Below are 51,510 nucleotides of genomic sequence, written 5' to 3'. Positions count from 1 at the left end.
GGCCGGGGGGCCGGTCGGCGGGGGGAGCCCCGGCCGACCGGCCCCTCGTCGGTGGTCTGCCGGTCAGCCCTGCCGGGCTGCGGCCTCCAGCCCGGACCGGGTGAAGGCCAGTGCGTCGCGGGCGAGTGCCTTGCTGTCGGTCCACAGGTTGCGCCAGATGGCCAGGTCGTTGGACAGCGTGCGGTGCACGACCTCGGAGGAGAAGGACTCGAAGGTCATGATGCCGTCGTAGCCGACCTCGGTCAGCGCGGAGAAGAACTCCGGCCAGGGGATCGAGCCGGTGCCCAGCGCCCCGCGGTGTGACTCGCCGACGTGTACGTAGCCCAGCCGACCGGCCGCGGCGGCCGCGCGCACCGCCTCGGTGAAGGAGTGTTCCTCGATGTTCATGTGGTAGGTGTCCAGGTGGGCCATGACGTTGGGCCGGTCGACGACCGAGATGAAGTCCAGCGTCTCCTGCGTCGTGTTCATGATGTTGGTCTCGTACCGGTTGCAGAACTCCAGGGCCAGGGTGATGCCCGAGGCGGCCGCCTTGTCGGCGAGCCAGGCGATCGTCTCCTGCGAGTTGGCCCGCCCGCGCTCGCTCGCCGGACCGGCGTACTTCCCGAGCTTGGAGTAGAGGACGCCGCACAGCACCGTCCCGCCGCTGTCCCGCAGGACGTCCAGCGCCTGGCTCAGCCGCTGACGCCCCCGGGCGACCACCTCGGGGTCCTCGCTGGAGACGTCGGTGTCCTCGCTGAGCCCCAGCGACGCGCTGACCGCCAGGCCGTGCTCCTGCAGCAGCCGCGCGGTCATGTCGGCGTCGAAGCCGGTCGGGTCGATCGGCGCGATCTCGATGAGGTCGTACCCCGCCTCGGCGGACGAGGCGATGGCGCGGCGGGCCTCCTCGGGGGACCAGCCCCCGGTCCAGACCAGTGCGTGGACGCCGTGGGTGACGGGCATGGCTCTCTCCTCCGTGTGGACTGCAGGTCGTCGTACAGATGCGGGGACGCGTACGGGCGCGGGGGACGGTCAGCCGGAGCGGTCGTCGAGCCATCCGCGGCGGTGCAGCTCGGCGAGCAGCCGGCGGTAGCCCTCCTCGAGGGCCCCGGTCTGGCGGGGGTCGGGTTCCACGACCTCGGCGGGCCGCACCAGGCGGACGGCGGTCGCGGTCAGCGCGGTGCCGCTGCACGCCGAGGCGGCGAGCAGCGCGGCGCCGAAGGCGCTGGAGGGCTCGGCAGGACGGGTCACCGGCCGGCCGAGCACGCTGGCCCGGACGGTCGTCCACACCCGGGACCGGGTCCCGCCGCCGACCACCCGGTGGTCGGCGGACCCGACGCCCAGCTCGGCCAGCCGCTCCAGGCCCAGCCGCTCGACGAACGCGACGCCGTCCAGCCAGGTCCGGTGCCGCTCGTGCGGCGTCGGGTGGGCCGTGCGCGCCCCCGGCGGGGGGAGCAGGAACGCAGTGGCGTCCGGCCGGGCGAACGGGAACCGCTCGCCGGTGCCGGACAGCGGGTACCCCGTCCACCGGGACGGCCCGGCGGCGTCGGCCGCGGCGTCGGCGGCGGCCAGGTCGGGCACGCCACCGTCGACGGCCAGGACGCCGGCGCCGGTATTGGACGCCCCGCCCGGCCACCACGAGCCGTCGGGTGCCCGGTGCGAGTAGACCGCCCCGGCGAACCCGGTCACCTCGGTGGGGGAGACGCCCTTGAGCACGAGCGTCGTGCCGAGCACGCCGACGCTCGACCCGGGGGCGACCGCACCGGCGGCCAGCTGCGCGGTGCAGCCGTCGGTCATCCCGGCGACGACGCGCACGCCCGGCGGCAGCCCGACGTCCCGGGCGACGTCGGTCCGCACCACGCCGACGACGGTCCCGGGGCCGACCAGCTCCGGGAGCGCGGTGAGGGGCACCGCGGCTGCGGCCAGCAGCTCACCGGGCCACTGCAGCCCGGCGGCGTCCACCCCGGCCTTGAGGGCGTGCGAGGTGTCGGTGACCAGCCGGCCGGTGAGGTCGGCGACCACGACGTCGGGCACGTGCAGGTACACCCGGCCGGGCACCGGCGCGGCGGCGTCCGGACCGGCCAGCCAGGCCAGCCGGGCCAGCGTGGAGGCGGCGCCGACGCGGTGCCCGGTCGTGGCCGACAGCCGTGTGGCCAGCGCCGCTCCCCGCTGGTCGGCGTAGAGCAGCGCGACGCCGGTCGGCACCCCGTGGGCGTCGGCGGCCACCACGCTCCCGGACGTCGCCGTCACCGACAGCGCGCGGACGCCGGCCGCGCGGGCACCCAGCGACGCGGTGGCCGCCCGCAGCAGTGCGCGCACGACCTCGGCGTACACCGGCCGCTGCTCCAGGTGCCCCGGCGCCGGGACGACCGGGGGCGGTAGCGGTGCCTCGACGGACGCCTGGACCCGGCCGCTCGCCACGTCGACGGCGAGCAGCCGGGCGCCGGCGGTGGCCAGGTCGATGCCCAGGACCAGCTCGCCGTCCCCGGTCACGTCGCGCCGGCGGGGACCAGCGGCAGCAGCACGTCGGCCAGCCCGGTCAGGTCGCGCACCGCTACGTCCGGCTCGGCCAGCTGTTCGGCGGTCGGCTCGTCGGGGGCCTCACCGCGCAGCACCCACACCGTGCCGAGGCCCATCCCGGCGGCCGGGCGCACGTCGGTGTCCAGCCGGTTGCCGACGTGCACCGCCTGGCCCGGCTCGCAGCCGGCCCGGTCCAGGCACCAGCGGAACAGCTCCGGGCTCGGCTTCTCGTGGCCCACGATCGCCGAGACGCCCCAGACGTCGACGAAAGGGGCGACCCCGTCGCGGGTCAGCGCGTCGACCACCCCGGCCTCCTGGTTGGCCAGTACGCCGACCACCACCCGGCCGGACAGCGCGCGCAGCAGCGGCAGGACGTCGGGGTACAGCGTGCCGGGCGGGTGGACCCAGTGCCGGCGGGTCCGCTCGTGCAGCGGGGCGCGCAGCCCGGCGTCGCCGAGCAGCTCGGTGGCCAGCGCCGTCCGCAGCGAGCCGCCCTGCCGGACCCGGACGTCGTCGTACACCCGGCGCACCACGGCGCGGTCGGCCGGGCCGCTGCCCTGCTCGGCGCGCAGCTCGTCGAGTGCCCGCCCCACCGCGGCGAGGAAGTTCTCGTCGTCGTAGACCGGCCCGCCGACGTCGAGGAACACCGCGCGCAGCCGGCGGGGGAGCGTCACGTCCCGCCGCCGAGCCGGGCCCGCCGCTCGATGACGTCCTCGCGGGCGAAGAAGGCGTCCACGGACGAGGTGGGCAGCGGCACGACGCCGCCGACGGAGTACGCCGCCTGCCGTACCCGGGCCCCCTTGACGGCCATCTCCGAGGCGGCCTCGATGCCCGCCGCGGCGGGGGCGTTGACCACGATGCCGTGGTTGCCCAGCAGCACCAGGGTCGGCAGCTCGCCGTGGGTGTCGACGTGCTGCTGCAGCCCCCGGAGGTAGGCCCGGCCCAGGGCCAGGCCCGGGGACGCGTAGGGCACGAACAGCGGGCGGCCGATGACCACCGCCTCGTCGGAGTAGACGTGCTGGTCCCAGGCGGTGGCGGCGTGCACGCTGGCCAGCAGCCCGACGACCGCCGTGGGGTGGGTGTGGCCGACGAAGGGCGTGGGTGCGAACGCCTGGGCGGCCACGTGCACGAGGGTCTCGATCGACGCGCGGCGCCGCCGTCCCTCGTGCTCGCCGGCGTCCAGGGCGGCGGTGAGGTCGGCCTGGGTGGCCGACTCGGTGGCCAGGAGCTTCACCAGCGGGTCGACCTCGACGACGACGAAGTCCTCGGCGGTCGACGTGCGCATGTTCGACCCCGAGGTCTTCACCACCACCCGCCCGTCGGGCAGCAGCTGGGAGGTGTTGCCCTCGGCGAGGACGGCCAGGTCCCGGGACCGTTCACCCAGGGACCTGGTCAGCGCCACCAGCTCCTCGCCGACCAGACCGGGGTCCCAGACGGCGGTCATCCCGTCGTCCCGTACCGGCGGCTGGTGAGCCCGTTGAGCAGGGCGGCGAAGACCAGCACGATGCCCAGCGCGAACAGCTGGAACTGCGAGCCGGCGTTGCCCGGGACGGCGAGCAGGATGCCCGCGTTCAGCCAGACGATCAACAGGGTCGCCAGGACGACGCCGGCCACCCGGCCGATGCCGCCGGTGATGGCCACGCCACCGAGGACGGCGATGGTGATGGCCGGCAGGGCCATGCCGCTGCCGGTGACGCCGGCGTCGGGCCGGGCCGAGGCGAACTGGGCGACGGTCACCACGGCCACCAGCCCGGAGATCACCCCCGCCAGCAGGTAGGCGGTGAACCGGGTACGACGGACGTCGATGCCCGCCCACTCGGCGGCCACGTCGTTGGTCCCGATGCCGTAGAGCCGGCGGCCGTAGGTGGTCCGGTTGAGCAGGACCCACACGACGAGCACCGTGGGGAGCAGGAAGGTGAGCGTCCCCAGCGGCACCGGCAACGGGTCCCCTCCACCGACCGGTACCTGGATCGACCGGGCGGAGGAGAAGAACTCCTGGATCGGCGCGGTGCTGATCGGCTGCTGGTCGTTGATGACGATCGCCAGGGAGGAGAAGGCGTAGTACGTCGCCAGCGTCGTGATCAGCGCCGGGTAGCCGACGTAGGCGATCAGCAGGCCGTTGACCGCGCCGCACAGCCCACCGAAGCCGGCAGCCAGCAGCACCGCGATCCACAGCGGCCAGCCCCACTCGCCGTAGGCGAACCCGAAGACCATGCTGGTCAGCGAGACGATCGCGCCGACCGACAGGTCGATGCCGCCGCGGCCGGAGGCGATGACCAGCAGCTGGGCCAGCCCCAGCATGACCAGGGGGACGGCGCTGATCAGCGCCGAGGACATGTAGGGCAGGTCGAACGGCGCGGTCAGGTAGTTGCGCGAGCTCAGCGTCGTCATGGTGATGACGACGGCGGCCAGCAGCACCAGCAGCAGCACGATCCGCTGGGTGAGCAGCGCCCGGAGCAGGACGGCGGGCAGCTGCCGGGCCCGGGACTGCGGGTGAGTGGACCCGCCGTCGGGCCGAGGGGCCTGGGTGGGGGGTGAGACCACGGTGCTCATGCCGTCCTCCTCGCGCGCTGCCGGAGCAGGTCGGCCCCGACGGCGATCAGGATGAAGATGCCGATGAAGAGGCTGGCCAGCTGGGAGCGCCAGCCCAGCTGGGTCACCCCCGAGGTGACCGTCTGGACCAGGAGCGCGCCCAGCACGGTGCCCAGCACCGAGCCCCGGCCGCCCATGATCGAGGTGCCGCCGATGACGACCGCGGCGATCGCGGACAGCTCCATGCCGGTGCCCACGTTCGGCGCCAGCGTGGAGGTGCCCTGGGCGATGACGAAGCAGGCGGCCAGCCCGGTGAGCAGGCCGGTCAGCACGTAGGCCGACAGCACCCGGCGCTGCACCTTGACCCCGGCCAGCCGGGCGGCGTCGGCGTCCCCGCCGATCGCGTACAGGTGCCGGCCGCCGGCGGTGTGCCGGAGGTAGTACCAGGCCGCCGCGGCCACCAGCAGCATGATCAGGAAGCTGTGCGGGACGCCGAGCGTGCGGCCGGCGTCCCCGCGGCCGAAGAAGCCCAGCGTGCCGGGGATGCCGTTGACGGTGGAGCCGCCGAAGATCCGCAGGCCGAGGAACTCGAAGAGGTTCGCGGTGCCGAACGTGATGATGATGGCGTGCACGCGCCCGTAGGCGATGAGCAGCCCGTTCACCAGGCCCAGCACGCCGCCGACCAGCACCGACAGCAGCACCGCGACCGGGAGGGAGACCCCGGAGCCCACCATCGTCTTCGCCACGACGACCGCGCACACCATCACCATGCCGGCGACGGAGACGTCGATGCCGCCGGTGATGATGATGATCGTCATCCCGATGCCGATCAGCGCCACCGGTGCCATCGCCACCAGGAGCGGGACGATGGAGCCGCCGGTGAGGAATGCCGGGGTGGCCACCGCGAGCACCGCCCACAGCACGGCGATCACGACGATCAGGACGATCTCCTGACCGGTGATCGGGAAGGGGAGCACCCGACCGCGGGCGGTGGCGGTGTGCGCCCGCGGGCCGGGCGGTGTCCCGTCGGTCGGGGCGAGGGTCGAGGAGCTCATGCGGCTTCTTCCTGGTCGACCGCGCCGGCGGCAGCGGAGAGGACGTCGGACTGGGTGGCGCCGGGACCGAACTCGACCGTGGTCGTCCCGGCCCGCACGACCTGCAGCCGGTCGGAGACGCGGATGGCCTCCGACAGGTCCGAGGTCACGATGAGGACGGCCGTGCCCTCGTCGGCGAGCTGCCGGACGATCTTGTGGATCTCCTCCTTGGCGCCGACGTCCACGCCCTGGGTGGGCTCGGCGAGCACCAGCACGCGGGGCCGCTCGACCAGCTGGCGGGCCAGCACGACCTTCTGGGCGTTGCCGCCGGACATGGCCGAGACCGGCTGCCGCTCGTGCGGGGTCTTGACCGCCAGCCGCTGGATGAAGTCCCGCGCGACGGTGCGCTCCCGGCCGCGGTCCATCCAGGTGCCGAAGCGGGACAGCAGCGGCAGGTGGCCGGCGGAGATGTTGAAGGCGATGGACTGGAAGCCGAAGAGGCCCTGCTGCTTGCGGTTGGCCGGCAGCAGGGCGATGCCGAGCTTCTTCGCCGCGCGCGGGGAGCTGGGTGCGACGGGCCGGCCGTCGAGCAGGAGCCGGCCACCGGTGGCACGGCGCATGCCGTAGATCGTCTCGGCGATCTCCGCGGCCCCGGAGCCGATCAGGCCGTAGAGGGTGACGATCTCCCCGGGCCGGACGGTGACGTCGACGTCGTGGTACTCACCGGTGCAGGACAGGTCCTCGAGCACCAGCAGGGCGGGCGCGTCCGGGACGGTGCGGTGCACCGGGTCGTCGTCCAGGATGCCGCCGACCATGAGCTCGACGACCCGGCGCACGGTGAGCTCCTGGATCGGCCAGGTGCCCATCGTCTGGCCGTCCCGCATGACGGTGACCTCGTCGGCGATGACGAAGAGCTCGTCGAGCCGGTGCGAGATGTAGATGATCGAGACGCCTGTGGCGGCCAGTCGGCGGACGACGCCGAAGAGCACCTCGATCTCGGTGTCGGTGAGGATCGCCGAAGGCTCGTCGAGGACCAGCACCTTCGCGTTGGTCACCAGCGCCTTGGCGATGGACACCTGCTGCTGCTCGGCGATGGACAGCTCGCTGACCGGGACCGTGGCGTACCGGGCGGGCAGCCCGATGAGCTCGAGCAGCTCCACGACCCGGGAGTTCTGGGCCGACCAGTCCACCCGCCCACGCCGGGTGATCTCGCGCCCGGTGAAGACGTTCTCGGCGACGGTGAGGTCGGGGAAGAGCTGGGGCTCCTGGTAGACGGTCGCGATGCCGAGCGCGATCGCGTCGGCGGTCGTGCCGATGGTCACGGCCTCCCCGTCGAAGGTGATCCGGCCGGTGTCGGCGGTGGCGGCGCCGGAGAGGATCTTGATCAGCGTGGACTTGCCGGCACCGTTCTCCCCGACGAGGGCGTGGACGGTCCCGGGCTGCACGGTCATGTCCGCGTTGCGGATGGCCCGGACCGCGCCGTAGCGCTTGGAGATGCCGGTGACCGACAGCCGGGGGGTGCCGGCCGGTGCGGTGGGGGGCCCGGCGGACCCGGGGTCCGTCGCCTGGGTGGTGCGGGTGTCGCTCATGGGCTCCTCGCTCCGATCCGGGGTGGGGAGGGCCGGGTGCGCCGGCCCTCCCCAGGAGGCGATCAGTAGTCGTAGTCCCCGGCGTTGTCCTTGGTGATGGTCAGCGGCGGGCCGAGCAGGAGGACCTTGGTCGCGGGGTCGAAGGTCACCCCGGTGATGTCGCTGCTGACGTCGTTGGAGGCCTGGAACTCCTCACCGGCGGCGAGCTGGACCCCGGCCCAGGCGGTGAGGTGGCCCAGGTTCTCGACGTCCCACAGGATGCTGGCGCTGGAGGAGCCCTCGGTGAGGTACGGCGCCATGGACTGCGGCGTGCCCAGCCCCACCGTGAAGACCTGCCCGGTCTTGCCGGCGTCCTGGACCGCCTGCGCGACGCCCGGCGCCGAGGAGGTGCACTCACCGACCAGACCGGTGAGGTCCGGGTGGGCGTTCATCAGGTCGGTCGCCATCTGCGTGGCCTGGGCCTGGTCCTCACCGGCGTACACGATGTCGACGATCTCCGCGTCCGGGTACTTCTCCGCGGTGTAGGCCTTCTGCACCTCGATCCAGGAGTTGAGGTTCTGGGCCGTCTGCCCGCAGGAGACGATGGCGTACTTGCCCTTGCCGCCCATCGCGCCGAGCACCGCGTCGGTCAGCGCCTCGCCGATGCCCTCGGTCGAGGCCTGGCTGACGAAGACCTCGCGCACCGAGTTGGGCGCGTCGGTGTCGGCGGTGGCCACCTTGATCCCCGCGTCGGCGGCCTGCTTGAGCAGGGGCGCCATCGAGTCCGGGTCGTTGGGCGCGACGATCAGCGCGTCCACCCCTTGCTGGATGAAGGACCGCACGATGTCGGCCTGCGCGGCGGGGTCGGCCTCGACCGGGCCCTGGTAGAGCCAGGTGCAGCCGATCTCCTCGCAGGCGGCCGCGCCACCGGTGTTCATCGCCTCGAAGTACGGGATGCCCTGGAGCTTGGGGACGAAGGCGACGGTGGCGCCCTCGCCGCCCCCGCCCCCGCCTGCGCTGCCGCTGGCCGCGCCTCCCGTTGAGCCCCCGGAGGAGGCGGAGCCCCCGCTGCCCTGGCCACAGGCCGTGGTGGCCAGGGCGAGTGCCAGGCTGAGAACGGCGGCGGACCTCGTCGTACGTGTCATCCTCATGCGGTCACCTCATGGACGTGGGGAGTGCTCCCCGGTGGTGTCACCGGCTCGGCGAGCCGGTGGGGGTTCAGGAGGTCGGGCGGCACCTCATGAGGGGATGAGCCCTCGTCGGCGGTCGTCCTCCTCGGTCATCTCGCGCAACCGGGCGGCGGACTGCTCCCAGCGCGGGTCCGGCCGCGGGGACAGCGTGCGGATCTCGGTCGTGCGGGCGACCACGGCGCGGACGTCGGCGATCCCGCCCAGCTCACCGAGGGCCACCAACTGGGCGGCGGCGTTGCCGAGTGCGGTCGCCTCGACCGGCCCGCAGTGGACCGGGAGCCCGGTGGCGTCGGCGGTGACCTGGGCGAGCAGCAGGTTCCGGGCGCCGCCGCCGGTGATGTGCACGGCCGGCGCCGGGGTCCCGGTGACCGCGGCGATGTCCTCCGCGGTGTTCCGGTAGGACAGCGCCAGCGAGTCGATCACGCAGCGGGCGATCGCGGCCGGGGTCTCGGGCACCGGCGAGCCGGTGCGCCGGCAGTGGTCCCGCACCCGGGCGGGCATGTCGCCCGGGCGGAGGAACTCGTGCGCGTCCGGGTTGATGACGCTGCGCAGGGACGGTTCCCGGGCGGCCCGCTCGGCCAGGTCGGCGTAGGAGATCTCGATGCCCTCGCCGGCCCAGTGGCGCCGGCACTCCTGCAGGATCCAGAGCCCCATCACGTTGCCCAGCAGCCTGGTCGTGCCCGCGTAACCGCCCTCGTTGGTGAGGTTGGCGGCCAGGGAGCCGGCGGTGACGACGGGGGCGGGGACCTCCACGCCGACGAGCGACCAGGTGCCGGAGGAGATGAAGAGCGCCCCCGGGGCGGTGAACGGCGTGGCCACGACGGCGCTGGCCGTGTCGTGTCCGGGCGGGGCGATGACCCGCGCGCCGGCCAGCGGCCCCTCGCCCAGCGACCCGATCACCGGACCGAGGTCGGTGCCCGTGGGCACCACCTCCGGCAGGACCCGGGTGGGGATCCCGAGGTCCTCGGCCAGCTCGACGGCCCACCGGCCGCCGGCGATGTCGTAGAGGCCGGTGGTGGAGGCGGCGGTGAACTCCGTGACCCGGGAACCGGACAGCAGGTGGTGGAAGACGTCGGGCATCATCAGCAGCGTCGCGGCGTCCTCCAGTCGGCCGGCGCGCACGTCGGCCATCAGTGAGAAGACCGTGTTGATCTCGTTGATCTGGGTCCCGGTGGACCGGTAGAGCCGCTCCCGGCCGACCCGGGCCAGGGCCTCGCTCAGGGGCGCCTGCTGCCGAGGGTCGCGGTAGCAGGTCGGCTGGTCGAGCAGGGTGCCGTCGCTGCGCAGGAGCCCGTAGTCGACCCCCCAGGTGTCCACGCCCACCGACGCGATCGGTCCGTGGTCGGAGCCCAGTCGGCCCAGCCCGGCGGTGATGGCGTTGCTGAGGCCGTCGAGGTCCCAGCGCAGGACGCCGTCGACGGGCCGCGGCGTGTGCGCGAACCGGCTGACCTCCTCGACGTCCAGCCGCGCCCCGTCGAACGTGGCGCGGACGACCCGGCCGCTCTCGGCACCCAGGTCCACGGCGGCGACCGTGCGACCGTGCCGCCCGGCCGTCATCGGTGCTGGTCCTGGACGTCGACGCGGTGGACGCGCACCCCGGCCGCCTCCAGGGCGCCCATGACGGCCGGGTCGGCCCCGGCGTCGGTGTAGACGGACGTGAGGGCAGCGGTGGGCACCCCGGCGTGCAGCGAGAAGGCGCCGAACTTGCTGGAGTCGACGAGACCGACCACCTGGCGGCAGTGCGCGGTGAAGTACTGCTTGGCCTGCGCTTCCTCGAGGGCCATGTCCAACAGCCCGCGCTCGGCAGAGATGGCGTGGGCGCCGAGGAACCCCTTGTCGATCCGGCCGCGGCCGGCCAGCACGTCGCCGATCATCCCGACGACCGAGCGCGCGGACCGGCGGACCGTCCCGCCGGGCACCAGCACGGTGGCGTCGGACCGTTCGGAGAACAGCGTTGCCGTGGGCATGCTGTTCGTGATGACCACCAGCGATCGGCGGTCGAGCAGTTCGCAGGCCAGGTAGTGGCAGCTGGTCGAAGAGTCCAACGCGATGACGTCGCCGTCGTAGACCAGGGGGGCCACGGCCTGGGCGATGGCGGTCTTCTCCGTGCGGCGTGTGCGCAGCCTGCTCTCGAAGGAGCCCTCGTCCATCGCGGCGGCCGCCACTGCGCCACCGCGCACCCGGCGCAGGGCGGCTCGCTGCTCGAGGGCGTCGAGGTCCTTGCGGATGGTGACGGTCGAGACCTCGAGCCGCTGGGCGAGGTCGTTGACCTCGACGCGGCCGGTCGCACCGAGGGCCGTGAGGATGGCCTGGGAGCGGGCGTGCTCGTCCAGTGACGGCATCGAGCCCCCTTCCGCAGTCCTCGTCAACATCGACGAGGGGAGACCGACGCTGGGCTCCCGTGCCGGAAAGCTAAGTGGGACGAAAGCCAAGGTCAAGGCTCCGTAGAGAAACGAAAGCGGACGGCTTTCATTCGATCCGAGCGCGGGTTTCAATGTGTCGCCTGGGTCACAATCGGTCTTGTCGAGAGGTTGCCCGCACCACGACCAGTCCCTCCTGTGGCACGCCGCCGTGCCCCCCCCCCCCCCCCCAGTCGCCGAGACCGACGCCAGTCGCACTCCTCGGGCCACCGGGGACTGCATCGGTCCGACCCCGAGCGGGTAGCGCAGCCGCCATGACCCAGAGCAGCCAGCCGCAGCGCGTCGCCGTCGTCACCGGATCGGAGTCCGGCATCGGCCGGGCCTCCGCCGTCGCCCTCGCCGAGGCCGGGTTCGACGTCGGCCTCACCTGGTACCGCGACCAGGCCGCCGGGGAGGCGACCGCCGAGGAGGTGCGCGCCACCGGCCGGCGCGCCGAGCTCCGCCACCTCGACCTGACCCAGCTGCCCGGCGCCGCCGACGTGGTCGACGACCTGGCCGAGGCCCTCAGCGGCATCGACGTGCTGGTCAACTGCGCCGGCACCGGCGACGCCACGCTGCTGCTGGACACCGAGTACGCCGACTGGCTGGAGGTGCTCGACACCGACCTCAACGGCGCCTTCCTCTGCCTGCAGCGCGCCGGCCGGCGGATGGTCGCCGCCGGCCGGGGCGGTCGGATCATCAACATCACCAGCGTCCACGAGACCCAGCCGCGGGTGGGCGCGGGCGCCTACTGCGCCGCCAAGGGCGGGCTCGGGCTGCTGACCAAGGTCGCCGCCATCGAGCTCGCCGACCACGGCATCACCGTCAACTCCGTCGCACCCGGGGAGATCGCCACCCCGATGACCGGGCAGGAGGACGAGGACCCGACCGCGCCGGACAAGCGCCGTCCCGGCATCCCGGTCGCCCGCCCCGGCGACGCCCGGGAGATCGCCGCGGTGGTCGCCTTCCTCGCCTCCCCGGCGGCCGCCTACGTCAACGGCGCCTCCTGGGCGGTGGACGGCGGGATGCTGCAGATGGGCCCGATGGCCGGGTCGAACATGACCACCGACGACTGGCGCACCCCCTGACCGACGACGACCCGGCCGACGGGCTGGACGCCGTCGCCGAGGAGCTCTACGGCGTCCCGCCCGAGGAGTTCACGACCGCCCGCACCGCCGCCCGGGACCGTGCCCGGGCGGCGGGGGACAAGGCCCTGGCCACCGCGGTCGCCGCGCTGCCCAAGCCGACGACGGCGGCCTGGGTGTGCAACCTGCTCGTGCGCCGGCAGCCCGAGGAGGTCGCCCAGCTGGCCGAGCTGGCCGAGCTGCTGCGCGCGGCCCAGGTGAACCTCTCCGGTGACCAGCTGCGCGAGCTGGGCCGGCAGCGCAACCTGCTGGTCGCCGCCCTCGCCCGGCAGGCGCGCGGGCTGGCCCACGCCGAGGGGCACGACGTGAGCACCGCGGTGGCCGAGCAGGTGGAGGCCACGCTGCGGGCCGCCGTCGCCGACCCCGGTGCGGGGGAGGCGCTGCGGGCCGGCCGGCTCACCTCCGCGCTGTCCTACAGCGGGCTGGGACCGGTCGACCTCGACGGCGCGGTGGCGACCCCGGTGCGCTCACCGGCACCGGCGCGCCCGCCCCGGGGTCCGGCACGCCGGGAGTCCGCGGAGGAGCGTCGTCGGGAGGCCGCCGAGCGGGCTAGGCGGGAGCTGGAGCAGGCCCGCCGGGACGCCGAGGAGGCGACCACCGTGGCCCGGGACGCCGAGGCGGCCGCGGAGACCGCCGGGGCCGAGGTCACCGCGGCCGGTGAGCGGCGGGACGAGCTCCAGCAGCGGGTCGACCGGCTGGAACGGGAGCTGCGCCGCGCCCGGCGGGAGGCCGAGGAGTCCGCCGCCGCGGTCCCGGCGGCCGAGCGCCGGCGGGACGCCGCCGTCCGACGGGCCGAGACCGCCGTGGCGATCCGGGACCGGGCCGAGGCGCGGGTGCAGCAGCTGGCCGCGGCGGCCGGGGACGCGACGGGGACCTGACACGCCGACGGCCCGGCCCCCGCGGGTGCGGGGACCGGGCCGTCGAGGTGGTGCGGGACGTCAGGCGGACTCGCGCCCGGTGACGTCGACCTTCTCGCCGTAGTGGTGCCGGCCGCCGGTCTTGGAGACCTCGAAGTCCGAGCCGAGCTCCTCCAGGGCCAGCCGGCCGTAGACCTGCTGCTGGGTGGCGGTGCGCTGACCGCGCCCGCGACCCAGGAAGCTCACGGCCCAGCCGAGGACGGTGGTGAACCGGCTCTTGAAGCCGACCACGTACACGACGTGCACGAGCAGCCACAGCACCCAGGCGATGAAGCCGCTGAACTTGATCTTGCCCAGGTCGGCGACCGCGTCGAAGCGGGAGATCGTCGCCATGCTGCCCTTGTCGTGGTAGACGAACTCGGGCTTGGTGGGCCGGCCGGTGACGCGGGCCTGCACCGCCTCGGCGGCGAACCGGGCGCCCTGGATGGCGACCTGCGCGACGCCGGGGAGCCGGTTGAGCGACATCATGTCGCCGACCACGTGCACCTCGGGGTGCCCGGGGAGGGTCAGGTCCGGCTGCACCGAGATGCGCCCGGCCCGGTCGACCTCGGCGCCGGACTGCTCGCCGAGGATCTTGCCCAGCGGGCTGGCCTGCACGCCGGCCGCCCAGATCTTCGTGGCGGCGTGGATGCGGCGCTCGTGGCCCTCCTTGTCCTTGACCACCAGACCGTCGGCGTCGACGTTGGTGACCATGGCGCCCAGCTGGATCTCCACGCCGATCGACTTCAGCCGCGCGGCCGCGGCCTCGCCCAGCTTGTCGACGAACGGGGGGAGCACCTTGGGGGCCGCGTCGAGCAGGATCACCCGGGCGCTGGAGGGGTCGATGTGCCGGAAGTCCTTGCGCAGGGTGCGGCGGGCCAGCTCGGCGATCTGCCCGGCCATCTCCACACCGGTCGGGCCGGCGCCGACGACCACGAAGGTCAGCAGCCGGTCGATCTCCTCCGGGGCGGTGGCCAGCTCGGCCAGCTCGAAGGCACCGAAGATGCGGCCACGCAGCTCCAGGGCGTCGTCGATGCTCTTCATGCCCGGGGCGAACTCGGCGAACTGGTCGTTGCCGAAGTAGGACTGCCCGGCACCGGCGGCGACGATGAGCTCGTCGTACTCGAGCACCGTCGTGCGGCCGAGCACGCTGGAGGTGACCGTGCGGGCGGTCAGGTCGATGTCGGTGACCTCACCGAGCACCACGCGGGCGTTGTCCTGGTCGCGCAGGATCTCCCGGGTGGCGGGGGCGATCTCGCCCTCGGAGAGGATGCCGGTCGCCACTTGGTAGAGCAGCGGCTGGAAGAGGTGGTGGGTGGTCTTGGCCACGAGGGTGATGTCGACCGGGGCCTTCCGCAGCTTCTTGGCTGCGAAGAGGCCACCGAAGCCGGAGCCGACGATGACCACCCGGGGCCGCCGTCCGGTGGACTGGGTTGCGGTGGTCACGCTGCCTCCTGATGTCGTCATGATGACTCATCCTCCCACTACTACGTTCGATCGCGCGGCCACCCTCCGCTGCGGGATGGCGTCGTCCCTCACAGAGTCGGCATATGTATGAGCAGCATGGAGGCGAACGGTGTTCCCACACCCGTGTGGGTCCCTGGTCTCGGTCTCGACGCGCGGTCCTCGGCGCGCGTCCGTGACCTGGTCGGCGGCCGGGTCGTGCTGCTGCCGGGGAATGGACGGCGGGGCCCGGTCGGCCCGCTGGCGGAGCTGACCGCACAGCTGCAGGCGGGGCTGGGCGCGGGCCCGGTGGTGCTCGTCGGGCACTCGCAGAGCTGCCAGGTGGTCGCGGCGGTCGCCGAGCGCGACCGGCGGGTCACCGCCGTCCTGCTCCTCGGCCCGACGACCGACCCGCGGATGCTGCGCCTGCGGGTGCTGGCCGGCCGGTGGCTGCGCACGGCGCTGGGCGAGCCGTGGTGGCAGGTCCCGCTGCTGCTGTCGCAGTGGCTGCAGACCGGCCCGCCGGCGATGGCCGCGCTGTGGCGCCGGATCGCCGCGGACCGCCTCGACGAGCGGCTGCGCCGGGTGGGGGTGCCGGTCGTCGTCGTCCGCGGGTCCCGGGACGCGCTGTGCCCGCAGGACTGGGCGGTCCTGCTGGCCGGCTGCGCGCCGCGCGGGCGCCTGGTCGAGCTGCCGGGTGCGGGGCACATGCTGCCCCACACCCGGCCGGCAGAGCTCGCCGCACTGGTGCGCGAGCTGCAGTCCGTCTCGGTGTGAGCGTGCGGCTTACTTCTTGTTCTTGCGGCCGCCGACGGTGACCTTGGCCTCGCGGCCGGTCAGGCCCTGGGTGACCAGGCCCAGGCCGATGCCGAGCATCCAGACGTCCTTGGCGATGGTCAGCCCCTCCTGGGTGGGGGCGACGCTCCGGCCCGGCTTGGTCATGCCCGGGGTGCGCAGGTAGAGGCCCAGCAGGCCGGCGGACAGGCCGGTCAGGGCGGCACCGGCGACGGCGGCGGGCACGAACGGGGTCAGCAGGGCGGCGCCGATGACGATCTCGGCGGTCGACAGCGACCGGGCGAACGTCTTCGCCGGGACCTTGGCCAGGAACGGGTAGGTGCCGGCGGCGAAGCCCTGCAGGCCGGCGGCCGTGCCCTCGTCGGCGGCGCGCTTGCCGAGGCCGGAGTTCAGGATGAACGCGCCGGTGGCGAGCCGGGGCGCGATCTCGCTGGGGGTGATGGACAGACGCATGGGGACCTCACTGGCGACGGGGATGCTGGCCCAACATCATCGCCGCCGCGCCGCCGCGCCCGCGACCGGGCCCACCCCGGGGGAGGAGGCCCCGCCAGCCGGCGTCGCCTCCCTGGGCGACGTCCGCTCCGACACCTGGGGGACCGGCCGGGCCGCGCCTGCCGACGGTCGTCGGGAGCGAGGTCGTACCGGGTGCCGCGGGTCCGGTGACGGTCAGTCGTCGACGGCCTCGACCGTCGCGGTGAGCGGGCCGTCGAGGGCCGCGATGCGCTCGGCGGCGTCCCCGTCGAGCCGGCCCAGCACGACGATGCCGGGGAAGTAGGACTGGTCGCCGTGGTACAGGACGAGGTCGTTGCCGGGTGCGTACCAGCCCACGTCGCCGACGTCGGGGTCCGCGCCGGCCGGCTGACCCTCGAGGCTGAGCGGGGCGGGCAGGCGGCCGGTCTTCTCCACGCCACCGTGGTCTTCCATCTCCACGGTCACGGGCAGCTGGCCGACCAGGGCGCGGCTGGCGGCGCTGACGTCGAGGGTGGCCCGGAAGCGCTGGTCGCCGATCGTGACGTCGATCCGCATCGGGTCCTCCTGTGCCGGGTCCGGTGTGGGGAGGGGAGCCTGCTGCCGACCCGGCGAGGGGGTCGCGCTGGGTGCAACGGCTGCCGGCTTGCCCGCGGCGGGTCCGGGGCTGCCGCACGCGGTCAGCGTCGGTGCGACCGCCAGGACGGCGGCGGCCGCCAGCGCGGCCGTCGCTGGTCGCCGGATGAGGGACCGTGGGCGCCGGGGCGTGGTCGAGGCGTTCACGAACCGGTCAGCCGGCCGTCTGGCCGCCGTCGACGACCAGGGCGGTCCCGACGGTGAAGGCGCCGAGGTCGGAGGACAGCCACAGGACGGCGGAGGCGATCTCCTCGGGCCGGCCCATCCGGCCGACGGGCTCCAGGCTGACGACCTGCTGGTACCCCTCGTCCGTGCCGCCGGAGAGGCGTCCCATCATCGGGGTGTCGATCATCCCGGTGCAGACCGCGTTGACCCGGATGCCCTCGGCGGCCACCTCGAGGGCGACGGACTTGGTCATGCCGATGACGCCCCACTTGGCGGCGGCGTAGGCGGCCTGCCCGGCGATCCCGATGACGCCGGCGCCGGAGGAGGTGTTGACGATCGAGCCGCCGCCCGCGGCCCGCAGCAGCGGCACCTGGTGCTTCATGCAGTGGTAGACACCGGTGAGGTCGACGGCGACGATCCGGTGCCAGTCCTCGGTGGCCAGCTCGTCGAGGGGCAGTTGCTCCTGCTCGACGCCGGCGTTGTCGAACGCGACGTCCAGCCGACCGAAGGCCTCGACGGTGGCCGCCGGCGCCTGCTCGACGTCGCTCTCGACGGAGACGTCGCAGGCGAGGGCCAGCGCCGTGCCGCCCGCGGCCTGGACGAGCCGCGCGGTCTCGGTGAGGTCGGGTCCCTCGAGGCCGCTGACGGCGACGCGGGCCCCCTCGGCGACGAGGGCCAGTGCGGTGGCGCGGCCGATGCCGGTGCCGGCGCCGGTCACGAAGGCGACCTCGCCGCTGAAGCGCTGGGTGCTGGAGGTCATGGGGTCACGGGCTCCCTGTGGGTCCGGTCGGAGCCGTCGGCTCCGGCGTCGACCTGAGGGAAGGCGCTCCCGGAGCGTGGTGGCAGGGCGAGCTCATGGGGGGAGTGATGCCGCCTCCCTCGGAGCCGCCCCGCTGCCCGGCGCGCGTTTAGCGTGGTCGGCATGGACAACAGGGCCGAGATCCGGGACTTCCTGGCCAGCCGCCGCGCCAAGCTCGACCCGGCCCAGGTGGGGCTGCCGTCCTCGGGCCGCCGGCGGGTGCCGGGTCTGCGGCGCGAGGAGGTCGCCGTCCTGGCCGGGGTGAGCACCGACTGGTACATCCGGCTGGAGCGGGGGCACATCGCCGAGGTCTCCGACGACGTCCTGGACGCCGTGGCCCGCGCGCTGCGGCTCGACGAGGCCGAGCGCGCGCACCTGCTGGACCTGGCCCGGGCGGCCCGTCCCTCCCGCATCGCCCCGCGGCGGCGGGCGGCGCGGACCGTGCGGTCCAGCGTGCAGTGGATGCTCGACGCGATGACCGGCGCCCCGGCGATCGTCCGCAACGGACGGATGGACATCGTGGCGGCCAACGACCTGGGCCGGGCCCTCTACTCGCCGGTGTACGAGTCGCCCGTGGCCGGCGCCGCCCAGAAGCAGCACGCGAACATCGCCCGGTTCCAGTTCCTCGACCCCGCCGCGCGGGACTTCCACCTCGAGTGGGCGGCGGCGGCGGACACCACGGTGGCGATCATGCGCACCGAGGCCGGGCGCGACCCGCACAACCGGGCGCTGACCGACCTGGTGGGGGAGCTGGTCACCCGCAGCGAGGAGTTCCGCCGGCGGTGGGCCGGACACGACGTGCGGCTGCACCACACCGGGGTCAAGACCTTCACCCACCCGGTGACCGGCTCGATGGACCTCACCTTCGAGGCGATGGACCTGCCCTCCAGCGACACCTGGGGGCTCAACCTCACCGTCTACGCCGCCGAGCCCGGCTCGCCCGTGGCCGACCAGCTCGCCCTGCTGGCCAGCTGGTGGGCCACGACGCACACGGAGACGGTCGGCGACGAGGGCCGGGCCCCCGCCGACCGCTGACCCGGCGTCCCGCGGCGCGGGACGACGACGGGCCGGTGCCGGCCGTCCGCAGAGGACGGCCGACCCCGGCCCGGGGTGTCGGAGGAGAGGTCAGCGGCCGGTGCGGCCGCGTCCCCGGCCGGCGCCCGAGGGCGCCTGGCCGGCCCGCGCGGCGAGCTCGGCCCGGGTGCGGGCCGGGCCGCCGGAGCGGGCCTGGCCGCCCCGGCCGCCGCCGGCGGACGAGGAGCCGGCCGACGAGGTGCCGGACCCGCTGCCGGCGCCACCGCTGCGACGACGACGGCCGCCGTTGCCGCCGCCACCGGTGCCCTGCGGCTGCGGCTCGGCCACCGGGGCCGGCTCGACGTAGGGTGCGGCCGGGCCGGTCAGCGCGGTGATCTCCCGGGCGCCGGGCTTGATCGCCGAGACGTCGGGAGTGATCCCGGCCTGGCGGGCCAGGGTGCGGACCTCGCCGGCCTGGTCGGGCGTGGCGATGGTGACCACGATGCCGCCGGCACCGGCCCGGGCGGTGCGGCCCGAGCGGTGCAGGTAGGCCTTGTGCTCGGCCGGCGGGTCGACGTGGACGACGATCGCGACGTCGTCGACGTGGATGCCGCGGGCGGCGATGTCGGTGGCGCACAGCACCCGGGTCTCGCCGTTGCTGAACGCCTCGAGGTTGCGCTCGCGGGCGTTCTGGCTGAGGTTGCCGTGCAGGTCGACCGCAGGCACGCCGGCGGCGGTGAGCTGCTTGGCCAGCTTCTTGGCCTGGTGCTTGGTGCGGGTGAACATCACCGTGCGGCCGAGCCCCGAGGCCAGCTCCTGGACGATCTGGGGCTTGTCGGCGGCGTCGACCCGGAACACGTGGTGGGTCATCGTGGAGACCGGGGCGACGGCCGGGTCGACCGAGTGCGTCGTCGGACGGTCCAGGTAGCGCTTGATCAGCACGTCGACGCCGTTGTCCAGGGTGGCGGAGAACAGCAGCCGCTGGCCGACCTTGGGGGTGCGGTCGAGCAGGCGCTTGACGCCGGGCAGGAAGCCCAGGTCGGCCATGTGGTCGGCCTCGTCGAGGATGGTGACCTCGACGGCGCCCAGGTCGCAGTGGCCCTGCTGGATGAGGTCCTCGAGCCGGCCGGGGCAGGCGATGAGCACGTCCACGCCGGAGGCCAGCGCCTGGACCTGCGGGTTCTGCCCGACACCACCGAAGACGACGGTGGTCTTCATGCCCAGCGCGCGGGCCATCGGGTCGACGACCGCAGCGACCTGGTTGGCCAGCTCACGGGTCGGCACCAGGATCAGCGAACGGGGCCGCTTGGGCAGGCGCTTGCTGGTCGAGGCGGCGAGCCGGGCGACCAGCGGGATGGAGAAGGCCAGCGTCTTGCCCGAGCCGGTGCGGCCGCGGCCGAGCACGTCGCGGCCGGCCAGCGTGTCGGGCAGCGTCGCGACCTGGATCGGGAACGGCGCGGTGATCCCGCTGGCGGTCAGGACCTCGACCAGCGGGGCCGGGACGCCGAGCTCGGCGAAGGTGGTGTCGGTCGGCAGCACGGTGGCGTCGGCGCCCACGGGCACGACCGGCGCGGTGGGCACGTGCTCCTCGGCGCGGGGCGCGGAGGTCTGGCCCTCGGGACGGGGACCGGTGCCGCGGCCACGGCCACCACGACGACGACGCGCGGCATCGCCCTCCGCGCCGGGACGGCCCTCGGCGGGACGGCCCTCGGCTGCGGGGCCGGCCGGTGCGGCGGGACGGGGGGTGCGCGAGCCGGCGTCGGCGGCGGGCGCCGCGGCGGGGGCGGTGGCGCGGCGGCGCGGGCGGTCCGCGCCGTGGGCAGGGGTGGTCGGTGTGCTGGTCATCAGGTGTTCCTCAACGAATCCGGTGGCCACCGTTCGTCCACCAGGCGGGGCCACCACACAGGGGCCGCGTCGCTCCGGGTCGGACGTCGGGTCGCCGGCGCGCCTCGGTGGCGCTGCCTCGCGCCGACGTCGAGTCCACCTGCTCTCGGATGAGCGGGGGGCGGCGCCGGTGCTCCCCACTCTGCCAGACGTGATCATCCAGCGGGCCGAGGCCGGAGAGGAACTGGTCACACAGGGGTGGGTGGCTTCTCACCCGGCGTCGCGTCCCCGGGCGGCGCACCGGGACCTGCGCGGGCGCCCCGGGCACCACGGCTGCCGTCGTCCCGGCGGCCCACGGCCGACGGCACCGGGACGGGGACGGCTCGGCCGCCCACTACCATCGCGGCCGGACCGCTCCCGAGGGCGGAGACGGGCAGGGACGTGGAGCAGGCAGGGGCGGGACGCGGGTCGATCGACTTTGCCGCGGTCTTCGGGGCGATGCCGACGCCGTACCTGCTGATGACCCCTGACCTCGTCATCGTCGAGGCCAACGACGCCTACCTGACCACGACGGGGCGCACCCGCACCGAGCTCGTCGGCCGGCCGGTGTTCGAGGCGTTCCCCGGCAACCCCTCGGAGACGCAGGCCGACGGCGGGGTCAGCAAGGTCGAGGCGTCCTTCGCCCGCGCCCGGGACACCCTGCAGCCGGACACCATGCCGCTGCAGGAGTACGACATCCCCGACGGCGCCGGTGGGTTCAGCAAGCGCTTCTGGAGTCTGATCAGCACGCCGGTCCTGGACGACGCCGGGCGCTGCGCCTACGTCCTGCAGCGGGCCGAGGACATCACCGACTTCGTGCGGGAGCAGGAGCGCGCCGGCATCGACTCCTCGCTCCTGCAGCGCCGGGTGCTGGAGGTCGAGTCCGACCTCTTCGCCCGCAGCACCGAGCTGGCCGACGCCCGCGCCGCGGAGGCCCTCAGCGCCGGGCGCCTCGCCGCGCTGGCGGGTGTGGCACTGCAGCTGGCCGGTGCGCAGACGGTGGAGGAGCTGGTCTCCGTCGTCACCGAGGGCGGCCTGTCGCTGGTCGGCTCACCCGGGGGCGCGGTGGCGGTCCGGGACGGCGACGTCCTGCGCTCGGTGGTGTCCGCAGGCCTCGGCGGCGAGCGCACGCAGGCGACCTACGCGACCGTGCCGGTGTCCGGGCCGCTGCCGGTGAGCGTGGCCAGCCGCACCGGACGCCCGGTCCTGCTGCCCGACCGGGCCGCGTCCGTGGCCTTCGCCCCGGAGATGGCCGAGGTGGTCGAGGCGACCGGGGCGGTGGCCTTCGCCAGCCTGCCGCTGCGCACCCCGGACCGGGACGTCGGCGTCCTCACCGTCGCCTTCCACGAACCGCACCCGTTCGACCCGGCCGACGTCGAGCTGCTGACCGCCTTCGCCGCCCAGGTCAGCCAGGCGCTGGACCGGATCCAGACGCGGGAGGCCGAGCTGCGCAGTGCCCGGCAGCTGGCCGCGCTGGCCGAGCTGGCGCTGACGCTGGGCCGGGCCGAGTCCGTGCACGAGCTCGCCCGCGACCTCGTCGACCGCGGGCTCGCCGTGCTGGGGGCCCGGGGCGGTGGCGTCGCGGTCGCCGACCCCGACGACGCGACGAGGCTCCGGCTGGTCGTCACCGACGGGCTGGGGGCGCAGGCGCAGGCGACCTACGCGTCCCTGCCGTTGGCCGGCCCGCTCCCGGCCAGCATCGCCGCCCGCACCCGCCGGCCCGTCGTCCTGCACGACGCGGCCGAGTCCCGCGCGCTGACCCCGGAGATGGCGCAGGTGATCGCCGACACCGGCTGCCAGGCCTGGATCGCGCTGCCGCTGGAGACCGGCGGCCGGCTGCTGGGGTCCCTGACCATCGGCTGGGCCGGGCCACAGGCGTTCAGCCCGGCCGAGACCGAGGTCGTCGTCGCCTTCGCCGCCCAGGCGGCCCAGGCGCTGGACCGGCTGCGGACCCGGACGGCGGAGCGCACCGCGCTCGCCGCCCTGGCCGGCACCGTCGAGGCGCTGCAGCGCAGCCTGCTGTCCGAGCCGCCGGCACCGGACCACCTGCAGGTCGCCGTCCGCTACCTGCCGGCCGCACGCCTGGCCCAGGTCGGGGGCGACTGGTACGACAGCTTCGTGCTCGCCGACGGGCGCACCGTGCTGGTCATCGGGGACGTCGCCGGGCACGACAGCCACGCCGCGGCCGCGATGGCCCAGGTCCGCAACGTGCTGCGCGGTGTCGCGCACAGCGGCGGCGGGACGCCGGCCGAGGTGCTCACCGGCCTGGACCGGGCGATGCGCGACCTGGCGATCGGGACGCTGGCCACGGCCGTGCTGGCCAGCGTCGAGCAGACCGACGCGGACGCCGCCCGGGGCGTCCGGGTGCTGCGCTGGTCCAACGCCGGGCACCCGGCGCCGCTGCTGGCGCTGCCCGACGGCACGGTCGAGGTGCTCGAGCGGCCGGCCGACGTCCTGCTCGGCGTCGACCCCGAACGGCCCCGGTACGACCACGCGCACGAGCTGGCGCCCGGCTCGACCGTGCTGCTCTACACCGACGGGCTGATCGAGCGGCGCGGCGTCCCGCTGGACGACGGCGTCGCCTGGCTGGCCGGGCTCCTGCAGGAGCTGCGGCACCTGCCGCTGGAGGAGCTGTGCGACCGGGTGCTCGCCGAGCTGGACGGCCAGGTCGACGACGACGTCGCGCTGCTCGCCATCCGCGCGCACCCCGAGGACCAACCCCGGCCGCCCGACGCCCCCGCCGTGCCGTTGCCCGAGGGCCACAGCGCGCTGCGCTGACGCGCCGGGTCCGCGGCCGGCTGCTCGCGCCCCGGCCGACGGGTGCGGCGGACCTGCGGCATGCTGCGCGGGTGCCCGAGCCGACCGAACTGCGCCGCCGGGTGCTCGCCGCCTGGACCGACTCCCCGGCGCGCTTCCGGGAGGACGCCAACGCCGAGGAGGACCTGGTCCGCGGCGGCTACCGCGACCGGCTGCTGGTCGAGCTCGCCCAGAACGCCGCCGACGCCGCCGCCCGCACCGGGGAGCCGGGCCACCTCCGCCTCGAGCTGGCCGGCGACGAGCTGCGGGCGGCCAACACCGGTGCCCCGCTCGACGACGACGGCGTGCAGGCGCTGGCCACGCTGCGGGCGTCGGCCAAGCGGGACGCCCCCGAGAGCGTGGGCCGCTTCGGCGTCGGGTTCGCCGCCGTGCTGGGCGTCACCGACGCACCCGCCGTCCGCTCCACCGGCCGGTCGGTGCGCTTCAGCGCGGCCGCCACCCGCGACGCCGTCGCCGCCGTCCCCGCGCTGGCCGGCGAGCTGGCCCGCCGGGACGGCGCGGTCCCGGTGCTGCGGCTGCCGTTCGAGGACCAGGGCGCCCCGTCGGCCGGGTTCGCCACCGAGGTCGTGCTGCCGCTGCTGCCGGGCAGCGCCACCGCCGTCCGGGCGGCTCTGCAGGCGCTGGACGCCGAGCTGCTGCTCGCCCTGCCCGCGCTGGCCCGGGTCGACGTCGTCCTCGACGGGGTGACCCGCACGCTCACCCGCGACCAGGACGGCGGCCGGGTCCGGCTCGGCGACGGGAACCGGACCAGGACCTGGCAGCTGGTCCGGCGCACCGTCGAGCTGCCCGCGGAGCTGCTCGCCGACCGCCCGGTCGAGGAGCGCGGGCGCCGCACGGCCACCCTCACCTGGGCGGTCCCGCTGGACGACGACGGCGTCCCCGCCCCGCTGCCCGGACGGCAGGTGCTGCACGCCCCGACGCCCAGCGACGAACCGCTGTCGGTGCCCGCCCGGCTGGTCGCACCCTTCCCGCTCGGCCCCGACCGGCGGCACGTGGTCCCCGGTCCGGTCACCGACGCGCTGGTCCGGGCCGCCGCCGACGGCTACGCCGAGCTCCTCGCCGCCCTGCCCGCCGACCCGGTGCTGCTGCAGCTGGTGCCCGGCGTGGGCCTGGCCGCCGACGAGCTGGACGCCGCGCTGTGCCGCGCCGTGCTCGACCGGCTCACCGCCACCGCCTGGCTGCCGGCGGCGGACCCGGAGGAGCCGCCACTGCGACCCGACCGCGCCATCGCCCTCGACGAGGCCTCCGACGAGCGGGTGGCCGCGCTGGTCGGCGTCCTGCCGGGGCTGCTGCCGGCCGGGTGGTCGCGGCGCGGTGATGCCCTGGTGCGGGCGGCGCTCGGCGTGCGCCGGGCGGGGCTGGCCGACGTGGTCGAGGCCGTGCGCGGCGTGCAGCGGCCGGGGGAGTGGTGGGCCGACCTGTACGCCGCCCTCGACGGCGCCGACCGGGAGGAGCTGGCCGCACTGCCGGTGCCGCTCGCCGACGGCCGCACCGCGCAGTCCCCGGCCGGCGTCCTGCTCGCCGACGCCGCGCTGCCGGTCGACCGGCTCGCCCCGCTGGGGCTGCGGATCGCCGACCCGGCGGTGGCCACCGGCGCTGCCCGGCGGGTGCTGGAACGGCTCGGGGCCCAGCCGGCCACCGCGGCCGCGGTGCTCACCGCCCCCGAGGTGCGGGCCGCGGTGGAGAGCTCGCTGGACCGGGCCGACGACGGCGAGGACGTCGAGCCGCTGGCGGTCGCCGTCCTCGCGCTGGTCGCCGCGGCGGCACCGGCGCCGGGTGAGCTGCCCTGGCTGGGCGAGCTGGCGCTGCCCGACGACGACGGCGGCTGGGCGCCGGCCGGGGAGCTGGTGCGCCCGGGCTCGCCGCTGGCCGACGTGCTCGCCCCCGGCGCGCTGGGCACCCTGGACCCCGACCTCGCCGCCGGGCAGGACGCCGGGGTGCTGCGGGCGGTCGGCGTGCTGGACACCTTCGCGCTGCTCGTCGCCACCGACCCCGAGGAGCTCGACGTCGACCGGGCCGAGGAGTGGCTCGACGCCGTCCTGGACCGGCTGCCCGCGGACGCGCCGCCGCCGGACTGGCCCGCGCTCACCGTCGTCCGCGACCTGGAGCTGGTCCGCGACTGGGACCGCGCGCTGCCGCTGCTGGCCGCCCTGCCCGAGGCCGCCCGCGCCGACGTGGACCTGGGCGGCACCGTGGTCCCGGGGTACCTGCGCTGGTGGCTGCGCACCTCACCGGTGCTGCAGGGCACCCGCCCCGACCAGCTGCGAGCCGCCGGCGACGGGGAGCTGCAGGGACTGTACGAACCCGTCCCCGAGCTGCCCCCGGCCGTGCTGGAGCTGCTGCGGCCGGCCTCGACCGTGGCCGAGCTGCTGGAGGACGTCGACGACGCCCTCGAGCTGCTGGACCGGCTGGGCGACCCGGCTCGCACGGTCGGCCCGGCCGTGCTGCGGACCGTCTACGCCCGGCTCGCCGCCGCCCTGGACGGCGTGGACGGCGAGCCGCCGGCCCGGGTGCGGGTGGCCCCCGACCGGGTCAGCGACGAGGCCGTCGTGCTGGACGCACCGTGGGTGCAGCCACTGGTCGAGGCGCCGCTCGTGCCCGCCGGTGGTGCCCCCGAGGCGGTCGCGGACCTGCTCCACCTGCCGCTGGCCAGCGATCTGGAGCAGGCGCGGGTGACCAGCCGGGCCGCGCGCACGGTCGCCTGGTCGGAGGTGCCCGGTGCGCGGCTTGCGGCCACCCGGCTCGGGTTGGCCGAGCTGACCGGGCAGGTGGCGGTGCACCCCACGCTCACCGTCAGCGGCGGCCGCAACGTCGCCTGGTGGCCCGGCGCCGACACCGACGCGGTCGACGGCACCCCGGCCGCGCTGGGCCGCGCCCTGGCCTGGCGGGCCGGGGCGTGGCCGCTGCGCCAGGCGCTGACCGAGGCCTTCGCCCACCCCCAGCGCGCTGCCGAGCTCGCCGCCGAGGACGGCGTCGGCTGACGGAGGGCCCCCCTGCCCCCCACCACTCCCAGGCTCGCGGTGGGCCCCTGCAGGAGGGCCGTCAACCCCCGTCCGCAGGCTCGCCCCGAGCGTGCGAGTGGTGGAGGGCTGGGGGCCCTCTCAGAACCAGCGGGGGGCGGCCTGGGCGCCGGGGGCGTGGCCGTGCCGGCTGTCGGCCCGCGGGCCGTGGCCCTCGCTGCGGCCACCGGCCCGCGGTGCCCGCTGGGTGGCGTGCCACGTCTCGTACAGCGACAGCCACTGGGCGGCGGTCAGCACCGACGGGCGGGCGGTGGGGGAGACGCCCTCGGCGTGCAGCCAGCGCACGCCGCCGGTGCCGGGCAGCTGGCTGCGCAGTGCCGCGCCGAGGGCGGGCTGCCGGCCGGCGAGCACGCCGTGGACGAGGCGGTCGAAGTCGCCGTGGGCGTCCTCGGGCAGCTGGGCGCGCGCCTCGGCGACGGCGCCGTCGAGGGCAGGGGTGGGTCGTGACACGGGAGCCTCCAGGAGGGGTGGCCGGCGGCCGGGGGGCGCGCCGGGACGAGCGGGGAGGGGGGTCGGCCGGGGGGACCGGCGGACGGCGGGGCTGCGAGGCAGCCGGCGCGGGTCAGCTCATCGGTGGTGCGGCCGTGTCAGGAGCCCATGGCGAGGACGGTAGGGACGGCGTCGTCCGCCGTCCAGGGGTTTTCCCAGGAGGCGGTCAGGAGGACGTGTCGGCCCCGGCCCGGCGCTTGGCAGCCTGCCGCGCCTGGTGGGCGGCGTACTTCGCGGCGTCCTTCTCCCGGGCCGGGGCGGTGCGCTCCCACTTGGCCTTGCGCCGCCGCGACCGGGCCAGCTCACGGGCCTCGAAGTCGGGGTGGGAGTCCCAGCTGCTGGCCAGCTGGACGACGACCACGCCGGCGGCGCCGAAGATCAGCACGAGGGCACCGAGGATCGGGTCGACCGTGAAGGCGAGCACGCACAGGACCACCCACACGACCCCGGCGAGGACCGTCCACTTCGACATGGGCACCAGTATCCGCCCCGTCGCTGTGCGCCCCCGCCGGTGAGCGGCGGCCGAGGCCCGGGACCGCCGACACGCCCGACGTCCGGGCCGGACCGGACGGCGTGGCGGCGGCCGCCACGCCGGGGGCCCCTTGTGCGCGACGGATCGGTTGCCTAGCGTCGTCCTCGCGGTTCAACCACCAGCCGCGACCGAGTGCCCGTCTGCTCGGCGCACATGGTCGGCCGACGTCGCCGGCCCCTGGCCCGCCGGAGGTACCCATGACCGCACTCCCTCTCGACCTCGACCCGACCCGCATCGACGTCCGCTCCGCCACCTCGGCCGACGGGTGCACGATCTCGGTCAACGGCGAGATCGACTCCACCACCGCCCCCGGGCTGCGCAGCTGCCTGCTCGAGGTCCTCGACCGTCCCGGCACCGTGACCGTCGAGGTCGACCTGACCGGCGTCACGTTCCTGGACTCGGCCGGGCTGTCGGCCCTGGCCACCGCCCACCGCGCCGCCGAGGCCGGCGGCCGCACGCTGCAGATGCGGGTCGGCGGCACCCGCGCCGTCGTCCGCCCGCTCCAGATCACCGGCCTCTGGGACGTCTTCTCCGTCATCGGCTGAACCGCGCCACCGCGGACCCGGGGGCGCGGCCTACGGTGCGCGGATGGTCCAGTACAGCTGGCGCGGCCGGTTCGCCGACGCCGACGTCAACGCCCTGCACGCCGAGGGCTTCGGCCACCGCCTCCTCGACGACGGCTGGAACGCCCAGGTCGAGCGGTTCAGTCTCGGCTGGGTGACCGCCGTCGACGCCGGGGAGCTGGTCGGCTTCGTCAACGTCGCCTGGGACGGCGGGGTGCACGCCTTCCTGCTCGACACCCTGGTCCGCGCCGACCGGCGTCGGGAGGGGATCGGCACCGCCCTCGTGCAGACCGCGGTCGCCGGCGCCCGCGGCACGGGCTGCGAGTGGCTGCACGTCGACTTCGAGGACCACCTGCGCGGCTTCTACGAGACCGGCTGCGGCTTCACCCCCACCGGCGCCGGCCTCATCGCCCTCACCTGACCGCTCCCCGAGGGGCGGGATTCAGGTGGAGGGGTCCCGGTCGGGGTAGCGGGCCCGGGCCAGGGCGTAGACGCCGAAGGCGGCGAACCCGACGGCGACCGCGGTGAGCAGCCACTGCCCGGTCGGCACGGCGCCGATGGCGTTCATCGCGCCGTCCAGCCCGGTCGCCGTGGACACGTCGGAGGTGGCCGCGGCGTAGACCAGCAGCCCGCCGGAGACGGCGAAGGCGATGCCCTTGGCGACGTACCCCACCGCGCCGACGTGCTGGATGACCGGCTCGACCCGGTCGGGTGCGGCGTGCAGGTCGATGTCCTTCATGAACCCGCCGGTGAACCCGCGCACCAGCGTGTAGAGCCCGACCGCGACCACGCCGACGCCCACCGCGACGACGAGCGCGGCGCCGCCGGGGATGTGCAGCGCGTCATCGGTCAGCTCCCGGAACCGCACGGCGGCGTCGTACTCCGCCCCGACGGCGAAGAACAGCGCGGTGACGCCGAGGACCGCGTAGACCACCGCCTTGGCCCCGCACTTGGCGCAGACGACCGCCACCCGCCGCCGGTGCCCGGGGCGCAGCAGCCCGGTCCACCAGCGCAGCACCTCCCCGGCCTGCCACACCGACAGCGCGAGCATCCCCAGCCCGATGACCCACAGCAGCACCCGGCCACCGGGGGAGCCGGCGACGGTCTGCAGGGCGCCGGTCTGGTCGGCGTCCGCGGTGCTGGGCTGGACGAACCAGGCGATCCGGAACGCCAGCCAGCCGATCAGCAGGTGCAGCACGCCGTAGGCGGTCAGCCCGACCCGGGCCAGATGGGTGAGCACCGGGTGGTCGGTGACCTCACGGGCACGGGTGACCGCGTCGTGCACCCGCCGGAGGACGACGCCCACGGGGTCAGGTGCGCTGGGGGAAGCGGGCCCGGGCGAAGCAGAAGGCGCCGAAGGCGGCGATGCCGAGGGCGACCACGGTCAGCAGGACCTTGCCGAAGGGCGCATCGAGCAGGGTGCGCATGGCACCGTCGAGCCCGCTGGCCTTCGCCGGGTCGAACGTGATCGCCGCCCAGCCGAGCAGGCCGCCCACCAGGGCCAGCGCCACGCCCTTGGCCGGGTAGCCGACCTGGCCGAGCCGCTCGATCGCGCGGCGCTGCCCGGAGGTGGCCTGCGCGGTGTCGATCTCCTTCATGAAGTGCCCGGTGAGGCCCTTCCGCACGTGGTGGACCCCGACGCCGATGACCACGAGGGCGGCGAGCCCGACCAGGAAGCGGCCACCCGGCCAGCCGAACACCCCGGCGACCGTCGACTGCTGCTGACCCGAGCTGGACGAGCCGCCGCCGGTGGCGAACCGCAGCGCGGTGACCGCGAGGAAGAGGTAGACGACCGTCTTCGCGACCGCCTTGACGATCTTCTCCACCGCGTCCTTCCGGGCGTCGCCGGAGGCCTGCAGGCCGGCCCGGTGGCGCAGCACCTCGGCCAACTGCCAGACGGCGAGTGCGACCAGCCCGACGACGAGCACCCACAGCAGCGCCTTGCCCAGCGGCTCCTCGGCCAGGGTGGCCATGGCCCCGGACTGGTCGGCGGAGCCGCCGCCCCCGCCCCAGGCCAGCTGCAGGGACAGCCAGGCGATGAGCAGGTGCACGATGCCGTAGGCGATCAGGCCGACCCGGGCCAGACGCTCGAGGGCCGGGCTGTCGCCGGCGCGTGCCGCGGTGTTCCCCGAGGTGCCCATGACCGTCTCCTCCCGCCGCCGCGTTCCCGACGACAGCCGTCCTCGCCACGGACGCCCGTGCTCGGCGAACACCGGCGGTGGCGCCGGACAGCCTCGCACGGCGACGCGCCGACCGCCGCACGACGATCGACCGGAGTGCCCGCCGCCGTCGGCGCCGGATGAGGGAGACTGGCCCCGTGACGAACGCCGTGACCGCCGGCCGGCTGGCCGGGACCTCCCCGTCGACCTCCGACCGGGCCCGCCCCGCCTGGCTGCGCCCGGCCGCGCTGGGCGTCGCGCTGCTGGCCCTGGCCGCCCTGGCGGCCACCTGGTCCGGTGGCGGTCCGCGTCTGCTGCTGGGCCTGCTCGGCGTCGCCGCCGTCGCCCACGGGGTCACCGTGCTCCGGGCGGCCCGCACCGGCGCGGCCGACCGCACCGCCGCCGTCGCCGGGGCCGGCGCCGCCTGGCTGGGCGCGGTGGCGATCGCACTCGCGCTGCTGTCGGCCACCGCCACCGGCTGGGTCTTCGTCGTCGCCGCGGTGCTCGCGCTCCCGGCCCTCGCCGCGCTGTCCGCCGTCCGCCGGTCGCTCGCCGCACCCGGTGCCGCAGCGCTGGCCGTCCTCGCCGTGGTCGTCGCGGTCGTGTTCGGCGTCGACGGGCTGCTGACCGCCGGCCGCGTGCTGGCCGTCGTCGTCGTCGCCTTGGCCGGGGTGGCCTACCTCGTCTCCGCGGTGCTCACCGCGCGCGAGGCCGCCGCTCCTGCGCCCGCGGCCGGCTGCGGTGGCTGCGCGTGCAGCGCCGGTGGCGGCGGGTGCGGCGCAGCCGCCCTGCGCTGACCCGGCGGCGACCACGCGTCGCCGTCCAGTCGTTCCCCGCACGTCACGCTCCCGTCACGGGGGCTGCCTAGCCTCGTGGTCGCGGCGGGCCGACAGGTGTCCCTGGCCCGTCGGCACGTCGACGCCGGCACACCGCGGGCGGGCTGGGAGGCACGACCATGAGCGACACCATCGAGCGGACCACCTGGACCTGCGAGAACTGCAGGCACCCCAACGAGGCCGCCCGCAAGCGCTGCACCGAATGCGGCACCACCCGCGACTGAGGGTCGCGACACCCCGGACGCGGGGTTGAGCCGGGCTCCTGCGGGTGACCGGCAGGGGCATGGCAGACCTCCTCGACGTCGCCGGCCGGGTGGCCGCCGTTCCGCTGGCGTTGCTGGCCCGGGCCCGCGGCGGCCGGCCGATGCACCCGCGCGGCGTGGTGCTCACCGGACGGCTGGTCCGCACCGGGCTGCTGCGACCCAGCGGTGCCGACTGGCTGGACGGGGTCGGCACCGACGAGGTCCTGGTCCGGCTGTCCCGTGGTGCCGGGCTGCCGCCGCGCCTGCCCGACCTGCTCGGCTTCGCGCTGCGGGCCCCGGGGGAGACCCCGGTGGACCTGCTGCTGTCCTCGGCCGGCCGGCACCGGTGGACCCACCGGGTGCCGGTGCTGCGCCGCGACCCGGCCACCACCTACGGCTCGATCATGGGCTACCGGAGCCCGGCCGGACCGGTGCTGCTGTCGGCGACCCCGGTGTCGGCGGGCGTGTTCTCCCTCGGCGCGCGAGTGGGCCGGTCACCGGAGCAGCCCTTCGCCCGGGTGGTGCTGGGGCGCCAGACCGGGCCGCCGGACCCGCCGCTGCACCTGGACGCCGTCCTGCACGCCCCGCCCGGCCTGGTCGCCGACGGCCCGATGGCCCGGTTCCGGCGGCCGGCCTACGCGGCGACCCGCGCGGCGCTGGGTGCATCGCTGGACGCCGTCCGGCCCGGCCGCCCGTGAGCGGCCACGACCCCGTCGTCGGCGGCCACGACCCCGTCGTCGGCGGCCACGTCCCCGTCGTCGGCGGCCATGTCTTCGTCGTCGGCGCGGACCTGACCCGGCTGTCCTGCGACGACGTCCTGGTGCCCACCGACCGGGCGATGCGGGTGGGCGCCAGCTGGGTCCCGCTGCTGCCGGCCGACGCGCTGGACTGCTCCGACGACGAGGGCGCCACCGTCGCCGGATCCTGGGACGCCGGCGCTCGGGTGCGGGAGGTGCCCGGCTGCGGGAACCGGCGCGCCTGGCTGGTCGACACGGTGGAGCACGAGGACGACGACGGGCGCGGGCTGAGCTGGCTGCTGGAGGGCGCGCGGGAGGCGCTGGCGGCGGTGGCCCGGCGTCCGGTCGAGCGCCCCGTGCACGGCCGCGCCCGCCGGCTGGTCGGCCTGCCCGCGCTGGGCACCGGCTGGGGTGGTGCGGCGGGCCGGCGCGGGGCGCTGCTCCAGCAGCTGCTCCCCGTCCTGCGGGAGGCCGCGACCGAGCACGGCTACGACGTCGCCCTGGTGCTGCGCCGGCCCAGCGACCTGGCCGCGGCCCAGCGGGTGCGCCGCGGCGAGGGCGGTGGCTGGGCGCTGCCAGCGGCGCTGCGCGAGGTCGCCGAGGACCTCGGTGCCCGCGCCCGGGCCGGCGAGCTCGCCGTCTTCGTGGGCGCCGGGGTGAGCGCGGCCGCCGGCCGGCCGACCTGGGAGGCGCTGCTCGACGAGCTGGCCGACCGGGCCGGTCTGGGCGAGGGGCTCACCGCCGGGCTGACCGGCCTGCCGCCGCAGGACGCCGCCGCCCTGCTGGCCCGCGAACTCGGCCGCGACGAGCTCACCGCCTACGTCCAGCAGCGCTTCGGCCCCGGCCCCTACGCGCTGGCCCACGCCCTGGTCGCCGGGCTGCCGGTGCGCGAGTACGTCACCACCAACTACGACCCGCTGGTGGAGCTGGCCGCCGCCGACGTGGGCCGGCCGCTGCGGGTGCTGCCGTTCGAGGAGGCCGCGCCGGGCGAGCCGTGGCTGCTCAAGCTGCACGGCGACGCCGCCCACCCCGACAGCGTCGTCCTCACCCGTGAGCAGTACCTGGAGTTCGGCGACCACCGGACGGCGCTGGCCGGGGTGCTGCAGACCCTGCTGCTGACCCGGCACGTGCTCTTCGTGGGCACCTCGATGCTCGACGACGACCTGATCCGGATCGCCCACCAGGTGCGCAGCGTGCTCGCCGCCCCGGGGACGGCGACCGGCCGGCGCAACGGCACCGTGCTGGCGCTGCAGGAGGACGCGGTGCGCGCCCGGCTCTGGGAGCGCGACGTCGACACGGTGGCCATGGGCGACGCCGACGTCCCGGGCCCGGAGGCGGCCCGCCGGCTGGAGGTGCTGCTGGACCTGCTGGGCTGCCTGTCCAGCCGGCCGACCGGCTACCTGCTCGACCCGGCCTACCGCGGGCTGCTGGACGCCGGCGAGCGGACCCTGTCCGCCGCGCTGGGCGAGGTCGCCACCGCGCTGACCGGGGGGTCGGGGCGCAGCTGGGCCGGTCAGGAGGTGCGCCGGCTGCTGGAGGAGCTGGGTCACCAGGACGGCTGATTACCGCGCGGGCGGGCTGGGCACGGGAGCGCCATGACCCGCAGTCCCCGCCTGGACCAGTCGATCGCGATGCTCGCCCAGGGCTACGCCTGGCTGCCCGACCGGCGCCGTGCGGCCGGGCGCGACACCGTGCGCACCCGGGTGGCGCTCCGGCAGGCGCTGGCCGTCGAGGGCCCGGCCGGCGCGCGGTTCGTCTACGACGAGGACCACGTGCGCCGCAGCGGTGCGCTGCCCGAGCCGGTGGTCAGCACGCTGTTCGGCCACGGCGCCGTGCACACCCTCGACGGCGAGGCCCACCGGGTGCGCAAGGCGATGTTCGTGCACCTGCTGATGGGCGAGGGGGTTCCCGCGCTGGTCGACCGGGTCACGACCGCCTGGGACGACGCCGCGCACCGCTGGGCGCAGCAGGACCGGGTGGTGCTCATGGACGAGGCCGCCCGGGTGCTCACCCGCGGGGTGTGCGACTGGGCCGCCGTCCCGCTGACCGAGGACGAGCTGCCGGCCCTGGCCCGCGACCTCACCACCCTGGTCGACGGCTTCGCCACCGGTGCGCCCCGGCACTGGCGGGCCCGCCGCGTGCGGCAGCGGCGGGAGGCCTGGCTGGCCGGGATCGTCGAGGAGGTGCGCTCCGGCGCCCGGGCCGTGCCCGCGGGTTCGGTGCTGGCCACGGTGGCGGCGCACCGCGACTCCGGCGGCGAGCTGCTGGAGCCGCGGGTGGCCGCGGTCGAGGTCCTCAACGTCATCCGGCCCACCGTCGCGGTCTGCTGGTTCGTGGGCTTCTCCGCCCACGCCCTGCACCGCTGGCCCGCCAACCGGGAACGGCTGCGCAGCGGGGACGCCGCCTACGCCGAGGCCTTCGCCCACGAGGTGCGGCGGTTCTACCCGTTCGCGCCCTTCATCGGCGGCCGCTCACCGCGCGAGGTCGAGTGGGACGGCGAGCGCGTGCCGGCCGGGTCGATGGTGCTGCTGGACCTGTGGGGCACTGACCATGACCCGAAGCTGTTCCCCGAGCCCTACGCCTTCCGGCCCGAGCGGTTCCTCGCCGGCGACGCGGTGCGCGAGATCGGTGCCTGGGAGCTCGTGCCGCAGGGGGCCGGCGACCCGCGCACCGGTCACCGCTGCCCGGGGGAGGACATCACCGTCGCGCTGCTGTCGGCCCTCGCCGTCCGATTGGCCCGGCTGGAGTACCGGCTCCCGCCGCAGGACCTCGGCATCTCGCTGTCCCGCATCCCGGCCCGGCCGGCCAGCGGTGTGGTGCTCAGCGGGGTCCGCACGGGCTGAGCGGGTCCCGGCACCGGCGGCGCGGCGGGGCTGTGCGCGGGGAGGGCGGATGAGTACGGTGACCGAGGTGAGCGTCCGCGCGCGGAACGACGTCCGTGTGAGTGGCACGCCCGGGGCCCGGCCGATGGTCTTCGCGCACGGCTACGGCTGTGACCAGGCGATGTGGCGGTACGTGGCGCCGGGCTTCGAGGCCGACCACCAGGTGGTCACCTTCGACCACGTGGGCTTCGGCAACTCCGACCTGTCCGCCCACGACCCGCAGCGGCACGGGTCGCTGCGCGGCTACGCCGCCGACGTCGTCGACGTGCTCACCGAGCTGGACCTCACCGACGTCGTCTTCGTCGGCCACTCCGTGAGCGCCATGATCGGCGTGCTGGCCCACGCGATGGCGCCCGAGCGCATCGGCGCGATGGTGATGGTCGGGCCGAGCGCCCGCTACGTCGACGACGACGAGGACGGTTACGTCGGTGGGTTCACCCGGGCCCAGCTCCGCGAGCTGCTGGAGAGCCTGGACGCCAACCACCTGGCCTGGTCCACGCTCATTGCCCCGGAGGTCATGGGCAACCCCGACCGGCCCGAGCTGGCCGCCGAGCTGACCGCCTCCTTCTGCCGCACCGACCCCGACGTCGCCCGCCGGTTCGCCCGCATCTCCTTCCTGTCCGACAACCGGGCCGACCTGGCCGGCGTCGACGTCCCGACCCTCGTGCTGCAGTGCTCCGAGGACGTCATCGCCCCGGTCACCGCCGGCCGCTACGTCCACGAGCACGTCGCCGGGTCGACGTTCGTCCAGCTCGCCGCCACCGGGCACTGCCCGCATCTGAGCGCCCCCGAGGAGACCTCCGCCGCCATCCGGGCCTGGTTGTGACCGACTCCCGCGAGACCGCGGCACCGCCCGTCGCCCGGGAACACCGGCTGGACGACGGCGTGCGGGAGGCACTGGACCAGCTGCTGGACGACGACCCCGCCGACCTCTACGAGAACGCCCCCTGCGGGTACCTGTCGATGCTCGCCGACGGCACGATCGTGAAGGTCAACCGGACGCTGTGCAGCTGGCTGGGGATGCCGGCCGAGCGGGTGCTGCGGACCCGGCTGCGCGACCTGCTCAGCCTCGGCGGCCAGGTGTTCCACGACGCCCACCTCACCCCGCTGCTGCGCATGCAGGGCGCCGCGCGCGAGGTCGCGCTCGACGTCGTCCGGGCCGACGGCTCGTTGCTGCCGTGCCTGGTCAACGCGGTGGAGGTGCGCGATGCGCACGAGCGGCCGCTGATCGTCCGCGCCACGCTGTTCGAGGCGAGCGCCCGCCGCCGCTACGAGCTCGACCTGCTCGCGGCACAGCGGGCGGCCGAGGCGTCGGAGGTGCGGTCCCGCACGCTGCAGCGGTTCGTCTCCGACCTGGCCGCGGCGGTGGCCACCGAGGACGCCGCGCAGGTGGTGGTGCACCGCAGCCGGCAGGCGGTGCGGGCCACCGGCGCCGCGCTGTGGCTCGTGGCCGTCGACGCCGCCCGCCCGGACGTCACCGAGCCGGCGGCGGTGCTCACCGCGTCCGAGAAGGTGCCGGCTGCGCTGCTGGAGGCGCTGGACCAGACCTCACCGGGCCGGGTCGACCTGGTGCTCAGCTCCGGGGTGCGCACGGTGCCGGTGACCGAGCGGCTCGGTGAGGCGTGGCCGGCGCTGGCGGCCGCCGCGGCGGAGGCCCGGGTCACCGACCTCGTGGTGGTCCCGGTGACCGCCGACGGCGCCCACCTCGGCGCGCTGCTGCTCACCCTCGGCGACGAGCTCGACGGCGACCTGATCAGCCTGGCCGAGCCCACCGCCCACCGGTCCCTGGCGACCGCGGACGTCGACCTGCTGTGCACGCTGGGCCGGCAGGCCGGGCAGGCGCTCGAGCGGGCCCGGCTGCACGAGGAGACCGCCCGCCAGGCGGAGCGCTCGGGTTTCCTGCTCGACGCCGCCCGGATGCTGGCCCGGGCGACCGGGGTGACCGAGTCCGTCGAGCGGCTGGCGGAGATGGTCGTGCCGCGGCTGGCCGACCTGTGCGTGCTGGACCTGATCGGCGAGCACGGCCTGGCGCGGGTGGTGGCCCGGCACGGCGACCCCGCACGCCAGCGGTTCGTCGACGCGCTGCGCGCCTGGGCGCCGCCGCACCGCGACCTGCCTGCACCGGCCCGGACGGCGCTGGCCGAGGGGCGCACCCGGTGGTTCACCACGATCGACGAGGCCCAGCTGGCGGCGATGGCGCGCGGTGCGGAGGAGGTCGCCGCCGCCCGAGCGCTGGAGCTGGTCAGCCTGGTCGCCGTGCCGCTGATCGCCGAGGGCCGCACGCTGGGGGTGATGACGCTGGCGGTCGACCGGCGGCGGCGCCCGTTCACCTCCGCCGACGTCGAGCTGGCCGAGCAGCTGGGCCTGCAGGTCGCGCTGATGATGGCCAAGGCGCAGCGCTACGAGCTGGAGGCCCGCACCTCGCACACCCTGCAGGCGACGCTGCTGCCGCCGCCCCCGCCCCCGGTGCCCGGCGTGACGGTCGCCGTGCGGTACCTGGCGGCGACCTCCGGGGTGGAGATCGGCGGTGACTTCTACGACGTCGCGCCGCTGCCCGGCGGGCACGTGGCGATCGCGGTCGGTGACGTCGTCGGCCACGACATCACCGCGGCGGCCACGATGGGCCAGCTGCGCAGCGTCTACCGGGCGCTGCTGGTGGAGGCCCCGGCGCCGGCGGCCGTCATCGACCGGCTGCAGGCCAGCTGGCCGCTGCTGGGCCTGCAGCGGATGGCCACGGCGTTGTTCGCCACCCTCGACCTGCCCTCCGGCGTGCTGCACGTGGCCTCCGCCGGGCACCCGCCGCCGCTGCTCGTCGCCGAGGGGCGGGCGGGCTTCCTGCCGGTGGTGCCCAGCCGGATGCTCGGCGCCCCGCCCGCGCCGGCCGTGGAGTGGCGCGGCGTCGTCCCGCCGGGGGCGACGTTGGTGCTGTTCACCGACGGGCTGGTGGAGAGCCGCACCAGCGACATCGACGCCGGCCTGGAGCGGCTGCGGGCGGCCGCTGACCGGGCCGCCGCGAACGGTCCCGACGAGCTGTGCGACCGGCTGCTGGCCGACCTCGCCGGCACCCACCGCGCCGACGACATCGCCCTCCTCGCCCTCACCCGCGACCCCTGAGCGCGGCGGGCGCCGACTGTGCGCTCAGCGGGCCTCGTGAGCCGGATCGGACCCGCTGAGTGCACAGTCGCCGGTCCCGTGTGGCCCTTGAGCCGCCTGCTGCATCGACTGTGCCCCCGGCGGGGGCGGCAGCGGGGAGCGGGCCCGGTGAGCGCACGGTCCGCGCACCTGTGGACGACGACCGGGGCCGGACCGCCGGATCGGGGAGGCTCCGGAGGTGCCCGCCCGCGCCGATGCCCCGCTCCGTGGGGTGTTCCGAGGTTCGGCGGCCGTGCGTCGTGGTCTGGTCACTGCCGACCAGCTGCGCGGGCCGCGGTACCGGGCGCTGTACCGGGACGTGCACGTCGCCGCCGACGTCCCGGTCACCCACGCCCTGCGGGCCCGGGCTGCGGCGGGCGTGCTCCGGCCTGGAGCGGTGGTCACCGGACGCAGCGCCGCCGTGCTGTGGGGCGTCCACCTCGCCGGGCCCGAGGACGACGTCGAGCTGACCCTGCCGCCGGACGCCCACCCGGTGCGGTCGGCCGGTCTGCGCGTCCGCCGAGCGGCGCTCGACCCTCGCCGCGTGTGCACCCACCGCGGCGTCCGGGTGACCGATCCCATGGCGACCACCGTGGCGCTCGCCGGGTCGCTGCCGCTGGAGGAGGCCGTGGTCGCCGTCGACCGGATGATCGTGAGTGGTCTCGCCGTGCTGACCTCGGTGCGCGCGCTGGCCGACGAGGGCGCCGGTCGGGGCTGCCGGCGGGCTCGTGAGGTCTGCGCGCTGGCCGACGGGCTGGCGGAGTCGCCGCAGGAGACGCGGCTGCGGCTGCTGCTCGGTCGCAGCGGCCTCCCTGCGCCGGTCGCCCAGTTCACCGTGCGGTCCGCCGCCGGCTTCGTCGCCCGGGTCGACTTCGCCTGGCCGGAGCTGCGGGTGGCGCTGGAGTACGACGGTGCCTGGCACGGCGAGCCCGGCCAGTTCGCGAGGGACCGGCATCGGCTCAACCGGCTCACCGCCGCCGGCTGGCGCGTCGTCTTCGTGACCGCCGCCGACCTGCACCACCCCGAGGCCCTGGTCGCCCGCATCGGCGCCCTGCTGGCCGCCTGACCCACGCCCGTCGGTCGCCGAGTGTGCGCCCAGCTGGGCCCGCGGCCCGAATCCGGCCCGCTGAGCGCACGGTCGCCGGTGCGCCGGACGGGCGGCCCCGGTTGGGCGCTGAGGGGTGCGACCTGACTCCGGCGCCCTGCTGGCCGCCTGACCCACGCCCGTCGGTCGCCGACTGTGCGCTCAGCGGGCGCAGCGGCCCGGATCCGGCCCGCTGAGCGCACAGTCGGCGTGCCGGACGCCGGGGGGTTCAGGCGGGGACGAGGGTGGACAGCTCCTCGGGCAGCTCGCCGGGGTGGACGACGGCCAGCCGCTGGGTCGACCGGGTCAGCGCCACGTACAGGTCGCTGTACCCGCGCACGCCCTCGGCGAGCACCGCGCACGGGTCGACCAGGACCACCGAGTCGAACTCCAGGCCCTTGGCCTCACCGGGCACCAGGACCACCGGCGCTCGGCGAGAGTCTGCGTCGGCGCCGGCCTGCGCGGCGGGCAGCTCCGTCCGGACGGCGTCCAGGGTGGCGGCCAGCCGGCTCGGCGGCACGATCACCGCGACGGTGCCGCCCAGCCCGGCGAGCTCCGCGGCGACCTCGGCCACCCGGCCGGGCAGCTCGCCCTCGGCCACCTTCTCCTGCGTGGGCGGGACGCCGGTGCTGCGCACGGACTGCGGGGCGGTGGTCTGCGCGCCACTGGCCTCCAACACGGCGGCGGCCACGGCCATGATCTCGGTGGGCGTGCGGTAGTTGACGGTGAGCTCGGCCAGCCGCCAGTGCGCGTCGCCGACCGAGGGCCGCAGCGCCTCGCCCCAGGCCTGCGCGCCGGCCAGGCTGCCGGTCTGGGCCAGGTCGCCGACGACGGTCATCGACCGGGTGGGGCAGCGACGCACCAGCAGCCGCCAGGTCATCGCCGACAGCTCCTGCGCCTCGTCGACCACCACGTGCCCGAAGGTCCAGGTGCGGTCGGCGGCGGCGCGCTCGGCCGTCGTCCGGTAGTCGACCTCGGCGTTGCGGGCGGCCAGCGACTCGGCGTCCAGCAGGTCGCCGGCGGTGAGCTCCTCGCCCTCCTCGTCGTCCTCGAGGTCGGTGGACCGGGAGCCGTGCAGCATGTCCAGGGTGTCCTGGGCCTCGGCCCGCTCGCGGCGCTGGCGGCGGGCCTCGGCGGCCCGCTCGGCGCTGTCGTCGTAGCCGAGCAGCTCGTCGGCCTCCTCCAGCAGCGGCACGTCGGCCGGCGTCCACGCCGCACCGGCGGGACGCAGCAGCAGCGCGCGGTCCTCGTCGGTCCAGTTCTTCGTCGCGCGCTTGAGCCGGTCGGGCGAGGAGAGCAGGTCGCCCACCAGCTCCTCGGGGGTGAGCTTGGGCCACAGCTCCTCGACCAGCCGGCGGACGGCGGGGTCGCTGCCGACCTCCGAGCGCAGCGCGTCGACGTCCCGGCTGTCGAGCAGGGTCTCCCCGCCACGCACGTCGGCGCCGATCCTGCCCACGTACCGCTCGGTGACCAGGTCGGCCAGGGCGCGGGCGAAGGCCGGGCGACCGAGGTTGTGCTGCCGGGAGGCGCGCCGGCCGGCGGTGCGGGCGCGGGTCAGGTCCGCCGGGCGCAGCGAGATCCGGACGCCGTCGATCACCAGCTCCCGGACGCCGCGGCCCAGCGTCTGCCGGTCGCGGACGGCGGCGGTGAGCACGTCGACCATCTGCAGCCGACCCTTGACCTCCGCGGTCTCCGGCGATTCGGTGCCGCGGGCGTCCAGGCCGGGGCGGAGCTGGCCGAGGCCGGCGAGCAGCACCCCGGTCTCACCGAGGGAGGGCAGCACGTCGGCGATGTAGGACAGGAAGGTGGGCGTGGGGCCGACGACCAGCAGGCCGCTGCGGCCCAGCCGCTCGCGGTGCGTGTAGAGCAGGTACGCCGCGCGGTGCAGGGCCACGGCGGTCTTGCCGGTGCCCGGCCCGCCCTGGACGACGAGCACCCCGCGGGCGTCGCTGCGGATGATCGCGTCCTGCTCGGCCTGGATGGTGGCCACGATGTCGGTCATCCGGCCGGTGCGCTCGGCGGTCAGCGCCGCCATCAGCGCGGCCTCGCCGGTCAGCGCCGGCCCGTCGCCTGCGGTCGCGGCGTCGATGCTGAGCACCTCGTCGTTGACCGCGGACACCGTGCGGCCGCGGGTGCGGATGTGCCGGCGGCGGACGACGCCCTCGGGCCGGAACGGGGTGGCGGTGTAGAACGGCCGGGACGCCGGGGCGCGCCAGTCGACGAGCGCGGGGTCGCCGGCCGGGTCGTCGGCGGGCAGCCCCACGCGGCCGATGTAGAGCGGCTCGGGGCGCTCCTCGCGGTCCAGCCGGCCGATGACCAGGCCGTGCTCGGCGGCGTCCAGTGCGGTGATCCGCTGGGTCTGGAAGCTGGCCGCGGCCTCCCGCTCACCCAGGGCCTGCGGGTTGATCGCCGGCATCGCCAGCGCCTGCTTGAAGCGGTAGACGGCGTGCTCGCGGTTGGCGTCCAGCCGCCGGTACAGGTCGGCGACGGCGGCCTGCTCGACGGCGAGGTCGTGGCTCTGCTCGGGGTCGGTGGCGGGGGAGGTGCTCGACAAGTCCTGCAACTCCTACGCGCGTGGGGGTCCGGCGAGCCGGGATCGGCGACCGCCCATCCTGCCACCGTCCGGCGCCCGGTCACGGCCGGGGAGCGCGGGCCCGGAGCGGGTGGTGCGCCGGTCAGAGGCGGGACGTCGTGGCGTCGTCCTCGGCGCCGTCGAAGTACTGGTCGAGCACGGCCCGGAACACCGGCTCGTCCGGCGCGGCACGGGCGAAGAGGGTCATCGACGAGCGCAGCTTCTGCGCGTCGATGCCGCCGAGGACCGCCACCGGGTCGGTGGTGTCCAGCGTGGTCAGCGCGCGGGCGCACGCGAGCAGGCGCGGTCCGAGCACCGGGTGGGCCAGGTAGGCGCGGGCCTCGGCGAGGTCGCGGACGGCGTACCGCTGGGCCATGTCGCTGCGGCCGAGGCCGGCCAGCTGGGGGAGCACGAACCACATCCAGTGGCTGCGCTTGTGCCCGGCGCGCAGCTCGGCCAGCGCGGTGTCGTAGGTGCCGCCGGCGTCCTGCGCGTCGACGAAGCGGTCGAGTCGGGCGGGGTCGGTCGCAGGTCCCTGCGGCGGTGCTCCGGTCATGCCCGGCCCGTGCCCACCCTCCCGGCTCCCGAACCGGGGCGGCACGACCACGGCCCCGCCCCCGCGACGCGGGGACGGGGCCGTGGCTCCCTCGTGGGACTCAGACCGCGGTGATGCGACCCGTGCCGCCGACCGGGTACCGGCTCGCGGACACGACGCCGCCCAGGTCCTGGGTCAGGTAGGTCGCCAGCGCCTGCTGGTAGGTGACCGGCAGGACGGTGAAGGCCACCCCGTCGAAGGGGTAGCCGTCCCCGCCGCGCAGCGTGAAGTCGTTCGTGGCGACCGAGATGGTCTGCAGCGCGCCGGTGGGCACGCCGCCACGGACGAGCACGGTGCCGTCGTCCAGCGTGAGGTCCACGATCCGCGAGCCGACCGGCTGTGCGGCGCGGTAGGTGACCCGGTAGCCCGCGACCTGCGCGAAGCCGCCGTCCGGGGTGAGACCACGCTCGACACCGGCGAGGAACTGCGAGACCGGCATGGCCGGGGCGACGGCGACGAAGTTGGCGAACGGCAGCACCGTGTAGGTGTCCAGCGCGGTGATCGGCCCGGCGGGCAGCACGCTGGCGTTGCGGATGCCGCCACCGTTCTGGATCGCCACGACCGGCGCCGTCACACCGGCGGCCGCCGCCTCACGCCGACCGGCGGCGAGCAGGGAGTCGGCGACCAGGTCCCCGAGGTTGGTCTCCCGGCTGCGGACGTCGTTGCGGGCACCGTTGAGCGGCACCTGCGACGTCGCGACGACCTGCTGGCGCAGCGACTCGACGTAGGCCTGGACCGGCTGCACCACGGTGCGGGTGACGGTCGGGTCGGCCGGCTGCGCACCCGGGCCGGAGGCGATCACCGGCAGCGGCCGGGAGGCCGCGTCGTCGACGGCGAGCAGGTTGCCGGCGTCGTCGAAGGTGACGACCAGGCGGCCGACGTAGCTGTAGAGCGCGTTCGTGGTGACGACCGGCACGACCTTGCCCTCGGCGTCCCGCGGCGTGAGCGGGTAGGAGCCGTAGGGCGTCTGGTACGGGGCGGTGGCGCTGGCGCCGTTGGGGACCAGCGGGTCACCGGCGTCGGCCAGCAGCTCGTGCCCGCCACCGCCGACGATCACGTCGACGCCGCGCAGCTGGCCGGCCAGGGCCACCTCGTTGTCGATGTCCTGCAGGTGGGAGACGAGCACGACCTTGTCCACGCCGGCTGCGGCGTAGGCGGCGGCCTGGGCGTTGGCGATGCCGGCCAGGTCCGGGTCGACGGTCACCCCGCGCGAGCTGGTCAGCCGCGGCAGCTCCGGCGTGGTGAGCCCGATGATGCCGATCTGCTCGCCCTTGATCTTCTCCACGTGCGTGCGGACGATCGTGCCGTCCTGCACCTGGGCCAGCAGCGCGGGCTCGGCGGCGAAGCCGAGGTTCCCCGAGACGAAGGCGGTGTCCGAGCCGACGTCGTCCAGCCAGCGGGCGAGGAAGTCCGGCGTCTGGTCGAAGTCGTGGTTCCCGAAGATCGACACGTCGAAGCCGGCCGCGGCGAACGCGGTCGCGTCGTAGATGGGCTGGGCCGCGTCCGAGCCGCTGGCGGCCAGCTGCGGGCCGGGCAGGAAGTTGTCACCGGCGGAGATGGTCAGCACGCCGCGCTTGCCGGCCTGACCGGGGCCCGGCTTGCCGGTGCCGGCGGCCTGCTGCTCCTGCTGGATGAGCTCGACGAACCGGTCGACCCCGCCGTACTGGACGCCGTTGGGCCCGGTGGTGGGGAGGAGCGCGGACTCGAGGTCGTTCGCGTGCAGGATCGTCAGGGTGAAGTCGGGCGATGCGGCCTTGGGCTTGGCCGAGGCGGTGCCGGCGAGGGCGCCGCTGGTCAGCGTGACCGAGGCGAGCGCCAGGACGACGGCGCCGCGGCGGTAGGTGCGGGAGGTCATGTCGCTCCGGGGTCGGGAGGGCGTGGCGGGCGCGACGCTGCCACACCCGTTAGCGATGCGAACTGTGTGATGAATCACTTCCGCGTGTCACGGCGAGGTCACATAACGTCAGCGAGTCGTTCACATCCACCGCTCAGGGTCGGGTGTTCCTCCTGATCGACCCGCCCTCCGAGAGGACCGTTCGTGCCCCTCCCCACCGGTACCGCCCGCACTGCCGCGAGGCGCGCCGCCCTGGGCGCCGCGATGGCGTCCAGCGCCGTGCTGGCCACCCTCGCCGTCCCCGCCGTGGCCCTCGCCGCGGCGCCCACCGCGCCGTTCATCTCCGAGGTCCACTACGACAACGCCGGTACCGACTCCGGTGAGTTCATCGAGGTCCAGCTCCCGGCCGGCACCACCTCCGCCGGCCTCTCCCTCGTCCTCTACAACGGCAACGGCGGGGCCACCTACGGGACACGCATCGCCCTCCCGCTGGTCACCGCGCCGGCCACCGCCCCGGCGGTCGTGGCCGTCGACGCCGCAGGGCTCCAGAACGGTGACCCGGACGGCATCGCCCTCGTGGGTCCCGGCGGCGTCATCGAGTTCCTCTCCTACGGCGGGGAGTTCACCGCTGTCGGCGGGCCCGCCGGTGGCACGCGCAGCACGGACATCGGGGTCAAGGAGACGACCGCGACCCCGGTCGGCCAGTCGCTGTCCCGCAGCTACGACGCGGCGAGCGACACGCTGGTCTGGGCCGGCCCCGCGGCCGCCACCCGCGGTGCGGTCAACGCAGGCGCGACCGTCACCCCGCCGCCGGCACCTGTCGCGGTCTGCGACACCACCCCGACCCACGAGATCGGCGCCGTCCAGGGCTCCGGTGCGACCACCCCGCTGGCCGGTTCGACGGTCACCGTGCGCGGCGTCGTCGTCGGCGACGTCCCCGGCCTGTCCGGCTTCTACCTGCAGGACGCCGACGGCGACGGGAACGCCGCGACCTCCGACGGCGTCTTCGTGTTCAGCCCGGTCGCGGTCGACCTCGGCGACACCGTGGCCGTCACCGGCCAGGCGCAGGAGTTCGGTGGCCAGACGCAGATCTCCTCGCGTGCGGACGTCGCCGTCTGCGCCGACGGCACCGCCGCCGACCTGCCGGCCGCCGCGCTGCTGGACCTGCCCGCCGACGACGCCGCGCGCGAGCGGCTCGAGGGCATGCGGGTGGCCCCGGCCGACACGCTGACCGTCAGCGAGGTGTTCGACCTGACCAGCTTCGGCGAGCTGACCCTGTCCGAGGGCGGCCTGCTGGTGCAGCCCACGGAGCTCGCCCGCCCCGGGGCGGCGGCGCAGGCCATCGCGGCCGAGAACGCGCTGCGCAGCATCACCCTGGACGACGCGGTCAGCGCCCGGGTGAGCGTGACCACGGCGCCCTACCTGACCCCGGCCACGCCGGTCCGGGTCGGCGACGAGCTGGCCTTCACCGAGCCGCTGGTGCTCGGTTACGGCTTCAACGCCTGGCGGCTGCAGCCGGCCGACGGCACCGCGGACGGCGTCTTCGCTGCGCAGAACACCCGGACGGTCGCGCCGGACGCGGTCGGTGGAGACGTCCAGGTGGGCGCCTTCAACGTGCTCAACTACTTCCTCACCCTCGGCGGGGTGGGTCGTGGGGCCACGAGCCCGGCCGAGCTCGAGGAGCAGGCCGGCAAGATCGTGCCCGCGATTAACGCCCTCGGCGCCGACGTGGTCACCCTGATGGAGATCGAGGACACCGACTCCACCGGGCTCACCCCGGGCAACGCCGACACCGCGGTCGCGGACCTGGTGCGCCGGCTGAACGCGCAGGCCGGCGCGGGCACGTGGGCGTACGTGCCGTTCCCGCAGGAGCTGTACGCGGTCGACCGCGACGTCATCCGCAACGCGATCATCTACCGGCCCGGCGTCGTCACGCCGGTGGGTGCCTCGGTCGGCCTGGTCGACGAGGCCGTCTGGTCGAACGCCCGTGAGCCGATCGCGCAGACCTTCACCAAGGACGGCGACGCCTTCACGGTCGTGGCCAACCACTTCAAGTCCAAGGGCGGCACCGGCACCGGCGACAACGCCGACACCGGACAGGGCTCGTTCAACGGCGACCGCGTCCGGCAGGCCGCGTCGCTGGCGGCCTTCACCGACCAGCTGCGCACACGGACCGGCGACGCGGACATCGTGCTGCTGGGCGACTTCAACGCCTACACCCAGGAGGACCCGATCGAGGTCCTGCGCACCGAGGGGTTCGTCGACCTGGGCGAGCAGTTCGACGAGGGCCGGTACAGCTACGTCTTCGACGCGCTCTCCGGCTCGCTGGACCACGCGCTGGCCACCGCCGAACTGACGGCCAAGGTCACCGACCTGGTGCACTGGAACATCAACTCGGTGGAGTCCTTCGCCTACCAGTACACCGGTGACCCGGCGCTGTACGCGGCGAACCCCTACCGCTCCAGTGACCACGACCCGCTGCTGCTCGGCATCGACCTGGACGAGCGCTGCAACGGTCTCGTCCCGACCATCCGCGGCACCGCCGGCGACGACGTGCTCACCGGCACCAACGGCCGCGACGTGATCATGGGCCTGGGCGGCAACGACACCATCGTCGGCGGCAACGGCGACGACGTCCTCTGCGGCGGCGAGGGCACCGACACGCTCACCGGTGGCAACGGGGACGACGTCCTGCTCGGCGGCTTCGGGGCCGACACCCTGCGCGGCGAGAACGGCAGCGACACCCTGATCGGCGGCGCCGGCACCGACGTCCTCGACCAGGGCAGGGGCACGGGCCGCGAGGACCAGGACGGCGCCGACTCCTGATCCGAGCGCACCGCAGACGGCGGCGTCCCGCACCCGCGGGGCGCCGCCGTCCGCCGTTCCACGGCAGGATGGGCGGCCCCGGTCCGAGGAGTGAGCAGATGCCGACCATCCGCCCCTACCGGCCGGCCGACCGGGCCGACGTGTACGACGTCTGCGTCCGCACCGCCGACGCCGGGGGCGATGCGCGCGGCCAGTGGTCGACCGACGACCTGATGCCCGACCTGTTCGCCGGGCCCTACGTCGACCTGGAGCCGACCAGGGCCTTCGTGCTCGACGACGGCGACCGGGTCGTCGGCTACGTGGTCGGCACCGCCGACACCCCGGCGTTGGTGCAGACCTGGCGCGCGGAGTGGATCCCGCGGCTGACCGCGCGGTACCCGGTGCCACCGGACCCGCCGCGCACACCCGAGGAGCAGATGCTGGCCCTCGGTCACCGGCCCGAGCGGATGCTGCTGCCCGAGCTCGCGCCCTTCCCGGCGCACCTGCACATCGACCTGCTGCCGAGTCACCAGCGCGCCGGGCACGGCCGCGCGCTCGTCGACACCTTCCGCGCCGCCGTGGCGGCCGCCGGTGCCCCGGCGCTGCACCTGGGGATGGTCAGCACGAACCACGCGGCCCGCGCCTTCTACGACCGGCTCGGGTTCACCGAGATCGCCGTGCCCGACCCCGGCCCGGTCACCTACCTGGGCATCCCGACCACCTGACGGTGCGGGCGGCGGCTGCCCGGCTGCCCAGCCGCGGGGTACGGAGGGCCGCCCGCCCCCGAGAGTGGCGGCCCTCCGTGGCCCGTCAGTCCAGCAGGGCCTCGCGCAGCACCTCGTACAGGTGCGTGTTCGGGTAGTAGCCGGTCAGCTGCTCGCTCCCCGGCCCTTCGGCGGTCACGACCGTCGGCACCCCGGTGTGGCCGGTCGTCGTCCAGTCCAGGGCGAAGTCCTTGGCCGGCTCGCCGGCGACCGGGAACGGGCCGTCCTCGCCCGAGACCGTCTCACCCGCGACCGCGGTCTCCTGCTGCAGGGTGCCCCCGGCGCCGCTCTCGTCGCTGGGGTCGACGTCCTCGATGGTCAGCCCACCGCACTCGTGGTCGCCGGTGACGATGAGCAGCGTGTCCGGGTGCGCGGCGACGTGGTCCCGGGCGACCTGCACCGCGGCGTCCAGCGAGCGCATCGCCTCGAGCATCCTCGTGCCGTTGTTGTCATGGCTCATCTCGTCGACGCCCTCCTCCTCGATGAGCAGGAAGAAGCCGTCCTCGTCCGCGGACAGGACGTCGAGCGCCTTGGCCGTCATGTCCGCCAGCGGGACGACCGGGTCGAACTCGTCGCCCTGGCCCTCAGGCCGCTGCTGGAACATCTCCTCGTTGGAGAACAGCCCGAGCAGCTGGTCGCCCTGCGCCGCGGCGAACTCCTCGGCGGTGCTGACGTACTCGTAGCCCAGCCCCTGGGCCTGCGCGACCAGGTCGCCCTTCGTGCTGCGGGACAGCTCAGGGTCCTCGGTGTCGCCGGTGCGGGGGGCGTAGGTGCCCTCGTCGCCGGCCGGCAGCCACCAGTCCTCGCCGCCGCCCAGGATGACCTGCGGCCGGGTGACCTCCAGGAACTGGCGGGCGATGTCGTCCTGCGCGCCGCGGTCTATGGCGTTGCTGAAGAAGGCCGCCGGGGTCGCGTCGGTGACCTGTGCCGTGGTCACCAGGCCGGTGGCCAGGCCGGCTTCCCGCGCCTGCGCGCCGATGGTCGGCAGCGGGGTGCCGTCGACGTCCACGCTCACCGCGCCGTTGTAGGTCTTCACCCCGGTGGCCCAGGCGCTCGCACCGGCTGCCGAATCGGTGACCGTGTCCTCGGGATCGCGGGCATCGGTGGTCTGCAGGCCGGCCACCGGGAGGGAGTCCATGGCCAGGGCGCCGTCGAAGCCCGCCTGGTCCAGCCGGGCGGCCTCCCGGTGGGTGGCCCCCATGCCGTCACCGTTGACGAAGATGACGCTGCGGGCGTCCTGGCCGTGGCCGTGGTGGTGGCCGTGGTGAGGGCCGTGGTGGCCGTCCCCGCCCGCGGAGGCGGTGGTCGGCAGCAGCACGACCACCCCGCCGACCAGCGTGGCGGCGAGACAGACGGGCAGGCTCCGGCGCAGGCGCCGGGAACTTCTGATCGACACGGTCTTCTCCCTGGGTGGACGTCCCCGCCCGCAGGCCGGTGTGACCTGGGCCACAGTCAGCCTGGGAGTCCGCTGAGCGATCCGCATCTCGAGCTGCCCCCAGACGCGCGCTGGACGCCGGGCCGGCCCCCGCGGGGTGTCCGCTGTCACCGCCCACCAGGATCAGCCGGCGACGCTCCAGGCCGCCCGCCACCCGCCCCGCTACGGACCGGTCACGCCGGCGCGGGACCACTCCTCGGTCCGCTCCCCGAGGGCCGCCGCGGCCGGCAGCCGCAGGGTGCCGCTCAGCCAGACGAGCAGGTCGTGCAGCCGCAGCCGGGTCAGCGGAGCGGCCGGCAGCAGCTCCGCGACGGCCCGCTCCAGCTCGGCGAAGGCCGAGGCGTTGGCCCGTAGTTCCCGGTGCGCGACCGCGGTCACGCCGCTGTCGCCTTCGCGCAGGTGGGGCACGGTCTGCAGCCAGGTCGCCCGGGTGAGCAGCGGCACCAGGTCGGGACGGCGGTGGTGCAGCGCGGCCAGCACATAGCGCGGCTGCGGCTGGGGGAGCTCGGCGAGCGTGCGGAGCCCGGCCCCGACGGTGCGCGGCTCGGCGAGCACGGACAGCTCGTCGTCCGGCAGGTCCCAGAACGTCCGCCCGGCTGCGCGGTCGACCAGCGCGTCGGCGGTGGGCTGCACCTCGTCCAGAGCGCGGCGGACGGCGGCCCAGTCGCCCGGGGCCAGCCGGCCGTGCAGCCCCTCGGCGACCAGCACGTCGTCGTCCCCCAGCGGGCCGGTGGGCACCGGACGGGCGTCGAAGCGGTCGTAGCCGAAGGCGGGCACCTGCACCCAGCGGCCGTCGCGCTCGTTGGGCGACCGGTACCGCAGCGGGCGCCGGCCGCGGGCGTAGCCGAGGACGGCGGCCAGCGCGGTGCGGCCGGTCAGCGGGTGCGGGCCGGCGCTGGGCAGGTCGAGCGCGAGCCGGACGTCGCCGGCGGAGAGCGTGCTCACCCCGCCAGCATGCGCCCGGCACCCCCGGCGGGGGGTGCCGGGCGGCCGGTCAGCGGTGGCCGATGCCGCCGGGGCCGTGCTCGGGCGGGACCACCTCGGCCGCGATCGGCGGGCCGGGCGGGGTGCCGTCGCCGAACGGGCTGCCGCCCAGCTCCTCGCGCCCGTGCGGGGTCAGCCAGTTCGACGTGTCCGGGCCCATCGGGATGACCTGCGTGGGGTTGATGTCGGCGTGCACCACGTAGTAGTGCTCCTTGATCTGCGGGAAGTCGGTGGTGTCACCGAACCCCGGGGTCTGGAACAGGTCGCGGGCGTAGCCCCACAGCGCCGGCATCTCGGTGAGCTTCTGCCGGTTGGCCTTGAAGTGGCCGTGGTAGACGGCGTCGAAGCGGGCCAGCGTGGTGAACAGCCGGACGTCGGCCTCGGTGATCGTCTCGCCCATCAGGTAGCGCATGTCCGTCAGGCGCTCCTCCAGCCAGTCCATCGCCGTCCAGAGCCGCTCGTAGGCACGGTCGTAGGCCTTCTGCGAGCCGGCGAAGCCGCAGCGGTACACGCCGTTGTTGACCTCGGTGTAGACCCGCTTCATCACCTCGTCCATCTCCTCCCGCAGGTGCTCGGGGTAGAGGTCCGGGGCGCCGTCGCGGTGGAACTGCGTCCACTCGGTGGAGAAGTCCAGCGTCATGCGCATGAAGTCGTTGGTGACGACGGCCTTCGTGGGCAGGTCGACCATCGCCGGCACGGTGATGCCGCGCGGGTACTCGGGGTCGCGGGCGAAGAAGGCCTCCTGCAGCCGCTCGTAGCCCAGCACCGGGTCGCGACCGTCGGGGTCGAGGTCGAAGGTCCAGCTGCGTGCGTCGTGGGTGGGGCCGCAGATGCCCATGGAGATGGCCTGCTCCAGTCCGAGCAGCCGTCGGACGATCGCCGCGCGGTTGGCCCACGGGCACGCGCGGGCGATCACCAGCCGGTACCGGTCGGCCTCGACCGGCCACCCGCTGGACCCGTCGGCGGTGATCCGGTCGGTGATGTAGTTCGCGTCGCGCTGGTACTCCTTGCCGGGTTCGACGTAGCCACTGCCGCTCTGCGTGGTGCTCATGCCCCCAGCGTCGCCGACCGCGTTCTCCGGCGCTCGCCCAGCCCCTCGGACACGGCGGGCGATCTCGTCCCGATCGCCCGTCGCTGCGCGTCTCCTCGCCCGGAGGAGGGCCTCCCGCCTGTCGGGCCGCCGGTGCGAGCCCGGCGGTCACCTAGCCTGGGGACATGGCAAACGGACCTGTGCGACCGCCCTGGCTCGGCAACTGGGGCGTGCTGGCGCTGGGCGTCGGCCTGGCCCTCTACAACGCCGTCCAGCTCGTGCTGCACCTGGTCGACGGGGAGTACGGGTCGGCCTTCCTGAGCTTCGCCTACGTCGTCCTCTTCGGCTACGTGGCGTCGGAGTCCTGGCGCACCCGCCAGCAGCTGGCCGCCGAGCGGGCCGGGGAGCGGTCGGCGCCGACCGACGGGCCGGCGCCGACCGACTGACTCAGGCGCGCTCGGCGTCGGGCGAGCTGACGGTCGCGGCGTCGGGGGAGTCCTTCAGGAACAGGTACCAGTACGTGGTGGACACGAAGACCACCGCGCCCACGAGGTT

The 51,510-nt window shown here is 75.5% G+C and carries 44 protein-coding genes (1 of these 44 only partly in view); 18 read left to right on the top strand and 26 right to left on the bottom strand.

Annotated features, from left to right (window positions below; translation table 11 throughout):
- Positions 1 to 63 precede the first annotated feature (63 nt).
- The 10 genes from O2W14_RS18560 to O2W14_RS18515 all read right to left on the bottom strand — a co-directional run bounded on the left by O2W14_RS18560 (position 64) and on the right by O2W14_RS18515 (position 11,162).
- Positions 64 to 939 carry a sugar phosphate isomerase/epimerase family protein gene (locus O2W14_RS18560; protein WP_269177608.1) on the bottom strand — a complete coding sequence of 292 codons (876 nt, stop codon included), beginning with the start codon at positions 937 to 939 and terminating at the stop codon, positions 64 to 66.
- 69 nt (positions 940 to 1,008) lie between these two features.
- Positions 1,009 to 2,469 (bottom strand): FGGY family carbohydrate kinase, encoded by a 1,461-nt coding sequence (locus O2W14_RS18555; protein WP_269177607.1) that lies wholly within the window; start codon positions 2,467 to 2,469, stop codon positions 1,009 to 1,011.
- Positions 2,466 to 3,170, bottom strand: coding sequence for an HAD family hydrolase (locus O2W14_RS18550; protein ID WP_269177606.1), 705 nt, complete (start codon positions 3,168 to 3,170; stop codon positions 2,466 to 2,468). Before O2W14_RS18550 ends, O2W14_RS18555 begins: the two co-directional genes overlap by 4 nt.
- Complete coding sequence (locus O2W14_RS18545; RefSeq protein ID WP_269177605.1) at positions 3,167 to 3,940, bottom strand: class II aldolase/adducin family protein; 774 nt, start codon at positions 3,938 to 3,940, stop codon at positions 3,167 to 3,169. The genes O2W14_RS18550 and O2W14_RS18545 overlap by 4 nt, the downstream gene beginning before the upstream one ends.
- Positions 3,937 to 5,049, bottom strand: coding sequence for an ABC transporter permease (locus O2W14_RS18540; RefSeq protein ID WP_269177604.1), 1,113 nt, complete (start codon positions 5,047 to 5,049; stop codon positions 3,937 to 3,939). Before O2W14_RS18540 ends, O2W14_RS18545 begins: the two co-directional genes overlap by 4 nt.
- Positions 5,046 to 6,083, bottom strand: coding sequence for an ABC transporter permease (locus tag O2W14_RS18535; protein WP_269177603.1), 1,038 nt, complete (start codon positions 6,081 to 6,083; stop codon positions 5,046 to 5,048). The genes O2W14_RS18540 and O2W14_RS18535 overlap by 4 nt, the downstream gene beginning before the upstream one ends.
- A complete protein-coding gene (locus O2W14_RS18530; RefSeq protein WP_269177602.1) occupies positions 6,080 to 7,651 on the bottom strand; it encodes a sugar ABC transporter ATP-binding protein in 1,572 nt (523 codons plus the stop codon). The genes O2W14_RS18535 and O2W14_RS18530 overlap by 4 nt, the downstream gene beginning before the upstream one ends.
- 62 nt (positions 7,652 to 7,713) lie before the next feature.
- Positions 7,714 to 8,781, bottom strand: a complete 1,068-nt coding sequence (locus O2W14_RS18525; protein ID WP_269177601.1) for an autoinducer 2 ABC transporter substrate-binding protein — start codon at positions 8,779 to 8,781, stop codon at positions 7,714 to 7,716.
- A gap of 87 nt (positions 8,782 to 8,868) precedes the next feature.
- Positions 8,869 to 10,341, bottom strand: coding sequence for a rhamnulokinase (locus O2W14_RS18520; RefSeq protein WP_269177600.1), 1,473 nt, complete (start codon positions 10,339 to 10,341; stop codon positions 8,869 to 8,871).
- Positions 10,342 to 10,373: 32 nt separating this feature from the next.
- A complete protein-coding gene (locus O2W14_RS18515; protein WP_269177599.1) occupies positions 10,374 to 11,162 on the bottom strand; it encodes a DeoR/GlpR family DNA-binding transcription regulator in 789 nt (262 codons plus the stop codon).
- 332 nt (positions 11,163 to 11,494) lie between these two features.
- Between O2W14_RS18515 and O2W14_RS18510 the strand changes: the two genes are divergently transcribed.
- The gene (locus tag O2W14_RS18510; protein WP_269177598.1) at positions 11,495 to 12,307 is read left to right on the top strand and encodes an SDR family oxidoreductase; all 813 of its coding nucleotides are present in this window, start codon (positions 11,495 to 11,497) and stop codon (positions 12,305 to 12,307) included.
- A 173-nt stretch (positions 12,308 to 12,480) separates the two neighbouring features.
- On the top strand, positions 12,481 to 13,242 hold the full coding sequence (locus tag O2W14_RS18505) for a hypothetical protein (RefSeq protein WP_269177597.1): 762 nt from the start codon (positions 12,481 to 12,483) through the stop codon (positions 13,240 to 13,242).
- A 60-nt stretch (positions 13,243 to 13,302) separates the two neighbouring features.
- Here the strand turns inward: O2W14_RS18505 and O2W14_RS18500 are convergent, their stop codons facing one another.
- On the bottom strand, positions 13,303 to 14,706 hold the full coding sequence (locus O2W14_RS18500) for an NAD(P)/FAD-dependent oxidoreductase (protein ID WP_269177596.1): 1,404 nt from the start codon (positions 14,704 to 14,706) through the stop codon (positions 13,303 to 13,305).
- Between the two features lie 144 nt (positions 14,707 to 14,850).
- Here O2W14_RS18500 and O2W14_RS18495 point away from each other — a divergent pair, with 144 nt between their 5' ends.
- Positions 14,851 to 15,480, top strand: a complete 630-nt coding sequence (locus O2W14_RS18495) for an alpha/beta fold hydrolase (protein ID WP_269177595.1) — start codon at positions 14,851 to 14,853, stop codon at positions 15,478 to 15,480.
- A gap of 9 nt (positions 15,481 to 15,489) precedes the next feature.
- Here the strand turns inward: O2W14_RS18495 and O2W14_RS18490 are convergent, their stop codons facing one another.
- From O2W14_RS18490 to O2W14_RS18480, 3 genes are all read right to left on the bottom strand, one after another.
- A complete protein-coding gene (locus O2W14_RS18490) occupies positions 15,490 to 15,951 on the bottom strand; it encodes a hypothetical protein (RefSeq protein WP_269177594.1) in 462 nt (153 codons plus the stop codon).
- Positions 15,952 to 16,164: 213 nt separating this feature from the next.
- On the bottom strand, positions 16,165 to 16,524 hold the full coding sequence (locus tag O2W14_RS18485; protein WP_269177593.1) for a cyclophilin-like fold protein: 360 nt from the start codon (positions 16,522 to 16,524) through the stop codon (positions 16,165 to 16,167).
- Between the two features lie 232 nt (positions 16,525 to 16,756).
- On the bottom strand, positions 16,757 to 17,527 hold the full coding sequence (locus O2W14_RS18480) for a glucose 1-dehydrogenase (protein WP_269177592.1): 771 nt from the start codon (positions 17,525 to 17,527) through the stop codon (positions 16,757 to 16,759).
- 162 nt (positions 17,528 to 17,689) lie between these two features.
- Here O2W14_RS18480 and O2W14_RS18475 point away from each other — a divergent pair, with 162 nt between their 5' ends.
- Complete coding sequence (locus tag O2W14_RS18475; RefSeq protein ID WP_269177591.1) at positions 17,690 to 18,601, top strand: helix-turn-helix transcriptional regulator; 912 nt, start codon at positions 17,690 to 17,692, stop codon at positions 18,599 to 18,601.
- Positions 18,602 to 18,691: 90 nt separating this feature from the next.
- Here O2W14_RS18475 and O2W14_RS18470 read toward each other — a convergent pair whose 3' ends face one another.
- On the bottom strand, positions 18,692 to 20,425 hold the full coding sequence (locus tag O2W14_RS18470) for a DEAD/DEAH box helicase (protein ID WP_269177590.1): 1,734 nt from the start codon (positions 20,423 to 20,425) through the stop codon (positions 18,692 to 18,694).
- A gap of 420 nt (positions 20,426 to 20,845) precedes the next feature.
- On the opposite strand from O2W14_RS18470, the gene O2W14_RS18465 reads away from it, so the two are divergent.
- Positions 20,846 to 23,221: a SpoIIE family protein phosphatase gene (locus tag O2W14_RS18465; protein WP_269177589.1), complete on the top strand. Its 2,376-nt coding sequence runs from the start codon at positions 20,846 to 20,848 to the stop codon at positions 23,219 to 23,221.
- 71 nt (positions 23,222 to 23,292) lie between these two features.
- Entirely contained in the window at positions 23,293 to 26,241 is a 2,949-nt protein-coding gene (locus O2W14_RS18460) for a sacsin N-terminal ATP-binding-like domain-containing protein (RefSeq protein ID WP_269177588.1), read from the top strand.
- 120 nt (positions 26,242 to 26,361) lie between these two features.
- Here O2W14_RS18460 and O2W14_RS18455 read toward each other — a convergent pair whose 3' ends face one another.
- Together O2W14_RS18455 and O2W14_RS18450 are read right to left on the bottom strand one after the other, a co-directional pair.
- Positions 26,362 to 26,730: a hypothetical protein gene (locus tag O2W14_RS18455; RefSeq protein WP_269177587.1), complete on the bottom strand. Its 369-nt coding sequence runs from the start codon at positions 26,728 to 26,730 to the stop codon at positions 26,362 to 26,364.
- Positions 26,731 to 26,935: 205 nt separating this feature from the next.
- Positions 26,936 to 27,241, bottom strand: coding sequence for a hypothetical protein (locus O2W14_RS18450; protein WP_269177586.1), 306 nt, complete (start codon positions 27,239 to 27,241; stop codon positions 26,936 to 26,938).
- Between the two features lie 257 nt (positions 27,242 to 27,498).
- On the opposite strand from O2W14_RS18450, the gene O2W14_RS18445 reads away from it, so the two are divergent.
- Both O2W14_RS18445 and O2W14_RS18440 read left to right on the top strand, forming a co-directional pair.
- Complete coding sequence (locus O2W14_RS18445) at positions 27,499 to 27,846, top strand: STAS domain-containing protein (protein WP_269177585.1); 348 nt, start codon at positions 27,499 to 27,501, stop codon at positions 27,844 to 27,846.
- Between the two features lie 43 nt (positions 27,847 to 27,889).
- Complete coding sequence (locus O2W14_RS18440; RefSeq protein ID WP_269177584.1) at positions 27,890 to 28,285, top strand: GNAT family N-acetyltransferase; 396 nt, start codon at positions 27,890 to 27,892, stop codon at positions 28,283 to 28,285.
- A 21-nt stretch (positions 28,286 to 28,306) separates the two neighbouring features.
- On the opposite strand, the gene O2W14_RS18435 is transcribed toward O2W14_RS18440, so the two are convergent.
- A complete protein-coding gene (locus O2W14_RS18435; protein ID WP_269177583.1) occupies positions 28,307 to 29,170 on the bottom strand; it encodes a DUF1206 domain-containing protein in 864 nt (287 codons plus the stop codon).
- A 4-nt stretch (positions 29,171 to 29,174) separates the two neighbouring features.
- Positions 29,175 to 30,005, bottom strand: coding sequence for a DUF1206 domain-containing protein (locus O2W14_RS18430; RefSeq protein ID WP_269177582.1), 831 nt, complete (start codon positions 30,003 to 30,005; stop codon positions 29,175 to 29,177).
- Positions 30,006 to 30,181: 176 nt separating this feature from the next.
- Between O2W14_RS18430 and O2W14_RS18425 the strand changes: the two genes are divergently transcribed.
- From O2W14_RS18425 to O2W14_RS18395, 7 genes are all read left to right on the top strand, one after another.
- On the top strand, positions 30,182 to 30,820 hold the full coding sequence (locus O2W14_RS18425; protein WP_269177581.1) for a hypothetical protein: 639 nt from the start codon (positions 30,182 to 30,184) through the stop codon (positions 30,818 to 30,820).
- A 322-nt stretch (positions 30,821 to 31,142) separates the two neighbouring features.
- On the top strand, positions 31,143 to 31,799 hold the full coding sequence (locus O2W14_RS18420) for a phosphodiesterase (RefSeq protein WP_269177580.1): 657 nt from the start codon (positions 31,143 to 31,145) through the stop codon (positions 31,797 to 31,799).
- 92 nt (positions 31,800 to 31,891) lie between these two features.
- A complete protein-coding gene (locus O2W14_RS18415) occupies positions 31,892 to 33,400 on the top strand; it encodes an SIR2 family protein (protein WP_442928843.1) in 1,509 nt (502 codons plus the stop codon).
- A gap of 33 nt (positions 33,401 to 33,433) precedes the next feature.
- Positions 33,434 to 34,681: a cytochrome P450 gene (locus tag O2W14_RS18410; RefSeq protein ID WP_269177578.1), complete on the top strand. Its 1,248-nt coding sequence runs from the start codon at positions 33,434 to 33,436 to the stop codon at positions 34,679 to 34,681.
- Positions 34,682 to 34,730: 49 nt separating this feature from the next.
- Positions 34,731 to 35,546: an alpha/beta fold hydrolase gene (locus O2W14_RS18405; protein WP_269177577.1), complete on the top strand. Its 816-nt coding sequence runs from the start codon at positions 34,731 to 34,733 to the stop codon at positions 35,544 to 35,546.
- Positions 35,543 to 37,834: a SpoIIE family protein phosphatase gene (locus O2W14_RS18400; protein ID WP_269177576.1), complete on the top strand. Its 2,292-nt coding sequence runs from the start codon at positions 35,543 to 35,545 to the stop codon at positions 37,832 to 37,834. Before O2W14_RS18405 ends, O2W14_RS18400 begins: the two co-directional genes overlap by 4 nt.
- A 271-nt stretch (positions 37,835 to 38,105) precedes the next feature.
- Positions 38,106 to 38,918, top strand: coding sequence for an endonuclease domain-containing protein (locus O2W14_RS18395; protein WP_269177575.1), 813 nt, complete (start codon positions 38,106 to 38,108; stop codon positions 38,916 to 38,918).
- Positions 38,919 to 39,165: 247 nt separating this feature from the next.
- On the opposite strand, the gene O2W14_RS18390 is transcribed toward O2W14_RS18395, so the two are convergent.
- The 3 genes from O2W14_RS18390 to O2W14_RS18380 form a co-directional block, all read right to left on the bottom strand.
- A complete protein-coding gene (locus tag O2W14_RS18390) occupies positions 39,166 to 41,490 on the bottom strand; it encodes a HelD family protein (RefSeq protein ID WP_269177574.1) in 2,325 nt (774 codons plus the stop codon).
- Positions 41,491 to 41,611: 121 nt separating this feature from the next.
- Positions 41,612 to 42,064: a DUF1810 domain-containing protein gene (locus O2W14_RS18385; protein WP_269177573.1), complete on the bottom strand. Its 453-nt coding sequence runs from the start codon at positions 42,062 to 42,064 to the stop codon at positions 41,612 to 41,614.
- Between the two features lie 100 nt (positions 42,065 to 42,164).
- A complete protein-coding gene (locus tag O2W14_RS18380; RefSeq protein WP_269177572.1) occupies positions 42,165 to 43,958 on the bottom strand; it encodes a bifunctional metallophosphatase/5'-nucleotidase in 1,794 nt (597 codons plus the stop codon).
- Positions 43,959 to 44,141: 183 nt separating this feature from the next.
- On the opposite strand from O2W14_RS18380, the gene O2W14_RS18375 reads away from it, so the two are divergent.
- Both O2W14_RS18375 and O2W14_RS18370 read left to right on the top strand, forming a co-directional pair.
- Entirely contained in the window at positions 44,142 to 46,763 is a 2,622-nt protein-coding gene (locus O2W14_RS18375) for an ExeM/NucH family extracellular endonuclease (RefSeq protein WP_269177571.1), read from the top strand.
- A 98-nt stretch (positions 46,764 to 46,861) separates the two neighbouring features.
- Positions 46,862 to 47,467, top strand: coding sequence for a GNAT family N-acetyltransferase (locus tag O2W14_RS18370; protein ID WP_269177570.1), 606 nt, complete (start codon positions 46,862 to 46,864; stop codon positions 47,465 to 47,467).
- Positions 47,468 to 47,552: 85 nt separating this feature from the next.
- Here O2W14_RS18370 and O2W14_RS18365 read toward each other — a convergent pair whose 3' ends face one another.
- From O2W14_RS18365 to O2W14_RS18355, 3 genes are all read right to left on the bottom strand, one after another.
- Positions 47,553 to 48,902, bottom strand: a complete 1,350-nt coding sequence (locus tag O2W14_RS18365; RefSeq protein WP_269177569.1) for an alkaline phosphatase — start codon at positions 48,900 to 48,902, stop codon at positions 47,553 to 47,555.
- Positions 48,903 to 49,103: 201 nt separating this feature from the next.
- Positions 49,104 to 49,886, bottom strand: coding sequence for a hypothetical protein (locus O2W14_RS18360; RefSeq protein ID WP_269177568.1), 783 nt, complete (start codon positions 49,884 to 49,886; stop codon positions 49,104 to 49,106).
- A gap of 49 nt (positions 49,887 to 49,935) precedes the next feature.
- Positions 49,936 to 50,976, bottom strand: coding sequence for a glutathione S-transferase family protein (locus O2W14_RS18355; protein ID WP_269177567.1), 1,041 nt, complete (start codon positions 50,974 to 50,976; stop codon positions 49,936 to 49,938).
- Between the two features lie 164 nt (positions 50,977 to 51,140).
- On the opposite strand from O2W14_RS18355, the gene O2W14_RS18350 reads away from it, so the two are divergent.
- Positions 51,141 to 51,401, top strand: coding sequence for a hypothetical protein (locus O2W14_RS18350; protein WP_269177566.1), 261 nt, complete (start codon positions 51,141 to 51,143; stop codon positions 51,399 to 51,401).
- Position 51,402: 1 nt separating this feature from the next.
- Here O2W14_RS18350 and O2W14_RS18345 read toward each other — a convergent pair whose 3' ends face one another.
- Positions 51,403 to 51,510: the final stretch of a formate/nitrite transporter family protein gene (locus O2W14_RS18345; protein ID WP_269177565.1), read on the bottom strand. The gene runs 837 nt beyond the window's last position; the window shows 108 of its 945 coding nt (coding positions 838-945); the start codon falls outside the window, past its right edge; its stop codon occupies positions 51,403 to 51,405.

The sequence above is a fragment of the Modestobacter sp. VKM Ac-2986 genome (genome assembly GCF_026967795.1).
Taxonomy (GTDB): domain Bacteria; phylum Actinomycetota; class Actinomycetes; order Mycobacteriales; family Geodermatophilaceae; genus Modestobacter.
The sequence above is the reverse complement of the archived record's forward strand: the minus strand, read 5'-3'. Positions and strand labels throughout refer to the sequence as shown.

Coding starts and splice junctions, on each gene's coding strand:
- O2W14_RS18355 (WP_269177567.1), bottom strand. CDS start 50,976: ATGAGCACCACGCAGAGCGGCAGTGGCTACGTCGAACCCGGCAAGGAG.
- O2W14_RS18405 (WP_269177577.1), top strand. CDS start 34,731: ATGAGTACGGTGACCGAGGTGAGCGTCCGCGCGCGGAACGACGTCCGT.
- O2W14_RS18560 (WP_269177608.1), bottom strand. CDS start 939: ATGCCCGTCACCCACGGCGTCCACGCACTGGTCTGGACCGGGGGCTGG.
- O2W14_RS18525 (WP_269177601.1), bottom strand. CDS start 8,781: ATGAGGATGACACGTACGACGAGGTCCGCCGCCGTTCTCAGCCTGGCA.
- O2W14_RS18480 (WP_269177592.1), bottom strand. CDS start 17,527: ATGACCTCCAGCACCCAGCGCTTCAGCGGCGAGGTCGCCTTCGTGACC.
- O2W14_RS18450 (WP_269177586.1), bottom strand. CDS start 27,241: ATGTCGAAGTGGACGGTCCTCGCCGGGGTCGTGTGGGTGGTCCTGTGC.
- O2W14_RS18420 (WP_269177580.1), top strand. CDS start 31,143: ATGGCAGACCTCCTCGACGTCGCCGGCCGGGTGGCCGCCGTTCCGCTG.
- O2W14_RS18350 (WP_269177566.1), top strand. CDS start 51,141: ATGGCAAACGGACCTGTGCGACCGCCCTGGCTCGGCAACTGGGGCGTG.
- O2W14_RS18510 (WP_269177598.1), top strand. CDS start 11,495: ATGACCCAGAGCAGCCAGCCGCAGCGCGTCGCCGTCGTCACCGGATCG.
- O2W14_RS18470 (WP_269177590.1), bottom strand. CDS start 20,425: ATGACCAGCACACCGACCACCCCTGCCCACGGCGCGGACCGCCCGCGC.
- O2W14_RS18485 (WP_269177593.1), bottom strand. CDS start 16,524: ATGCGGATCGACGTCACGATCGGCGACCAGCGCTTCCGGGCCACCCTC.
- O2W14_RS18410 (WP_269177578.1), top strand. CDS start 33,434: ATGACCCGCAGTCCCCGCCTGGACCAGTCGATCGCGATGCTCGCCCAG.
- O2W14_RS18380 (WP_269177572.1), bottom strand. CDS start 43,958: ATGACCTCCCGCACCTACCGCCGCGGCGCCGTCGTCCTGGCGCTCGCC.
- O2W14_RS18545 (WP_269177605.1), bottom strand. CDS start 3,940: ATGACCGCCGTCTGGGACCCCGGTCTGGTCGGCGAGGAGCTGGTGGCG.
- O2W14_RS18430 (WP_269177582.1), bottom strand. CDS start 30,005: ATGGGCACCTCGGGGAACACCGCGGCACGCGCCGGCGACAGCCCGGCC.
- O2W14_RS18440 (WP_269177584.1), top strand. CDS start 27,890: ATGGTCCAGTACAGCTGGCGCGGCCGGTTCGCCGACGCCGACGTCAAC.
- O2W14_RS18515 (WP_269177599.1), bottom strand. CDS start 11,162: ATGCCGTCACTGGACGAGCACGCCCGCTCCCAGGCCATCCTCACGGCC.
- O2W14_RS18475 (WP_269177591.1), top strand. CDS start 17,690: ATGGACAACAGGGCCGAGATCCGGGACTTCCTGGCCAGCCGCCGCGCC.
- O2W14_RS18535 (WP_269177603.1), bottom strand. CDS start 6,083: ATGAGCTCCTCGACCCTCGCCCCGACCGACGGGACACCGCCCGGCCCG.
- O2W14_RS18370 (WP_269177570.1), top strand. CDS start 46,862: ATGCCGACCATCCGCCCCTACCGGCCGGCCGACCGGGCCGACGTGTAC.
- O2W14_RS18530 (WP_269177602.1), bottom strand. CDS start 7,651: ATGAGCGACACCCGCACCACCCAGGCGACGGACCCCGGGTCCGCCGGG.
- O2W14_RS18490 (WP_269177594.1), bottom strand. CDS start 15,951: ATGCGTCTGTCCATCACCCCCAGCGAGATCGCGCCCCGGCTCGCCACC.
- O2W14_RS18445 (WP_269177585.1), top strand. CDS start 27,499: ATGACCGCACTCCCTCTCGACCTCGACCCGACCCGCATCGACGTCCGC.
- O2W14_RS18385 (WP_269177573.1), bottom strand. CDS start 42,064: ATGACCGGAGCACCGCCGCAGGGACCTGCGACCGACCCCGCCCGACTC.
- O2W14_RS18540 (WP_269177604.1), bottom strand. CDS start 5,049: ATGAGCACCGTGGTCTCACCCCCCACCCAGGCCCCTCGGCCCGACGGC.